The sequence below is a fragment of the Pseudomonas sp. AB6 genome, assembly GCF_034314105.1.
Taxonomy (GTDB): Bacteria; Pseudomonadota; Gammaproteobacteria; order Pseudomonadales; family Pseudomonadaceae; genus Aquipseudomonas.
Window position 1 is genome coordinate 3,580,172 of record NZ_JAVIWJ010000001.1, and the last position, 57,671, is coordinate 3,637,842.

Here is a 57,671-nt window from a genome sequence, read left to right on the forward strand (position 1 = left end):
GCGCAGGTGGCAACGCACTGGGCTTCATGATGGATCACGACAACCTGGATTTCCCCCAGGCCGTTGAAGAACTTGCTAAAGCCGCAGGCATGGAAGTGCCGCGCGAGCAGAGCGTTAAAGGACAAAAGCCCCGTCAGCCAACCGACTCACCGCTTTACCCGCTGCTGACGGCAGCCGCCGAATTTTATCGTCAGGCACTGAAAAGCCATCCGACACGCAAAGCCGCCGTCGACTATTTGAAAGGTCGTGGCTTGTCAGGTGAAATCGCTCGCGATTTCGGCCTTGGCTTTGCTCCACCCGGCTGGGACAACCTGCACAAACACTTGAGCAGTGACACGCTTCAGCAGAAGACCATGATCGATGCGGGCCTGCTGATCGAAAATGCCGAGACCGGCAAACGCTACGACCGTTTTCGTGACCGCGTGATGTTCCCCATCCGCGACAGTCGCGGACGCGTCATCGCCTTTGGCGGCCGGGTACTGGGCGATGACAAACCCAAGTATTTGAACTCACCGGAAACGCCGGTATTTCATAAAGGACAAGAGCTGTACGGCTTGTTCGAAGCGCGAAAGTACAACCGCAGCCTCGATGAAATAATCGTCGTCGAGGGTTACATGGACGTCATCGCCCTCGCCCAACAAGGCTTGCGCAATGCCGTGGCCACGCTAGGCACCGCTACCAGCGAAGACCACCTGAAAAAGCTTTTTCGAGTGGTACCCAACGTACTGTTTTGTTTTGACGGCGATCAAGCGGGCCGTAATGCCGCTTGGCGCGCCCTCGAGGCAGCGCTGTCGAGCCTTCAGGATGGACGCCGCGCACGCTTTTTGTTCCTGCCCGAGGGTGAAGATCCGGACACGTTGGTCCGCTCAGAAGGGACAGACGCGTTCAAGGCGCGGATCAATCAGCACGCGCAACCGCTGGCTGACTACTTTTTCGAGCAGTTGACCAAAGAAGCCGACCCGCGTTCGCTGGAGGGCAAAGCCCATATGGCAACCTTGGCCGCGCCGCTGATCGACAAAGTGCCGGGCGCCAACTTACGCACACTCATGCGGCAGCGCCTGAGTGAAATAACCGGGCTCAATACCCAAGACATGCATCAGCTGGTGCAGAGCGCCCCGCAAGCGGCCTTGGCTAGTTACGACCCTAACATCGACTATGATGCCCTACCGGACTACGCTGATTTTCAGCCAACTTATGCTTATGAAGCGCAGCCGGAATGGGTCAACAAAACCAGTGGTCAGAAAAAGTGGGATAAAAAACCTTGGGACAAGAAGGGCAAACGACCTGACTTCGAACCCCGTGGACCTCGTACTCCCGCGACAGTAGAACCGCCGACACTGACCGCACTCAGAACGCTTCTACATCATCCGCAACTGGCAGAGAAAGTCGAAGATGCCAGCCACTTTGCTGCAGAAGATCATATTTACGCGCAATTACTGGTCGCTCTGCTTGAAGCACTGCAGAAAAATCCGAAGCTGCGTTCACTTCAATTGATTGCGCGCTGGCATGGCACAGAACAAGGCCGACTGTTACGCGCATTAGCAGAGAAAGAATGGCTGATTGAGGCCGACAACCTTGAACAACAGTTTTTCGACACTATAACTAGGTTATCCGTCCGCCAACGCGAGCGCAGTCTTGAACAGCTAATCAGGAAAGAAAAACAGGCAGGGCTGAGTGCTGAAGAGAAAATTCAGCTTCTTGCTCTGTTAAATCGCAAAGTTCCTGCACAAAACCCGACCTCAACTGGCGCGTGAGGTCATAGCTCGGGTATAATCCTCGGCTTGTTTTTTGCCCGCCAAGACCTTCAGTGGATAGGGTGTTATGTCCGGAAAAGCGCAACAGCAGTCTCGCCTCAAAGAGTTGATCACCCGAGGTCGTGAGCAGGGTTACCTGACTTACGCGGAGGTCAACGACCACCTGCCCGAAGATATTTCAGATCCGGAGCAAGTGGAAGACATCATCCGCATGATTAACGACATGGGGATCAACGTATTCGAGAGTGCCCCGGATGCGGATGCACTACTGTTGGCCCAAGCTGACACCGATGAGGCGGCCGCAGAAGAAGCGGCCGCAGCGTTGGCGGCAGTCGAGACCGACATTGGTCGCACCACCGACCCCGTGCGCATGTATATGCGTGAAATGGGTACGGTCGAGCTTCTGACTCGTGAAGGCGAAATTGAAATCGCCAAGCGTATTGAAGAAGGCATCCGTGAAGTGATGGGCGCAATTGCGCACTTCCCTGGCACGGTTGACCATATTCTTTCCGAGTACACACGTGTCACGACCGAAGGTGGACGCCTTTCTGACGTTCTGAGCGGTTATATCGACCCGGACGACGGCATCGCGGCTCCCGCCGAGGTTCCACCTCCTGTAGACCCCAAAGCGGCGAAGCCAGAAGGCGACGACGACGAGGAAGAAAAGGAAGAGGGAGCAACCGAGGAAGAAGAAGAGGTTGAAAGCGGCCCTGACCCGATCATCGCAGCAGCGCGCTTCGGTGCGGTTTCCGATCAAATGGAAATCGCCCGCAAGGTGCTGAAAAAGCATGGTCGCGGCAGCAAGCAAGCAACTGCCGAACTGGTAGCGCTGGCTTTGCTGTTCATGCCGATCAAACTGGTTCCTAAACAGTTTGAAGGTTTGGTCGAGCGTGTTCGCGGTGCTCTTGAGCGGCTACGTGCTCAGGAACGCGCCATCATGCAGCTTTGTGTGCGTGATGCACGTATGCCGCGCGCCGACTTCCTTCGCCAGTTCCCAGGCAACGAAGTCGACGAAAGCTGGACCGACGCGCTGGCTAAAGGCAAAAGCAAATACGCTGAAGCTATTGGCCGCTTGCAAGTCGACATCCAGCGTTGCCAGCAGAAGCTGACCGCACTTGAAACTGAAACAGGTTTGAAGATTTCCGAGATCAAGGACATCAACCGTCGCATGTCGATCGGGGAGGCCAAGGCCCGCCGCGCGAAGAAAGAGATGGTTGAAGCGAACTTGCGACTGGTGATCTCCATCGCCAAAAAGTACACCAACCGTGGCCTGCAATTCCTGGATTTGATTCAGGAAGGCAACATAGGCTTGATGAAAGCGGTGGACAAGTTCGAATATCGTCGTGGATACAAGTTCTCGACTTATGCTACCTGGTGGATTCGTCAGGCGATCACTCGCTCGATCGCTGACCAGGCTCGCACCATTCGTATTCCGGTGCACATGATCGAGACGATCAACAAGCTCAACCGTATTTCTCGGCAGATGTTGCAGGAAATGGGCCGCGAACCGACCCCGGAAGAGCTGGGCGAACGCATGGAAATGCCTGAGGATAAAATCCGTAAGGTATTGAAGATCGCTAAAGAGCCGATCTCCATGGAGACGCCGATTGGTGACGACGAAGATTCGCACTTGGGTGATTTCATCGAAGACTCGACTATGCAGTCGCCAATCGATGTCGCCACGGTCGAAAGCCTCAAAGAAGCGACGCGCGAAGTGCTCTCGGGCCTTACCGCTCGCGAAGCCAAAGTACTGCGTATGCGCTTCGGCATCGACATGAATACTGACCACACGCTGGAAGAGGTTGGTAAACAGTTTGACGTAACGCGTGAGCGAATCCGTCAAATCGAAGCCAAGGCACTGCGCAAGCTGCGGCACCCGACGCGAAGCGAGCACCTGCGCTCGTTCCTCGACGAGTAAGTAGACAGGCAACACCAAACCCCCGGCTTGCCGGGGGTTTTGCGTTATGCAGAATTAACTTTTCGTGCGCCTTCTTACCGGCTTGGGCCCGACTACACTCGTCTCACTCCTGACTGCCTGGATTGAGAACGCCATGTCACGACTGTCGGCCGTTATTTTTCTCTACATGATTGGCACGACAGTAACGGCTAACGCGCTGACGCTTTCAGATGAGGAGCGAAACTGGCTTGGCTCACACAAGGAACTTCGTCTGGGCGTCAACGGTACATGGCCGCCATTCGAGTTTCTCGACGCACAAGGTAACCACCGAGGGCTCGCGTCGGAATATGTAGCGCTCATTGAAAAACGCCTTTCCATAACGTTTAAGCCCGTTACGTCAGAGAATTGGAATCAGGTACTCAATAGAGCCAAAGCGGGCGACATCGATCTACTGCCCGGTGTTATGTCAACGCCAGAGCGGCAGCGATACTTGTCGTTTACCCTTCCCTACCTCGATTTCCCGATTGTTATCCTCGCTCACGAACACGGGATGCACCCGCACAACGTAAAAGAGTTACAAAACCTGAAGATTGCCGTCGTTAAAAACGGTGCTCCCCATGAACTGCTTCGCACACAACACCCCGAACTTAATCTGATTCCCTTCCCCAACGTCAGCTCTGCCCTGCAGGCCTTGGCCACAGACGAGGTTGACGCGATAGTGGGTGATCTGGCGTCCAGCGTCTGGAGCCTGCGCCAGCTCAAACTGGACGGCATTTATGTCAGCGGCGAGACGCCCTATCGTTATCAACTGGCTATGGCCGTTCCGCAAAGCCAGCAAATATTGGTCGGCATTTTGAACAAGGTGTTCGCTGAACTAAGCCCTTCGGAAGTTGATGCCATCCAAGAGCGCTGGGTCGGAAGTTCATTTGATCACCCCCAGTTTTGGCAGGATTTTCTGTTCTATGGCCTTCCCGGCCTGTTGTTACTCTCTACCGTACTGGCAGTGGTCATTCGCATCAATCGCCGATTGAGCACAGAGATCGACCGGCGGGTCACGCTTGAACAAGACCTGCGAACCAGCGAATACCATTATCGAGGCCTCATTGAGAGTCTTTCAGCCATCGCGTGGGAAGCCAATGTCAGTGATTACACTTACAGCTACGTATCACCTCACGCAGTTGCCTTGCTTGGCTATCCATTGGCTCAATGGCTGAGCCCCGGTTTTTGGCGAAGCATTGTACACCCAAGCGATATCATTCAAGCGCAGCAATTTTGTGACCAGGAAACGCACCTCGGTCGAGGCCATAGCCTGGACTACCGCGTGTTTCGCGCCGACGGAAAAGTTATCTGGATTCGCGATATTGTCAGCTTGATCGAGCAGGGCTCAGCAAAAATAATGCGTGGTCTGATGATCGACATCAGTGAAGCCAAACAAACTGAAGATGCTCTGCGTTCGTCCGAGGGGAAGTTTGCCTCGGTATTTACTCAATGCCCCGACATTCTGCTAATCGCTCGGTTGTGCGACGGCTGTGTACTCGAAGCTAACAAAGCCTTCGAAGAGCAGATTGGTTTAAAGGCAGATCAGGTCATTGGTCGAGCCGCCACCGACCTGAATATCTGGGGAATACCCGGTATAGGTCCTAGCCTGTTAATGCGCTTGCAGAGCGGCAGCATTCGTAATCTGGAAATGCCTTTTCGGCGTGTAGATGGCCGAATGTTCACTGGCCTGATTTCAGCCAAAACCTTCGACTTGGATTCAACACCCGCACTGGTGGTAGTTGTCCGCGATATCAGTCCGCTTAAAGAAGCCCAGCAGCAGTTACAAATTTCCGAAGAAAAATTCGCCAAAGCCTTCCACTCGTCCCCAGACGGAATGCTGATCACCCGTCAAAGCGATGGCCTATTGATTGAGGTCAATGACGGTTTTACCCGCATCACGGGCTACATCAGCGCGATGTCTTTGGACAACTCGACTATCGACCTTGGCATCTGGGTAGATCTGAAAGAGCGCGACCAGATGATCAAGCTGCTCAAACGCGACGGGTTTGTGCGCGACTTTATAAGCCATATCCGCAGAAGGGACGGCCAAGTAAGGCTGTGTGAAGTTTCCGCGAGACCGCTGCCCATTGGTGGCGAAGATTGCATGCTGACCATTGCTCGAGACATCACCGAGCGCCAGCAGATGCAGGAAAAACTGCTGTTGGCTGCTACCGTATTTGAAAGCACCGCTGAAGGGGTATTGATAACCGACACCCAGCAACGAATCAACGCAGTCAATCGCGCCTTTACAGAAATCACCGGCTACAGCGAACAAGAGGCCCTCAACCAGACCCCCCGATTGCTTGCCTCGGGCCAGCATGACAGCGCGTTTTATGCCGCCATGTGGTACCAGCTGACTGCTGAAGGGCATTGGCAGGGAGAAATCAGCAATCGTCGCAAGAACGGCGAGCTTTATCCCAGCTGGCTGACTATCAGCGCCGTACGAAACCCAGAGCAAATCATTACGCACTTCGTCGCCGTGTTCGCGGACATCTCCAGCCTCAAACATGCCCAAGCGAGCCTCGACTATCAGGCGCACCATGACCCGCTAACCGGCCTGCCCAATCGCACCCTATTCGAAAGCCGTTTGCAAGCGGCGCTCGGTCACAGCCATGAAGCCATTGGCCAAGGTGCAGTTCTATTTCTCGATCTGGATCGCTTCAAACACATTAATGACAGCCTAGGTCATCCGGTAGGCGATCTGCTGCTTAAAGGCATTGCGCTGCGCCTCAAGGAGCAACTACGCGATGTCGATACCGTCTCGCGCTTAGGCGGCGACGAGTTTATTATTTTGCTGCCCGGCCTGCTGCATGCCAACGACGCAGAAACCGTCGCGAACAAACTACTGGCTTGCTTCGGTGCACCGTTTCAAGCGGGAGAGCATGAATTCTTCATCAGTGCCAGCATCGGTACCTGCCTGTTCCCAGCGGATGGGACTGACGTTGCGACGCTAATCAAAAACGCCGACGCCGCTATGTACCGCTCCAAAGCCAAAGGCCGCAACCGAGTGGAAAGTTACACCCGCGACCTGACCTCCCAAGCCAGCGAGCGGATCGCGCTAGAGCATGAGCTAAGACGTGCAATCGAGCGTAATCAACTGAGCCTTTACTATCAGCCGAAATTAAGCCTGCTATCACAACGTCTCGTCGGCGCCGAAGCACTCATCCGCTGGCACCATCCCACATTTGGCGACGTGCCCCCCGAACACTTCATCCCGTTGGCCGAAGAAAACGGCACCATCATGCAAATCGGCGACTGGGTACTGGAGCAGGCCTGCCGTCAACTGTGCGAGTGGAACAAAACCTACCAACCGTTTGGACCACTCTCGGTAAACCTGGCAGGCGCACAATTGCGCCAACCTAACCTTCTACGCCGCATCGAACAGCTGCTTAAAGAATGCAATTTATGTCCTGGCTGCCTACAGCTGGAAATCACTGAAAATTTCATCATGAGCCAAGCCGAAGAAGCCTTGGCCGTGCTGCACAAGCTAAAAAAAATTGGTGTCCAACTGGCCATAGACGACTTCGGCACAGGCTATTCGTCACTCAGTTACCTCAAGCGCCTGCCATTGGACATCCTCAAGATCGACCAATCATTCGTCCGAGGCCTCCCCGACGACCCCCACGATGCCGCCATTGTCCGCGCCATCATCGCCCTAGGTCGCAGCATGCAACTGACCGTGATTGCCGAAGGTGTTGAAACCATTGAGCAGCAGGAGTTTCTCGCGCTGGAAGGTTGTGAGCAGATCCAAGGTTTCATCGTCAGCCTGCCCCTGCGCGCCGAAGAATTCTGCGCTAGGTTTCTTCGTATGAATGTTTCGGACTTTTCGGATAGCACTGCCGAGAAACCATCGCTATAATCCGCGACCTACTGAGGGCCTATAGCTCAGTTGGTTAGAGCAGGGGACTCATAATCCCTTGGTCGTAGGTTCGAGTCCTACTGGGCCCACCATCTTCAAGGCCACGTCTTACGTGGCCTTCGTCGTTTTTGGGGTTTGCTAAACCCACGCGAAAAAACTGCAAAAAGGGCGTTCCGTCCAAGATTCGTCCAACTTCATTTTTGATCGACCATTTCGTCAGGCTCTTTTTTCTCGAAAATCCCGGCTAACGGATTCAACGAGACTACCTCCGCCATATGCCCTGGACTGAAATGCGCGTACTTCTGAGTCATCGCCAGGGTTGAATGTCCAAGCACCCGCTGCAGAGTCAGAATATCTCTGCCGTTCATCATGTAATTACTGGCAAAGGTATGCCGCAGAACATGAGTCATCTGCCCTTCTGGCAACTCCAAGCCGATAGTTTCCACGGAGCGGCGAAAGGTGTTGTAAGAAGACTTAAATGGCAACGCGGCTTTAAGCAAATCTTCAAGCCGCTTTGAGATCGGTACAGATCTGTTCTTTGAGGATTTAGTGCGGCTGTAATGAACAAGTCCGTGGCGTACCTGACGTAGCTACAACTTTTCCGCTTCCCCCATCTTGCGCCTGTGGCGAGACACACTTCAGCAATCAACCCGGCGCCTGAATCGCGCTTCGCCAAGTCGTTCAAAAGCTCTTCGATATGCTCTGTCAAGAGATAAACCATTTCAGTCTCATCAAACTGAAGCTTTCGAATTTTGCCCAGAGGGTTTTCCCCATCCCACTCCCCCAACCGGCCAAGCTCGTTGAACACGGCTTGCAGGTACCGGGGGCAAAGTAAATCAGTAGCCCCTGACGTATGGCTCATCAGACCTCGCTTCGGCGGGGTCTTTTTCTGAGTACCTTCAACAAGGGGAGCCCGCAGAGTTCGGAAAAAATCGTACGTTAAGCGCGTCGACTGTCAGGTTGGGGCCATAGAGGTGGACGCTGGAACGTCAGAAAATTCATAAAGCCACCTTACTCTGACGCGGCCTGAATGGTCGGCCTGACGCCCGGTTGGGGTGTACGTCATCCGGACGTTTGCGGCTGGCTACGTTGGTACTTGGTTCCGGTGTTCCCCAAAGCCGCGAATAGGGAGCGCCGGAACAGAAAACGCACCTAGCCGTGATGCTCTCGACGATTGCAGTTCGCAAGTCACTTCATCGAAAACTTTTATGCTGTAGCGAGGTTATCTTTGCTCGCGCCCTGGCCTTTATTCATCGCGGCTGGTTTCGATATCAGAGGTTTGGCTACAGGACGTTTGGCAGCGGGTTTTCCAGCAGGTTTGGCGACAGCACGTTTAGCAGCAGGTTTAGCTACAGCACGTTTGGCTACAGCAGCTTTACGCGCTTTTGGAGTCGCGGCTTGTGCTGCCATTGGCTGTACGGTGAGTTCTAAACCTATCGCGTTCATCAGCTTCCTGATTGTCTCAAAGCGCGTTTTCGACCCACCTTTAAGCACCTTGTAAAGGCTTTCGCGATTGACACCGGCATCCTGGGCGACTTTGTTCACGCCTTTAGCTTTTGCGACTTCAGCCAGCGCATGAATAAGTGCCGTGTCACCGGCCTTCATACTCTCAGCAAGGTAAGCGGCCATAACTTCCGGGCTATCGAGAAAGCGAGAAGCTTCGTAACGACTTGTGCCAGAAGCGTTGAGATTGAGGATAGGCATATCCTCGGGATTGAATGTCGTTTCGCTCATGTCATTTACCTCTCAGGGCATCAAGGATCTCTTTAGCTCGCTTGATGCCTCGCTTTTGATCCGTTTTATCGCTTCCACTGAGCATCATGAAATCGGTAGGCCCGGAGCGCACAAAATAAACTCTGTAGCCAGGGCCAACAAAAACACGCATTTCGCTCAAACCATCACCCACCGGTTCGCAATCTCCAAAAAGGCCATCTCCGGCGCGGTCCAAGCGGGTCAAGATAGCCGCTTTTCCTAGATCATCCTTCACACCGTCCAGCCAATCATCAAACTCAGGCATCTTTAGAATGTTGTATTTTTTCTTCTCTACCATAGTCCTATTTGTAGCCTACTGGCTACTCCTTGTCGATGCTAGCGAGTGTAAGTCGAGGTGAAATCCAGCACAACATTCCAGTTCAAGAGCAACAGCGCGTTCCTACGTGAAATCTGAGAGTTTCGCGGGGCCAAGGGGCCAGCGCCCTGGAAAAACTTAGCGTTCGATTTTTTCCGAATTCTGCGGGCTCCCCAACAAGCGGATGACGGGTCAAGGGGTTGGTGCGGCCCGCAGAAGCGAAGCGGCGAGGACCCGGCCCCTTTACGCGGCAGAAGCGACCAACGCTCACGGCATGGGTGTAGGGGATCAAGGCCGCAGGCCTCCCCTGCACCCTTGACGACAGAGGGCGACTCGCTCCCTTCCCGCTTGCGGGAAGGGCGGGGGGATGGGATATGAAAGAGCGTTAACACTATGAATTTAATAAACTAATCGCAAAAACAAGACAATTTCAGTGTTCTTGTTTTGATGACCCATGCGTGCAAACCCATCCCGGGACGGGTGGTCACTTGGTCCGGTAGATCCGTCGAAACCAGGTCCTGCCGGTATAAAGGCGCTTACAGATCTTTATGGACAGAACGCCTACCAGTGCCAAGACAATCCCGAAAACAACCCACAACACTGTCGAGTTGGTAGACAGGTGATCGTGAACGAGCTTCGCCGCATACCAGCCTGCTGTCACCGAAACGATAATGAAAACGACGATACTTGCCCGAGGGGTGCCATAGGAAATTTCAGCATGACAGCCTCTACAAACTGAGGCGCCCCATGGAACGTTGTTCATGCAATGTGGGCAACTGACGGTCTGGTTGGTTTGCACCGATTCACTCCTTTGAAAAGCTTCCTTGAAGAACCACTAGTCTAACCGAGGTTCTCCCCAGTAAGGCACCGGAGAAGACGCTTGCACCGGTCAGTAATCCAAACGATGGAAATGTTTGAACACCGGTCTTAAAGCTCCGCGCTCCGCTTGGGCAACCCCTTCGGTTGCATCCCGTGTCCGAACTTGCCGGACTGGCTGCGGGGCAGGCACGGCGGGCGAAGCCCTTGACCTAACTGGCAGGAGCGTGCATGCATATCCGAAGATCAGGCCAAAGAATTTGATGGTTTTTTACTATCCGATGGCGACGTGGTTCTGACTCTTGATCGTCCAATTATCTCGTCAGGATTGAAGTACGCCGTAATCAGGCAGATTGATCTGCCATGTCTGTTGTTGCAGCGAGTAGCAAGGATCTCGCCCTACATAGGGTGCGTTTCTATCGGCTACTTATCGTCATGGATCAATTCTCGTTTTTTTGTTGACTCCATAGATCCAGGTCGCAGTAATGGCGTCCCCCACATTTCGACTACCCAAGTAGCAAACATGGTGTTTGCACTGCCGCCCCTTGCCGAACAACACCGCATCGTCGCTAAAATCGACCAGCTCATGGCTCTCTGCACCCAACTTAAGTCCCAACTCAGCCAAGCCTGCCAGCTCAATGAGCAACTTGTCGCTGCGTTGGTCGAACAAGCCTTGGGAGGAAACAGCAACTCTGCCGATACCGTTGTAAATCAGGAAAAGGCTCGCATCCTTCTCGCCGCTGAAATCGTACAAAAACTCCACTGCGAAAAACGTATGGGGCGAGTAAAGCTCCAAAAAGTCATTTCCCTAGCAGAGCATGTGGCCCGCCTCAAAGAGATTCAAAGCAAAGAAGAGCGCTATGCTGCAGGCCCACATGATCCCGCTTTGATGAGTCAGGCAGTGCAGGGTTTGCGGGAAAATCAGTGGTTCGAGGAATTGGAGCTAGACGATGGGAAACGCTATGAGTATCGCCCTCTGACCCAAGCTGGCGCTCATCGCTCCGCCTACGACGAACTATGGTCTTCTGAACAGCGCCAGCAGATTAACGAGCTGATCGAGTTGATGCGCCCTTGGGATACGGCCCGATGCGAACGCGTGGCCACGCTCTATAGCGCCTGGAATGACTTATTGATCGACGGACGTAAAGCCAACGAAGCCGCCATCCTTAAAGAGGTGTTGCACGGGTGGAATGACAGCAAGTTGAAATACACCGAAACCCAATGGCGAGCCGAATTGGCAGAAATACAACAGCACAGCTTCCTTATCCCCACAGGATTTGGTAAACGAACCAGTGGGGGCAAATTGACGCTCCCAGGTTTCGAGCCGTCGATTTAAACCATAAAGACGTGAAGCTACCACTGGTGGCTGGGGTGATGTGCCGATGACGCAGGGCTATCCTAAACCGTGGTACAGCAGCGGTACAGTGCTCAGCTTTACCGACCTAGCGAAAACTAGCCAAACCTATATGTAATCACTAGTTGAAGCTATTGTACCCATTCGCTACCTAGCCTAAGCTTTGCTAACCACAGTAATTCATCCGGCAACTCATAATCCCTTGGTCGTAGGTTCGAGTCCTACTGGGCCCACCATATAAAAAAATGGCTTACGTCTAATTAACGTAAGCCATTTTTTATTCGTTTCGCCCATCAATCCACCAAGCGTCGAGAAGATGTCAGTGCTACCCCAGTAGTGCATGCTTGAGCACTGAATCCGTTGTGGTTTGATAGTGACTGGACAGCAGCTCACAGGCCTTGTCGATGTCTTTGGCCAGCACTGCGTCCATCAACTGACGGTGTTCGTTGGGCACATCGCGTGCGCTGCTGTCAGCGTAGTGCATCGACAAAAAACGATAGCGGGCCGTCTGATCTCTCAAGGACGAGCACAGGCGCAGCAGCGTGGGCGAGTTGCAACTGGAGATTAGCGCCTGATGAAAAACTTCGTGAGCGTTTTCCCATTCGGGCTTGAGCAGTCGCTCCGGGCCTTCAACGATCGTCAGACGATCCAGTCGATGGTGGGCCGCAAGAACGCGGCTCTCCCACTCCACATCGCCCTGACGAATCGAATCGGCCAGCGTCTTGCACTCAATGTGCAGTCGAGCGGCGGTGATGTCGGCAATTTCTGCCGCAGATATACGGCCGACGCTGAAACCTTTTTGATCGGCCGCCGAGACGAAGCCGCTGCTCGCAAGGCGCGACAGCGCTTCACGCAACGGGATGACCCCACCCTCATAAGATTCTGCCAACTCCTTGAGGCGCAGGCGACTGCCTGGCGCTAACTGGCCATTGATGATGTCCTGACGAATCCGGGCTTCCAACTGCGAAGCCATGGTGCGCTTTTCAGGGGGATCAGCCGATTGCCAGTTAATTAGAGGGGAATTCAAGGTCGACTCCATCTTCACATGTCTGTGCGGATAATACACAGGGCTGGTAATTTATCAAATTCCATAAAATATATATTTTTTTGTTGACGATATATTTTTTTGGCTCTAGCTTTGTACCACGCAGTCGGTGCTGCCCTTCATGACCGACGCTTACTAAAACCTATAAGAGAAATCTTTCATGCGTTACGTTAGCTTCCTCAATCAAGGTCAACCTGTCCTAGGTGTCGTCACTGCAAGCGGCGTACGCGTACTAGGAACCGAATCTCTAGAATCGTTGTTAGCGCGAGGCGTCGATCTGAGCACCTACGGTGCCGATGCCAGCGGTGAATTGGTCAACATTGCTGAAGATGCGTATCTGCCATTGATGCAGCGTCCGACCAAAATTGTTTGCGTGGGCCTGAACTACGCCGACCACACGAAAGAGTCCCCTTACGCACAACCGACCTACCCGACATTATTCCCTCGTTGGAATTCCAGCCTTACGGCCCACAACAAGCCGCTGATTCGTCCGCGAATCTCCGACACCCTCGACTACGAAGGTGAAATGGCTGTGGTGCTTAAAAGCGGTGGTCGTCATATCTGTAAGGAAGACGCACTCGATCACGTCGCCGGTTATGCGCTTTTCAACGAAGGCTCGGTACGTGATTATCAATTCATTTCGCCCCAGTGGACGGTTGGCAAGAATTTCGATAACACGGGCGCATTCGGACCGATACTAGTAACAGCCGACGAGCTACCTGCCGGGGGCAAAGGCTTGTTGCTCGAAACGCGCGTCAACGGCAAGGTTGTACAGTCGGCCAATACCACGGACATGTTGTTCGACGTCGCCACAATCATCTCGACGCTGAGCGAAGCAGTAACGCTCGAAGCTGGCGACGTGATTGTCAGCGGCACCCCCGCCGGGGTCGGTTTTGGTATGAATCCGAAGGTCTACCTGAAAGCGGGTGATGTGGTCGAGGTATCGATCGAAGGCATCGGCAAACTAGTTAATCCAGTCATTGATGAAGTCTGATACCTAACACTGATTTGAACTCAGCTCAGGGCCGATATTGCCCCTGGGCCCCACAATAAGAATAATTTAATGGAGGCAATCATGAGCGTGTCCCATGGTGTGCATTCAATCGATCATTACGCGTTGAACGTTCCGTCACTGGCCGAAGCCTACCAATTCTTCAAAAGCTTCGGCCTCGATGTTCAACGTGAACCCAATCAACTCCTATTGAAAGCAATTGACGGCCATGTCTCGGCAAAAATATTTCCCGCCGCGTCCAAGTCGCTCGCGTATCTGAGTTTCAACTGCTACGAGCAGGATTTCAGCGCCCTACGTCAGCAGATCGAAACCGCTGGTGGACGTTTTGCAGACCGTCCCGAACCGGGAATTTGGTTCCATGACCCTGACGGTAACCTGTTGCAGGTCAAGGTCGGCGAAAAAACCATGCCAAATCAAAAGTCCGATCACCAAAACACTATCACCCCGCCCAACCGCCGCGGCGCAACGACCCGCGACGCCATGGTACAAATCCGACCTCGCCGCTTGTCCCATGTTCTGTTGTTCACCCCCAATGTGCTTGGCGCGCTGCATTTTTACGAGCAGGCCCTAGGCTTGAAGCTTTCAGACAAGTCGATGGACATCATCGCCTTCAGTCACGCACCCCACGGGTGTGACCACCATCTGGTGGCGTTCGCCAAGAGTAGTGCCAAGGGCTGGCACCACGCGGCTTGGGAAGTGGACAGCATCGACGAAGTCGGCGCAGGCGCGTCGCAAATGGCGAAGGCAGGGCACACGAAGGGCTGGGGCACCGGTCGTCATTGCTTGGGCTCGAACTACTTTCACTACGTGCAGGATCCGTGGGGTTCGTTCTGCGAGTATTCGGCAGACATGGACTACATTGGCGAAGGCGTTGAATGGCCTGCCGGCGACTATCCGCCGGAAAACTCGCTGTACCTCTGGGGACCAGACGTGCCGGACAACTTCATTTTCAACACTGAAGCGGATACCCCGGCACCTGCCTGAGTCGCTCGGCTCTTATTACAAAATTGACACTCCTGCATTGCGCTAGCCTCCCCGCTCGCGCGACGGGTCCGGCCCTGCCCGGAAATCATTGAGAAGTACACGAGGCACAGATCATGAATCAGCAAACTACAGTCGATATTGCCATTGCCGGATACGGCCCAGTTGGCCAGACGCTGGCCATCCTGTTAGGCCAGATGGGCTACTCGGTCGCCGTATTCGAACGCTGGCCCGCGCTATATCCGCTCCCGCGTGCAGTATTTTACGATCATGAAATTCGGCGAATTTTCCTCTCTATGGGACTTGGCGAGGAACTGGCAAAAATCTCTCAACCTTCGGCACGCTATCAGTGGTTCAACGCTGATTGGAAGGTCTTGGTAGAGATAGATTGGTCCGCCGAATCGATCAGTGACGGGCCGTTCGGTTACTTGTTCAATCAACCATTGTTGGAAGCTGCCCTGGACCGCAAAGCCAAAAGCATCGGCAATGTGCAAGTCCATCAGGGTTGGGAAGCGACAGCGCTGAAACAAGATAACCACGGCTGCGACATGGTTCTTAATCGGGTTATTCGCCAAGACGGTAAGTTTTTACTCGGTGAAGAACAGCAAAGTGTTCGAGCGCGCTATGTGATCGGCGCCGACGGCGCCAATAGCTTCGTGCGCCAGTCGCTAGGCATTGAATGGCAGGATCTGGGCTTTCAGGAAGACTGGCTGGTGGTCGATCTGCAACCCAAGCCCGGTGTACCACTGGATGTTCCGGATATCGGCCAGTGGTGCAACCCCGAACGCCCCACCACAATGGTTCCCGGCGGACCTGGTTATCGGCGTTGGGAGTTTATGCGTCTGCCCCACGAAGCCATTGAAGACCTTCAAGATACCGACAAGGTCTGGTCGTTGCTGTCGCGCTGGGTCACGCCGGACACTGCAACGTTGGTGCGCCACGCGGTCTACCAGTTTCGTTCGCGAATTGCCTCCAATTGGCACAGCGGTCGGGTGATGTTGGCTGGCGATGCGGCCCACGTGATGCCACCGTTCATGGGCCAAGGTATGTGCTCGGGAATCCGCGACGCATGGAATCTATCCTGGCGGCTCGATTTGCTGATGCGCGGCTTGGCCGATGAAACGCTGTTGGACGGCTATACACTTGAGCGCAAACCGCAGATCCGCGCCGTTATAGAAGCGTCCATGGCGATGGGGAAAGTTGTCTGCGTATCAGACCCGGTCGAGGCGGCCGAACGCGACGCCGCCTACCTGAGCGGTAATGTTGCGCCGCTGCCGCCGTTCCCGGGTTTGACCGATGGACTACTGCCAAAGGCTGGCCCATTGCGCGGCACGCTTGGAGTGCATGGATCAATCGAGATCGGTGGCAAGGTCAGCCGCTATGACGACGTCATCGGACGCGGTTTTCACTTGCTGGTGAGTGGCGAGCTTGACCCTTTGGTGCTGCTCAGCTCGGAACAGTCGAGATTTATTAGCGACTACGATCTGAAGGTCGTTCGACTTGCACAAACGGCGGACAGTAGCAAAGGCATCTATCGAGACGTCTCTGGAAAATACCTGCGATTCATGGCAGAGGCCGGACTCGAAGCCCTCATCGTGCGACCTGACTACTACTGCTATGGCGGCGTCGCAGCGTTGTCGGCGCTGCCAAAATTAATCGACACCCTGCGCGATCAGCTACAAAGCAGCGGCCAGCAAACCCGTACCAACAACGACACAAAGACCTGTCACGCCTGACACCTGTTTTCCGGGGGCATGGATGCCCCGACCTCCCAAACTCTGACAACAAAAACAAGAGACAGATAATGATCAACATCAAGGTGAAAACGCTTGGTGCGGTTCTGGCCGCCTTTGCAACGCTTAACGCTCACGCCGCCCAGATCCCTGAGACAGGTGAAGGCACGGTATTTCGAAGCCTATTTGGTGACACCCTGGAAAAGGATTATGGGATTGAGGTTTCTGGCCTGTTTGACGTTGCTTATTCTCGTAACAATCGCTCGACCCATGCTGAGCGTCAGCAAGGCTTAAGCAATCTTCCGGTCGTTGGTTTCGCGGACGAGGGCCTGGAATGGGGGAGCTTGCATCTATTCATCGACAAGCCGCTGAAGGGCAACATGGTGCCACGTATCACACCGTTGCCAGGGCCATCGCCGAGCGAAGCATCTTTCGGATTTACATTCGAATTGAACTACGGGCGTAATGCCCAATTCGCTCGCACCACGGGCTGGGACATGCACTGGGATGTCAACTCGCCTGGTGATACCAACCTTGCCAAGGCCCAGCGCGACAAACAAAAATTCCTCGCGATTCCCAACATCGCTGCCACCGCCTATCTGCCTTATGGTCCTGGTATCACGGCCATGGCTGGGATATTCGGACCGGCCATGGGCTATGAAATCCCGCCCAACATTCGCGCTGCTCGTAATCCGTTTGCGAGCAAGACCTATGCCTTCGTTAGCGAGCCGGGAACTGTCAGTGGCGTACTCCTTGGCACTCGCTTGTACAACGGCAAATCATCAATTCTCGGCGCCGAACTAGGGGTAGTCCAAGGGTGGAACAACCTGAGCGATAACAACAAACAGAAGTCGGTGATGGGGGCCTTGCGTTGGCGCACATCAGACATGCAAACCTGGGTCGACTATGAGTTCATCCTCGGCGATGAACAGAATGACACGTCCAACGACGTACAGGCTCCAACGTCGCGCCTGATATCGCCAGAAGGTCAGTTCAAACAACAACACTCGCTCAACGGCTGGCATCGCTTCGACTCAAACTGGTCGATGGGCGCCGAGGTCGTTTATGGCCATCAGGAGGGTGACGGCAAGGCAACAACCCTCGACATCATTAACGGTCCTGGTTTTGATGGCGCCCATTGGTGGGGAGCCAACGCGGTACTCACCTATCAGCAACGTACGGATCTCTCCTACTCGGTACGAGCCGAGCATTTTGCCGATCCCGATGGGTTCATCCTGCTGCCGGTATCCACTGCTCGCGGCAATTTCAACTCCCTCACCACGGGCTTGCGCTATGACCTGAACAAGTACGTCTCGTTGCGCCCGGAAGTGCGTTACGACGTATTTGATGGCAATACAAACGATCACCCTTTTGGCGCAGGTCGCAACAGTACGCAGCTGACGGGTCTTGTTGAAGCGCTGTTTTATTTCTAAACCCTTGGCGGCCAAATTACCTAAGGCCATTAATCTCCATTACATCTGAGTAGCAACCATGAATAACAATAAGCATGCGTGGGATGTGCGGTACGAGTTTACAGCGGTCGCCCTCTTGGCCTTAGGCTTCGGCCTTGTGGGACTGGACCGATTCATCATCCTGCCGCTATTCCCGGTGATGATGAAAGACTTGGGCTTGAACTATCAGGACCTGGGGAACGTGACAGCAATACTCGGTTTGGCGTGGGGCATTTCTTCGATTTTCATGGGACGGCTATCTGATCGTATCGGTCGGCGCAACGTGCTGATTCCAGCAGTACTGGTATTTTCACTTCTTGCGGGCCTCTCGGGCCTGGCGACCGGTATGGGCGGTTTATTGCTGATCCGGGCGATTATGGGCATCTCCGAAGGCGCCTTTACTCCAACTGCGTTAGCGGCTACGGCGGAGTCGTCCCATCCGCGACGTCGGGGTATGAACATTGGCATTCAACAGGCGTTCTTCCCGATCCTGGGTCTTGGCCTTGCGCCAATTCTCGCCACCCAATTGCTAACGATAGTACCGTCCTGGCGCTGGGTGTTCATGATAGTTTCACTGCCAGGTTTTCTATTGGCATTGGCTATGTACTTTTACTTGCGGGAAACCCGAGCGATCACGCCCAAGAAATCTGGAATCAGTTCTGCAGTCAAGCACCCGAGCTGGCTGGATGCACTGCGCTATCGCAACGTCTTGCTGAACATTGTCGGCATGTTTTGCATGCTGACCTGCCTGTTCGTGATTAGCGTGATGATGCCTAACTACCTGATGGACTTTTTACACCTCCCAGTGCAGCAAATGGGCTTCGTCATGTCGGCCATCGGTTTGGGTGGTTTTCTCGGGCAATTGATCATGCCTGCCGTGTCGGACCGCATCGGTCGTAAACCAGTGGTTCTCGTATCATTCATCGCCACCGGTGTGTTTCTCTGGTTGCTGATGGGTACAGGCGCCGAACCGGTAAAGTTGTTCGCGCTACTGTTTCTGACGATTTTCTTCAACTTCAGCATGATCTGCATGACGGTCGGTCCACTCACCAGCGAGTCCGTTCCGGCCGCACTGACGTCGACCGCTACAGGATTAGTGGTGGGAATTGGTGAGATTTTTGGCGGCGGGGTCGCTCCAGCTATTGCGGGATATATCGCTCAGCACCACGGGATCGAAAACACAATGTACCTGGCACTCGGCGCAGTGCTGGTGGGATTGCTAGTCGCAACATGTTTACGGGAAACCGCACCAGCCAAAGTGGCCGAGCCTCCCGTCGAAGGAATAGATCGTGCGTAAAAATCCACTCTTCACGAGATGAGCGCTATTGGGTTGCTGTCAACCTTCCACCTTGATGTGCAACCTTCAGGAACGCCCGCACGGCACCACCAATTTCGTTGACGCGGCTAATAAGCAACAAGTCGGTGTGGGGCTCTATGTCTTCGAATGTCCGGTAGACCAGCCCGGGAATGTTTACCTGCATCAGGGGCGCGGGGACCATCGCTACCCCCATGCCGGCGGCGACTAACGCGAGCACGCTCAAGGTGCTGGTAGTGCGCTGAACCTTCGGCTCCCGCCCCAATGCTTTACGCAGACCGGCCAGCATGTATTCATCTGCTCCGTGAGCGGCATAGATGATCAACGACTCCGCCCTCAACATCGGCACGCGCAATGTTGGCTGGTTCGCCAACGGATGGTCTTCAGGCAATGCAACCACCAGCGGCCAAGTCCCAATGCGCTCAAACAACAAAGCGTTGTCTAGGGCCTGACCGCCATGACTTGGCGCATATCCCAGATCCAGTTGCCCGTTTTGTATCGCCTCGACCTGCTGCTGAGGCGCCAGCTCGCGCAAGATAATCTCAGCATCCGGATAAGCTTTACGAAAGGCGCGAACGTCGGCCATCAACCGACCGCTGAACACGGCGTTGCCGGCAAAACCGATTCGCACACTACCCATCTCTCCACGTAGCGAGCGCTGCACCACGCGTTGCGCATGCGCTGCCTGATCAAGGGTGCGCTGTGCTTCGGCACGCAGCAGTACTCCGGCTTCTGTGAGCTCCACACGACGGCTCGTGCGCAAGAATAAAGCCCCCCCAAGTTCCTCTTCCAGGCCACGTATCTGCATGCTCAGGGCTGACTGAACAATGTGTAGACGCTGAGCGGCCCGGCCGAAATGCCCCTCCTCGGCGACTGCGAGAAAATAACGCAAATGACGCAAGTCCATAGGTCTCCTTATCCATCACAAATAGTGATCAATCGTTCATATCAATCTATTTGAAGTTATCTGTCCAGAAGAAGAAGCTGAAGCTCACATCCACCACCTGCCAAGGTCACCGCATGCAGACTTACCTAGAAGACCGCCTTCAAATTACCGACCTGATTACCGGCTGGATACATCGCGACTTAGGCCAATGGGACCAACTGGCGAACTTGGCCCATCCTGACGGAACCATCGAAGTCACTTGGTTTGAAGGCCCGTTTGCCGAGTTCGTCGAAGGGTCAAAGCGCATGGGCAAGTCAGACTTGCGCACCAAGCATTTGATTGGCACGCCGGTAGTGAGCCTCAATGGCAACAAGGCCATTGTCGAAACCAACGCGGTGATCGTTGCCGATAACACCCGGCTGAACCTGGGTTGCAATGGACACAACCGTTTCTATGACCTGGTCGAGAAACGCCAAGGCCTGTGGAAGCTGGTCAAGCGTCAAAGCATCTATGACATGGCGGGCTTCACCTTCCCTCAAGGCTTAGTCGAGATTGACCATGAAACCGTGGCGCGCTACCCGCGTGAATATGCGCCGCTTGCCTACCTTCTGGAAAAAAGCGGCTTTGCGCCCAATCGGGTATTCGCCACGCGCGGCAGCGACCTGGAACTGACCATGCGAGCCGAGGCCAGCGCGTGGCTCGCTGACTGATAAGCCACTGTCACCGACATTCACAACTGAGATTTTTCTGCACCGACCGCCACATCGATCTTGCGTCCCGAACAGCTCCACTACCGAAAATAATTACAACAGAGGTATTCGCTCGTGAACAATCAACTCGACATCTGCGCGATCGTCGAAAGGAGCCGCCTGAGCGCCTTTCAGATGCTTGTGCTTGGTCAATGCTTTCTGTGCATGGTCGTTGATGGGTTCGACATTCAAGCCATGGCCTACGCGGCACCAAGCCTCATCGCTCAATGGGGTATCCCTAAAGCCAACTTGGGACCGGTGTTCAGCATTAGCATGTTAGGCATGTTGATCGGCTCACTTGCTCTGGGTGCAATCGCCGATCGCGTCGGTCGACGGCCAGTACTGGTTAGCGCCTCGCTGACGATGGCGGTTCTGATGTACTTGACCGCTCAAACCACGACGGTGGACGGACTTCTTGCACTGCGCTTTTTTACCGGTATCGCCATGGGGGCAATCGTGCCTAACGCCGCCACTCTGGTGACGGAGTATGCCCCTGGGCACAACCGCGTGATGTTGTTGACGCTGGTGTCCTCTGGACTGGTCGTGGGTGGTCTCGTCGGTGGCGCGCTCGCTGCTGCACTGATTCCGCAATATGGCTGGCAAGTGGTGTTCTATTTGGGCGCCTTTGCGCCTTTGTGTGTGGGCGTAATAATGCTCTTCGCACTTCCAGAATCGTTGCAGTGGTGCGTGTTGCGCGAACGCCAGCTTGACCGTGTCAGGGCAATCCTCACACGGATCGAGCCCGGCCTGCGAATCAATGAGCACACGACATTACTCATCGCCGAACCGCGCAGAAAAGGCCTGTCGCTTGCTCACTTGTTTGCGGATGGCAGGCTGCCGGGCACGCTGTTGCTGTGGCTGATCAACTTCATGAACATGCTTTGCATTTACTTTCTCGCCTCATGGACACCCGTGCTGATGAGCGGCGCAGGCCATACACCCTCGCAAGCTGTGTTGGCGGGAACCTCCATGTGGCTGGGTGGCTTGGCAGGCGGTTGGCTACTGGGTTGGTTTGTCGACCGACACGGTTTCGGCGCCGTACTGGTTCCGACCTTTATTGTCTCTGCCGTGGCCATTGTGCTGTTCAGCCACTACTACAACTCAATCAACCTCGCTTACCTGACCATAGCCGTTGCCGGCTTCGGCATCCTCGGCGGCCAAGCGGCACTGAACGCCATGACTTCCACCTTTTATCCGACTGCACTGCGCGCAACCGGCACGGGTTGGACGCTGGGACTCGGTCGTCTAGGGGGCATTTGCGGTCCTTTCGTAGGTGCCACGCTGCTGCATCTGCAATGGTCGACGAGTGAACTGTTGGTGGCTGCAGCCATTCCCGCCAGCATCGCAGCCATCGGCATTATCGGCTTCTGGCGCCTGAATCGAACAACGGCTGTACCCATGCCCAACTAAAGCTCCAAGCAGTGGCCAGCGGATGGCCCCCAAATAAAAACAAGAGAAAAACGCATGAAGAACATCATGGTCAAATCGTTTGGCGCGGTTCTGTTCGTCTTTGCAACGAGTCATTGCCTGGCGAGCGAGCCCGTAGAGCTCGGAGAAGGTACATTGTTTCGCAGCCTGTTCGGCGACTCATTGGAGCGCGACTATGGCATCAAGATATCCGGCCTGCTGGATGCTGGTTATTCACGCAACAACAACTCATCTCATAAAGACCGCGAGTCAGGGCTGACCAACACCCCGGTCGCCGGGTTCGGCGACGAAGGGTTTGAACTGGGCAATCTTCACCTGTTCGCCGACAAAGCGCTAAAGACCAATTTTATCCCGCGTGTCACCCCTCTGCCTGGACCGTCACCCACTGAAGCTTCTTGGGGCTTCACGTTTGAGGCTGCCTACGGCCGCAATGCGCAACAGGCCCGCACTTATGGTTGGGACATGCACTGGGGAATAAACTCGCCGGGCGACAATGATCCAGATAAGGCCCGACGCGATAAACAAAATTTTCTCGCCGTGCCCAACATCGCCGCCACGGCCTACTTGCCTTACGCGGGCGGTTTCACCGCAATCGCTGGCATCTTTGGCTCAGGGCTGGGCTATGAGATTCCCCCGAACATCCGTGCCGCACGCAACCCGTTCGCCAGCCGCAGTTACGCGTTCATGACTGAATCAGGTACAGTGTCCGGTTTTTTGTTGGGCAAACGCCTGATTAACAACCAGAGCATGCTGTTGGGTGCTGAATTCGGTGTGGTTCAGGGCCAGGGTAATCTGCGCGACAACAACGACGGAAAATCTCTACTGGGCGCACTGCGCTGGCGCACGCCAGACATGAATACCTGGATCGACTACGAGTTCCTCGTCGGTGATTCAGAGAACGAAAGTCGCAGTGATATTCAAACACCTCGCGGCCGAGTGATTTCTAGCGCGGGCCAGTTCAAGCAACAGCATTCGCTCAATGGCTGGCATCGGTTCGATGAAAAATGGTCCATGGGCGGTGAAATGGTTTATGGCCGTCAAGCGGGTGACGGCCAAGCCTCGACCGTCGACATCGTCACCGGCCCCGGTTTTAATGGAGCGCACTGGTGGGGAGCCAACCTGGTATTGACCTACCAGCAACGCAAAGACTTGTCTTTCTCAGCACGAGCCGAGCATTTCAACGACCCAGAAGGCTACATTTTGTTCCCCTCTTCTACCTCTAGGGGCGCGTTCAATGCGCTGACAACTGGGCTGCGGTACGATTTCAGCAAGTACCTGTCACTTCGTCCGGAACTGCGCTACGACTGGTTTGACGGCCGCGACGGGGGGCGCCCATTTGGGCAACGTGATGCGCGCAACCAACTGACCGGAACAGTAGAAGCACTGGTGTATTTCTGAGGTCTACCACCCGCCTGCATCAGGACTCTGGACCTGAATGACCTCTAGACCAGGCACGGCTAAAAACCGGTGCCTGGTGTCGGTACCCATGCACCTCATCTAGCATCCAAATCTGCGCAGAGGCGAAACGAAAACGCCGGCATGGCGCTGATGATAAGAATTGACCGTTACAGGTAACATGCTCGCTCCGCTGTACCAATGGAGATGACCTTGCCCGATAGCCGCCCACTCGCTCTCGACGAAATTGACCGCCAGTTGATTGCCGCGTTGCAGATCAATGCCCGCGAAAGCGTCGCGATGCTTGCCCGCCGACTGGGGATAGCCCGAACCACGGTGACTTCACGCTTGGCCCGACTGGAAAAGGCCAAGGTCATCACCGGTTATGGGGTGCGTTTGAGTCAGCGCGTAGTTGATGGCGGGTTGCAGGCCTACGTGGGCATCACCGTACAACCGCGCTCAGGCAAAGAGGTGCTGCGCCGGTTGAGCGCCATCGCTCAAGTTCAGCAGCTGTGTGCGGTGAGCGGCGAATTCGATTACGTGGCGTGGCTGCGCACCGACTCACCCGAACAACTGGACCAATTGCTGGATCTGATTGGTAGCGTAGATGGGGTAGAAAAAACCACCACCTCTATCATCCTTAGCAGCAAAATTGATCGAGGGCAGCCAGTTTAAGCCGACCTGGAGCCAATTGGTGGGTGAATAATTCACTGCGGTGTGCAAAACCCAGGGCTCGCCACCACGTTTTCCACCAACGGCTAAACAATCAATATGACCACCAAGCTCGTCATAACGCAGCGCCAGCATTAATAACGACACCACTTTGCGTCTTATTAACGTATCCGCTCTTATCTAGACTGTCCTCTTTTGGTTCCAGCCGAGCAAGGTCAGTTATGAACAACAATCGCCATCCTGCAGACGGTAAAAAACCGATCACCATGTTCGGCCCGGACTTCCCTTTCGCTTTTGACGACTGGATCGAACACCCGGCTGGTTTAGGCAGTATTCCGGCAGAAAATCATGGTGCGGAAGTCGCTGTGGTTGGCGCGGGAATTGCGGGTTTGGTAGCAGCCTATGAGCTGATGAAGTTGGGCTTTAAACCGGTTATTTACGAAGCCTCAAAAATGGGCGGACGTCTGCGCTCACAGGCCTTTGCTGGCACTGACGGCATTGTTGCCGAACTGGGCGGCATGCGTTTCCCGGTCTCCTCTACAGCGTTCTATCACTACGTTGACAAACTTGGCCTGGAGTCAAAACCCTTTCCGAATCCGCTGACTGCCGCGTCCGGTAGCACCGTAATCGATCTGGAAGGCAGCACGTATTACGCACAAAAACTGTCGGATCTTCCTGCACTCTTCCAAGAAGTCGCGGATGCATGGGCTGACGCGTTGGAAGCCGGTTCGCAATTCGCCGAGATCCAGCAAGCCATCCGCGACCGTGACGTCCCCCGCCTTAAAAGCCTATGGAACACACTGGTTCCGTTATGGGATGACCGGACGTTTTACGATTTCGTCGCCACCTCCAAAGCTTTTGCCAAATTGTCCTTCACCCACCGTGAAGTGTTCGGCCAAGTAGGATTCGGCACCGGTGGCTGGGACTCGGACTTCCCTAACTCGATGCTGGAAATCTTCCGAGTGGTCATGACCAACTGCGACGATCACCAGCACCTGATTGTCGGCGGCGTGGAACAAGTGCCACTGGGCATCTGGCGCCATGTGCCCGAGCGTTGTGTGCATTGGCCGGAAGGCACCAGCCTGGCTTCGCTGCACCGTGGCGCACCGCGTTCCGGGGTGAAACGCATCGCGCGTGCTGACGATGGCCGTTTCGAAGTCACCGACACGTGGGGCCACACGCTCCACTACGCTGCCGTGTTGACCACCTGTCAAAGCTGGCTGCTGACCACTCAAATCGACTGTGACGAGTCATTGTTTTCGCAGAAAATGTGGATGGCGTTGGACCGCACGCGCTATATGCAATCGTCGAAGACCTTCGTCATGGTCGACCGCCCGTTCTGGAAAGACAAAGACCCAGAAACCGGCCGCGATTTGATGAGCATGACCCTCACCGACCGCTTGACCCGTGGCACCTACCTGTTCGATAACGGCGACAACAAGCCGGGCGTTATTTGCTTGTCCTACTCCTGGATGAGCGACGCGCTGAAGATGCTGCCACATCCGGTGGAAAAGCGCGTGAAACTGGCCCTCGACGCCCTGAAAAAGATCTACCCGAAAGTCGACATTGCAGCGCACATCATTGGCGAACCCATCACCGTCTCGTGGGAAGCCGATCCGCATTTCCTCGGTGCGTTCAAAGGTGCCTTGCCCGGCCACTACCGTTATAACCAGCGAATGTTCGCGCACTTTATGCAGCAGGACATGCCTGACGAGCAGCGGGGAATTTTCATTGCCGGCGATGATGTTTCATGGACCCCCGCATGGGTCGAAGGCGCAGTACAGACCTCGCTGAATGCAGTGTGGGGCATCATGAAGCACTTCGGCGGCAGCACTCATCCAGAAAATCCAGGCCCCGGCGATGTGTTCCATGAAATCGGCCCCATCGCCTTGGCAGACTGAGGAACATCGTCATGCGCATCGCCCTGTACCAATGCCCGCCGCTGCCGCTGGACGTCAGCGGCAACCTTGAACGCCTGGCACTGAAAGCGTCGCAAGCAGCGACCCAGGGCGCGGACCTGTTGGTGTTCCCCGAAATGTTTTTGACCGGATACAACATTGGCGCAAAAGCGGCATTTTACTTGGCCGAAGCCCGTGACGGTGAATCGGCGCAACGGGTCATGGCGATTGCTCAGGCCGCAGGCATTGCCATTCTGTACGGCTATCCCGAACGGTCCAGCGAAGGGCAGATTTACAACTCGGTGCAGTTGATTGACGCGCAGGGAAAAAGTCTCGCTCATTACCGTAAAACCCATCTATACGGTGACCTGGACCAGTCGATGTTTACGGCGGGCGGCGATGACTTTCCGGTTATCGAACTGAACGGCTGGCGTCTGGGCTTGCTGATTTGTTACGACCTGGAGTTTCCAGAAAACACTCGCAGGCTGGCCTTGGCCGGTGCTGAGTTGATCGTCGTGCCGACCGCCAATATGAAACCGTATGACTTCGTCGCTGAAGTCACGGTGCGTGCCCGGGCGTTTGAAAACCAATGCTACGTGGCGTATGCCAACTATTGCGGCAGCGAGGGCGACATTCATTATTGCGGGTTAAGCAGTATTGCCGCGCCGGACGGCAGTCGAATTGCTCAGGCTGCCGAAGATGAAACATTGATCATAGGTACGCTGGACCGACAGCTGATGAACGGCTCTCGGGCCATCAACACCTACTTCAACGATCGACGTCCGGACTTGTATATCGGGTTGAGTCGCGGCTGATTGTCCTAAACCGAAACATTTCCGCTAGCATGTTGGCTTCCCTCGCTCAAACGCCGGAAGCCTGAATGCCTGCGCTAAACACCCCCGCCGTCGAACACCTCACGTTGCCCAACGGGTTGCACGTGGTGCTTAGCCATGTGCCTGGATTGAAGCGATGTGCGGCGGCGTTGCGAGTAGCGGCTGGCAGTCATGATGTACCGGCACAATGGCCTGGTTTGGCACATTTTCTCGAACATTTGTTTTTTCTGGGCACCAAACGCTTTCCGGCGGCCGATAATTTGATGGCCTTTGTTCAACGTCATGGCGGACAGGTCAACGCCAGCACTCGCGAACGCAGCACAGAGTTTTTTTTCGAGCTCCCCCAGCCGGTGTTTGACCAAGGGTTGGAGCGTTTGTGCGAGATGCTCACCCATCCGCGCCTTGCGCTGGCCGATCAACGACGAGAGCGCGAAGTGCTGCACGCGGAATTTATCGCTTGGTCGCAGGACGCCGAATCCCGGTATCAAACGATGTTGCTGCAACCGCTTTCAGCTCACCACCCATTGCGTAGGTTTCATGCGGGCAATCGCTACAGCCTTCCTGTTCCGCGTCAGGCTTTCCAGCAGGCGTTGCAGGACTTTTATCGACGCTTCTATCATGCGGGGCAGATGGAATTGAGCCTTGTCGGTCCGCAATCATTGGACGATTTGAGGGCGCTGGCAACACGCTACGGCAATGTTTTTGTCAGTGGAAAAAAGTCCACGCAAACTCCAGCGCCACCTCTTTTGGGAACATCGTCTGACCCTCAGCCCATTACCGACCCGCGTCGGCTGCATCTGATTTTTGCGTGCGAAGGCTTTCCTGAGCAGGGTCTCGAAGCATTGGAAGTTTTCCAGACATGGCTGACGGACTCACAACCCGGCGGCTTACTATTCGAGCTGCTTAAACGCGACTTGATCGACTCGCTCAAGATCGAGCCGCTGTACCTTTTTGAAGTTCAATTGCTGCTGAATATTGAATTCGCGCTCACCGAAGTCGGTGCTGCTCAACGCAGTGTTGTCGCCGGATTATTTTTTGACTGGTTGTCGTTTTTCAAGACAAATAGCAGCCATCCGAAACTGCAAAAGGAATACGCGCTGATTCAAGACCGAAGACGAGCGATCAAGGGGGCACTGGCGATTGCGCGGTGTTTCGGGAACCCGTCAAATCCCTCCGCATCCACGCTAAAAGCACTGCTGGACCAGATACGCCCCTCGCAGCTGCTTGATCCGCAGGCTGTGGATAACTTAGCCATTCAACCCACTTCTTGGCGCCTGCCCGCTCCTAATCCTTTTCTAAGCGCCAACATCGATGATGGCACCGAGGGGTCGATTTTCCTGCGTTGGCGTTTGAGCTCGGCGCATTCCGGCTTATGGCAGATGCTAGACAACAGCCTGGGCTCGGTCGTCATCGCGGCACGACAGGCGGGCGTCGATCTCGCTTTCAGCCGGTACGGCCATTTTTGGCAGCTTAAGCTCAGTGGCATTTCGGCACCTATGCCCGCTGTGATCAAACACACGCTGCATGTACTGACTATGCCCAAGCCTGAAACCTTGGGGCGCTACGGACAGCCTCGTCGAGAATCCGCATTGATTCCGATTCGCCACTTGCTCAAGCAACTGCCGGATGCTTGTCTGAGCACAGTGGGCCAGATCGAGGGCAACAACCACGAGCTGTCATCTGTGTGGGCAGATGCGCGGTGGACTACGTTTTCAGTCGGTTTATCCAAAGAAACCGATTTAGCGCTGACCGCAGAACTTGGCGAGATGCCCGGCACCGTCGATGATCGACCGCTAAGGGCCATTGACGTTAAGCCGGGTAAACAGCGGGTAATCGACACGTCTGATGCTTGCGAAAATGCTGTGCTTTTATTCTGCCCCGCGCCAAGCCGATGCGTGGAAGACGAAGCAGCGTGGCGGCTGTTAGCGCACCTTGGTCAAGCGCCTTTCTATCAGCGGCTGCGGGTGGAATTGCAGTTGGGCTACGCGGTATTCAGCGGTTTCCGACAAATAGCCGGGCAAGGGGGCTGGTTGTTTGGGGTGCAATCACCCAGTGCGTCTACAGAAGAAATCGTCGGACATCTGGAGGCGTTTATAAAGCACCTACCTGCGCTAATCGAGACTGTCGATTTAGCACAGCGGCGCCAAGTGTTGGCCGCACAATTCGACATTGCCACGATGGACCCGCTGCAAACCAGTGAATGGCTCTGGCAGGCGCATCTCGCTGGGCATGGCGCACGTTACGCCCAGCGGTTGCAAGCCGCGCTTCTGCGTACTGAAAAATGCGAATTGCTTACTGCTGTTTGTCGATTAGTAAGCGCCGCCGGCGGTTGGCTAATCCTAAGCAACAGGGGCGTTTCTTGAGGACGATGGCGTAGATAAAAAAACCTCTAGTAAGATAGCTGCCTAACCATCTGAACGTCTTCGCTTGGTAAGTGACTAACGAAGGTCATCAACCGCTGTATCTACCTGGAAGGAGTCTCCTATGTCGTGGACTAAACCTGCTTACACTGATCTGCGTATCGGCTTTGAAGTCACCATGTACTTCGCAAGCCGTTGATTCTGACGTGGTGCAACGCCTCGGTTCGCCGGGGCGTTTTTATTCATGGAGCGTAAATGTTCATTCAGATACTAGGTTCTGCTGCTGGCGGCGGCTTCCCTCAGTGGAACTGCAACTGTGCCAACTGCGCAGGCTTTCGCGACGGTAGCCTGCGGGCTCAAGCGCGCACTCAATCGTCCATTGCCCTGTCCGACGACGGCGTACATTGGGTGTTATGCAACGCCTCCCCCGACATCCGCGCGCAATTGCAGGACTTTAAGCCCATGCAACCGGCCCGGACCCTGCGTGACACCGGCATCAGCGCGATCATTTTGATGGACAGCCAGATTGACCACACGACTGGGCTGCTCAGCTTGCGCGAAGGCTGCCCGCATCAAGTGTGGTGTACCGACATGGTTCACGAAGATCTGAGCACCGGTTTTCCGTTATTCCCGATGCTGACCCACTGGAACGGCGGCTTACGTTGGAACCGCATCGCACTGGAAGGCAGCTTTGTCATCCCTGCCTGCCCAAAGCTACGCTTTACGCCGTTCCCCTTACGCAGCGCCGCGCCGCCGTATTCACCGCATCGTTTTGATCCGCACCCCGGCGACAACATTGGCTTGATCGTCGAAGACCTGAAAACCGGTGGTAAGTTGTTCTACGCGCCGGGGCTGGGCAAAATCGATGAAGCGCTGATGCAGCAAATGGCCGCTGCTGACTGTCTGTTGGTGGACGGCACGATGTGGAGCGACGATGAAATGCAGCGTCGCGGCGTCGGCACCCGCACCGGGCGTGAGATGGGCCACTTGGCGCAAAGCGGTCCCGGCGGCATGCTTGAAGTGTTGGAGCAGTTACCCGACCCACGCAAAGTGCTTATTCACATCAACAACACCAACCCGATCCTCGATGAAGACTCCCCGGAGCGCGCTGAGTTGGTCCGCCGTAACGTTGAAGTTGCCTACGACGGCATGAGTATCGAGCTTTAGGAGCCCTTATGAGCGACGCCACTGCATTGCTACCCGCTGAATTCGAGGCAGCCCTGCGCGCCAAGGGTGCCTATTACCATATCCATCACCCGTTTCATGTGGCGATGTACGAAGGCCGCGCAACCCGTGAACAGGTTCAGGGCTGGGTCGCCAACCGCTTTTATTATCAGGTCAATATCCCGTTGAAAGACGCTGCGATTCTGGCCAACTGCCCGGACCGTGAAATTCGCCGGGAGTGGATTCAACGCCTGCTTGATCACGATGGCGCCCCCGGAGAAGACGGCGGCATCGAAGCGTGGCTGCGTCTGGGCCAAGCTGTGGGCCTCGACCCGGACCAATTGCGCTCGCAGGAATTAGTGCTGCCCGGTGTACGATTTGCCGTCGATGCTTACGTCAACTTCGCCCGCCGCGCCAATTGGCAGGAAGCCGCCAGCAGCTCATTGACCGAATTGTTCGCGCCGCAGATTCACCAATCGCGACTGGACAGTTGGCCGCAGCACTATCCGTGGATCGACCCCGCCGGCTACGAATACTTCCGTACTCGTCTTGGTCAGGCGCGACGCGATGTCGAGCATGGTCTGACCATCACCTTGCAGCACTACACCACCTACGAAGGCCAGCAGCGAATGCTGGAAATTCTTCAGTTCAAACTGGACATTCTGTGGAGCATGCTTGATGCCATGAGCATGGCCTATGAACTGAATCGTCCGCCGTATCACAGCGTTACCGACCAACGCGTCTGGCATAAGGGGATCGCATTGTGAGCTTCAATCGACAGTTGATTCCACGCTGGCGCCAGGGTTATCGCTATCAGTTTGAACCAGCGCAAAACAGCCATGTGTTGCTGTACCCGGAAGGCATGATCAAGCTCAACGAGAGTGCCAGCGCCATTGGTGGCCTGATAGATGGCGAGCGCACGGTAGACGCGATTATCGATGCGCTAGACCAACTGTTTCCAGGCTTCCCAGAGCTCGGCGCCGACGTCGAGCAGTTTATGGAGGTCGCCCGTGCTGAACGCTGGATCGAACTTGCCTGACACCACCGTGCGGATTCCGCCGACGCCCGAAACCGGTTTGCCGTTATGGCTGCTGGCCGAGCTGACCTATCGCTGCCCGCTGCAATGCCCGTACTGCTCTAACCCGCTGGATTTCGCCGCGCAAGGTCAGGAACTGACCACCGCAGAATGGTTCAAGGTGATGCGTGAAGCCCGGGAAATGGGCGCGGCGCAAATCGGTTTTTCCGGCGGCGAACCCCTGGTGCGCCAAGACTTGGCCCAGCTGATTGCCGAAGCACGGCGACTCGGCTTTTACACCAACCTGATCACCTCGGGTATCGGCCTTACCGAACAGAAAATCATCGATTTCAAAAAAGCCGGGCTGGACCATATCCAGATCAGTTTCCAAGCCAGTGACGAGCAAGTGAACAACATGCTGGCGGGGTCGAAAAAGGCTTTCGCGCAAAAGTTGGAAATGGCCCGGGCAGTGAAAGCCCATGGTTACCCCATGGTGCTGAACTTCGTTACCCACCGGCATAACATCGACAAAATCGACCGTATCATTGAGCTGTGCATTGCGCTGGAAGCGGACTTCGTTGAGCTGGCCACCTGTCAGTTCTATGGCTGGGCGAAACTCAATCGCGAGGGGCTGCTGCCGACCCGCGATCAACTCGTGCGCGCCGAGCGCATCACCAATGAATACCGGGCCAAGCTCGCCGCCGAAGACCATCCGTGCAAACTGATTTTTGTCACGCCGGATTATTACGAAGAACGCCCAAAAGGCTGCATGAACGGTTGGGGCAGCGTGTTTTTGACCGTAACCCCAGACGGCACTGCCCTGCCTTGCCATGGCGCGCGCCAGTTACCGATCCAGTTTCCCAATGTGCGCGAGCACAGCATGCAGCACATCTGGTACGACTCGTTTGGCTTCAATCGCTTTCGCGGATATGCCTGGATGCCCGAACCGTGTCGTTCGTGCGACGAAAAGGAGAAAGACTTCGGTGGCTGCCGCTGTCAGGCGTTTATGTTGACCGGCGATGCGAGCAATGCCGATCCGGTTTGTGGAAAATCCCCCCATCACGGGATCATTACTCAGGCCCGCGAAGAAGCCGAGTATGCTACTCAAACCATTGAACAGTTGGCCTTCCGTAATGAACGCAATTCCCGGCTTATCATCAAATCCTGAACCCTTCAGCGCCGCGCAGGCGGTCGCTGCGGGCGTCGACTTTGCAGAACTGGCCGTCAACGCGGCGGGCGTGTTCTGGAACGAATACCGTCCCGAAGACGCGGCTTCGCGGATTTGGCGCTGGCACGAAGGCCGGGCACAGTGCTTGACGCCTGAAGGCTTCAGCGTGCGCAGTCGGGTTTATGAATACGGCGGGGGATCGTTTTGTTTGAGCGACGATGCCGTGATGTTCGTCAACGAGGCCGATCAACAGCTGTATCGACAACTATTTGATGCCTCGGAACCCGAAAGGCTCAGCCACGGCAGCCGACACTACGGTGATCTACGGTTCGGCCAAGGTTGGGTGTTTGCCGTCGAAGAAGAGGGCGACGTTCACCGCTTGGTGGCGTTCGACGCAGTGACCGGTCAACGCCAGTTATTGGTTGAAGGCGCTGATTTTTATGCCGCACCCACGCTCAGCCCAGACGGCCAGCGCTTAGCCTGGATCGAGTGGCAGCGTCCGCATCAGCCGTGGACCTCAACTCAATTAATGTGTGCTGAACGTCAAGGCGATGGCCAATGGGCGACAGCGCGCTGTGTCGCCGGGCTAGACGACGAAGAGTCGATACAACAACCGTGCTTTGATGCTCAAGGCCAATTGTTTTGCCTGACTGATCGCGGGGGGTTTTGGCAGCCTTGGGTCGAGTCTTCCAACGGCTTGGCTGCATTACCCGCTGCTACGGCGGATCACTCACCTGCGCCGTGGCAATTGGGCGGCTGCACTTGGTTACCACTTGCCGGGCACAGCTACGTGGCGACGTGGTCCGAGGAAGGTTTTGGGCAACTCGCTATTCGTTCTGCTGACGGTTTGACAGACGACTTCACCGGAGAATACAGCCGCTTTCGCAGTCTAGCGGTGGACAAGCAGTTTATTTATTGCATCGCTGCTTCGGCGATCAGTCCGTCGGCGGTTATCGTCATTGATCGCCAGAATCATCAGGTTCAAGTATTGGCCGGAGGCGTAGCACCGCTCCCGGTTGAACGTATCACGCGCCCACAAGCCCTGCGTTATCCCAGTGGCATTGGCGAGGCGCACGGCTTTTTTTATCCTGCCATTAATGGGCTGGAGATGCCGCCGCTGGTGGTATTTATCCACGGCGGCCCGACCTCGGCGTGTTATCCGGTACTGGACCCACGCATTCAGTATTGGAGCCAGCGTGGATTCGCTGTTGCCGACCTCAACTACCGAGGCAGCACCGGTTATGGACGCGCCTATCGGCAGGCCTTGCATCTGAACTGGGGCGATGTCGACGTAGAGGATGCCTGCGCGGTGGTGGCTTACTTGGCCGAGCGTCAGATGATCAATCCCGACCAAGCCTTCATCCGCGGCGGCAGCGCGGGCGGGTACACCACCTTATGCGCACTGGCCTACCATCAGGTATTTCGTGCAGGGGCCAGTTTGTATGGCGTTAGCGATCCTATCGCGTTGGCCCGGGCCACGCATAAATTCGAAGGCGATTACCTGGACTGGCTGATCGGTGATCCCGATAAAGATGCCGAGCGTTACAAAGCCCGCACACCATTACTGCATGCTGACCACATCACAGTGCCGGTTATCTTCTTCCAAGGCGAACTGGACGCAGTGGTTGTGCCGAAACAGACCCGTGACATGCTCAAGGCGCTCCTCGACAACGGCATTGCAGCCGAAGGCCACTTCTACCCTGATGAGCGCCATGGTTTTCGCAAGGCCAGCAATCAGGCCCACGCGCTTGAGCAAGAGTGCAATTTCTATCAGCGGATAATGGACAACTGATGGCGTTGGCCCGATACCAAAAACTACCGTAAGAGCGCTGTCCCCGGATGGCGCGCAAAGCGATCCCAACTATCCCGTTCCACGGGAAGATCTGGGCTGCCAGATTTACGAGTGCGTGCAGCCGATCATGGGCAAACGCGCGCCTATAACGGCCGTGTTTGCTAAACGGTTAATCGCGTTTGGCGATGATGTACACCGCATGGATGACACCGGGGAAGTAGCCCAGCAATGTGAGCAAAATATTTAACCAAAAAGCACCGGCGAAACCGACCTGTAGGAATACACCCAGCGGTGGCAGCAAGATGGCGATGATGATGCGGACGATATCCATAAGGTAGGGCTCCAGGTTAAGACGGCTTTCACAACCGTACAGCTAATCGACCCGCTGCCAAGGACAGGGTTCAACACCGCCTTAACCCTTAAGCCGCAACAGTACCCCAATTTCCGGGTACCGATCCCAGGGAGCGCTTTTCTGCAACAGGAGTGCCTCGCGCCAGAACCGCCGCTCCTAACCTGCCGCCTTCTGTGACACTGCTCAGCACTACAATATCGGCGCGAATAGCGTAGCGGTCCTCGCACAGCAAGGTCTCATGACGGCCCAGGCCGGTACGGGTTTCGTCGAGGATCAACAGGATTTTCAATTCCCGGCACAGCTGCGCGGCACCTTGGAAATACGTGAAGGTCGCCGCCATATCAACATCGCTATTAAGGCGGGGCTCAAGGACGACGGCGACGGTCCGCGAATCTACCGCAGCATGCAGCGCTGCCAGATCGTTGAGCGCTGCGCCCATTGAATGTGGGCTACTGTTACAGGTCGAGACAATACCAATCGCGCCTCTGCGATGCAGCTGACCCCATTTTCGGGTCAAACCAACGGCCACTTCTCTAGCCTCGGCCCCGGTGTCGACAAGGTGTACGTGATCGTTGCTAGTGCTGCGGCGTAACAGCTCCGCAAGACTGGGGCCAGCGTCATCATCGCTACTGTCCCGTTCCAACCTGGCAGAAGGGGACGAAGTGTCCAGCTCTCGACGATTGAACAGCAACTTGAACAGACTCATGCGCGCAGCCCTTCCAACGGCAGTCCGAGTAGGCGCTCGGACCAGTCCTCAACGCTACCAGTGCGCAGACGCTTGAGCGCAATGTCACGCCAGCGAGACGACAGCGCCGGGCAATCCACCAGTTTCTTCAGGCCGGCATGTTCCAGCGGCTCGATATAAAAGCTGCGTAACGCCCATGCCACGGTCAAGCCGGGGTAGCTGCGTTGCATCAATTCAAACGGATCAGTGTCGCTGATAAATCCCGGCTTAAGCACACGGTAGAACCAGCCGCAACGGCCGCTGTCCTGAGCCTCTTGCGGCATGTGATCCAAGCCCCAACGGTGAGTCAAGCGATAGCATGGGGATCGCGGCTGACTTATCTGTACCAACGCATTGCCCCAGCGAAATATATCGCCCAGACAGGCGTGCTCTTCAGTGATGCCGTGGGTAGAAAGGTTTTCGCCGAATGCAGGGGCACTCCAGTCGACGTGCGGGTAAAGCTTGCGCCAATAGGCGTAATGTTCAGCGGGATAATGATGCAAGGCGCGTTCTGGACCAGTATGAAAGCGTGGGTCACCGTGTTCGTCGGTGCCTAAGCCCTGCGGCCACAGCCACGTACGGCGTTCCAGGCGTTGCTTATCGATGTCACTTACCAATCCATGGCCGAGGTTTTTTGCTCTCCCTATGTAAACACCGTCGACACATATGCTGTTCATTGCTGTTTCTGGGCCTGTAAGCCTTGAGGAATAGGGCTAGACTAAGCCCTCATCATGGCCCGAGGCCATTTCGTTTTAGTAACATTTTCGATAAGATTTTCTTATGGATTTTCGGCAACTGCGTTATTTTGTCGCGGTGTATGAAGAAGGCCATGTCGGACGCGCAGCAGAGCGGCTTTCTCTGTCGCAACCTGCGCTTTCGCAGCAGATTCGCCAGCTGGAACACAGTCTCGATGTCAGCCTGTTTGAACGTACCAGCAAACGTTTATTGCCTACTTTGGCCGCGCATACGCTATACAACCACGCGCTGCCGCTGCTCGACGGCATGCAAAGAGCCCGCGAGGCGCTACGCAATTTCCGCGGGCAGTCCGTACGAACGTTAGCCATTGGCGTGCTGCAGACCGTGCTCTACCTCGTGCCGCAACTTCTGGAGCAATTGCGCAAAGCGCAGCCGCATCTTGTGGTGCACATTTACGAGTTGTCTGGTCTGGAAATAGAACGACGCCTGCTCAACGGTGCGTTAGATATAGGCATCAGTTTTTTGCCCGCCCATCAACCGGGCCTGCACAGCCTGGTGCTCTACGAGGACGAGTTGCAACTGGTGATCCCGGCCGATCATTCGCTGCGGGAGTTTAAGAAAGTGTCCGTCAGCCAGGCAGCAGAGTTACCGATGTTGTTATTGGGTGAGGAATATCAGGTGCGGCAGATCTGGCAGGCACAGCTGACTACCCTCGGGCGCCGCCCCCACGTGCAAGCCGAACTCAATAGCATGGCTGGCATTCTCGACAGTTTGCTCAATACTTCCCTAGCGACAGTACTGCCGGGCCGGGTGCAACAGGTTCAGGGGGACAGTTCGTTACTGTGGAAACCGCTGACCGAACCCCGTGTACCGCTCAAAGTGGGACTGGTGTATCGCGATGCGCAACGGCATCAACCTGTGTTGGAACTGCTGCGGACGCTTTTAGAGGATGGAGGCGCGGGTAGATCAGGAGTACCGGGGCCACTGGACGTGATCAACTGACGCCCGCAGGTTAAATCGCGCACAAAGAAAACCCCGCCGAAGCGGGGTTTTGCAGACTGTTTCCCTGACATCCTTTTCGCCCCACCATCCTGGCAGGCATCCCTACGTGTCCCTGTTATGTTTTTGCGCTTCCTGCGCTACGTCCCTGTTAAGTAGATTAACTTTGGATCCACCTAAGCGATAGGGGCAAAGGTCAGTACGTCATGTAAGTAAATGCTTACACAGCAGAGATCTGCCCTACAACATTTAAAACTGTGAAGCGTCTAGCAGATACAACGACTCGCTGCCGGCTTTGACCGACGCACTCAACGAGTGAATACGCGGTAGCAGCCTTGCGAAGTAAAAACGAGCGGTGCCCAGCTTGCTGGCATAAAAATCTTCCTGCGATTGCTTGCCAAGTGCGGCGCGGGCCATCAATGCCCACATGTAGGCATAGGCGGTGTAGCCGAACGCATGCAAGTACTCGACTGAGGCAGCGCCGATTTCATTGGCGTCGGTGCGGGATCTATCCAACACCCACGCCGTCAGTTCATCGAGATTGTCGAGGGCTGCGCTCAGCGGTGTAGTGAATTCAGCCATCTCGCTACCAGCTTGCGCGGTGAATTTACGTATCTCATCAGCGAACAACGCATAGTAAGCGCCGCCATTTCCGACGATTTTGCGCCCAACCAAATCCAGTGCCTGAATGCCGTTGGTGCCCTCGTAGATTTGGGTGATACGCACGTCACGGACCAGTTGCTCCTGACCCCACTCCCGAATAAAGCCGTGGCCGCCGAATATTTGCTGACCATGTACCGTGGTTTCCAGCCCCAAATCGGTGAGAAACGCCTTGGCGACCGGCGTCAGCAGGGCGACCAGATCGTCGGCACGTTTACGCGCGGCGGGGTCTTCGCTGAATTTTGCAATGTCCAATTGCATCGCCACGTAGGTGGAAAACGCCCGGCCACCTTCATTGGACGCTTTCATGGTCAACAGCATGCGACGCACGTCCGGGTGAACGATGATCGGATCAGCCACCTTGTCCTTGGCTTGAACGCCAGTCGGCGAGCGACTTTGCAGACGATCACGAGCATATTCGATAGCATTTTGATACGAACGCTCGCCAGACGCTAAGCCTTGAATGCCTACCCCCAAACGCTCGTAGTTCATCATGGTAAACATGGCCGCCAGGCCACGGTTGGGTTCGCCAACCAGATAACCTACAGCACTATCGAAATTCATCACGCACGTTGCCGAGGCCTGAATCCCCATTTTGTGCTCAATCGACCCGCAGGTGACCGGGTTACGTACGCCCAAACTACCGTCGGTGTTGACCATAAACTTGGGCACCAGAAACAGCGAAATACCTTTCGGTCCAGCAGGCGCATCCGGCAGCTTAGCCAGCACAAGGTGAATGATATTTTCGGTCAGGTCGTGCTCGCCACCTGTGATGAAAATCTTGGTGCCGCTGACTTTATAAGATCCATCGGATTGCGGCTCGGCCTTGGTGCGAATAATCCCAAGATCAGTACCGGCATGGGATTCGGTCAAACACATGGAGCCAGCCCAAAGCCCGGAGTACATGTTGGGCAGGTAAGTTGCTTTCAGATCTTCACTGGCATGTGTGCTGATGGACACGCAGGCCCCGGAGGTGAGCATGGGGTACAAGCCAAAAGCCAAACTGGAGGAATTGATCATTTCTTCGACTTGCGCCGAAACTGCTTTGGGCATGCCCATCCCGCCAAATTCCGGATCGCCGCCTACGCCAACCCAACCGCCGTCGGCATAAGTTTGATAAGCCTGGGGGAAACCTGCCGGGGTAGTGACTACGCCATCGTTCCAATGGCAGCCTTCTTCATCGGCGCTTCTGCTGAGCGGAGCGATGCTTTTACTGGTGACTTTGCCTGCTTCTTCAAGGATTGCTTCTACCGTCTCGGCATCGACTGTTTCGGCCAGTGCCGGGAGTTGAGCCCAGAGCTTGGCAACCTCGAAAACCTCATTGAGGACGAAACGCATATCGCGCAGGGGCGCTTTATAGTCAGCCATGGCAAACCTCCCGGAATTGAGCCGTTAACATGAAGGCTCCGAGTGTACCCGAACACCATTTGCGACACATAGGGTCAGTGTGTGACCGTATAGCCACATACAGTCACACTTACATCCCACTCATTACAGCGCGAACATCTCCGCTGGTAGTTGCATCAGACAGTCACTGCCCGCTTCAATTGCCGCTTGATGCGCGGAGGTGCGTGGTAGAAGCCGCTTGAAATAAAACTCGCAGGTCGCCAACTTGCCTTGGCAATAGGCAGAATCGCCGCTGCCTTCATCCAGTTGGGTTTGGGCGACCAATGCCATGCGTAACCATAGGTACCCGAGAATGATGTAACCGCTGTACATCAGATAATCAAGGGCCGCCGCGCCCACTTCATCAGGGTTTTTCATCGCAGCTATACCGACTTTTGTAGTCAGTTCGCCCCACTGCTTATTCAAGGCATTGAGCTGACTGACGAAGCCCTTGAGCTGCGGGTGTTCGGCATTAGTTTCACAAAACTTATGCACAATTTCGGTAAAACCACGCAGTAACTTTCCTTGGCTGCCTAATACTTTACGGCCGAGTAAATCCAGTGCCTGGATACCATTGGTACCCTCATAAATAGGGGCGATACGGCAGTCACGAACCAGTTGCTCCATACCCCACTCGCGGATAAAGCCGTGCCCCCCAAAAACCTGCATCCCAAGATTGGTGACTTCTAAACCGGTTTCGGTCATGAATGCCTTGCAGATCGGCGTGAGGAACGCCAAGAGGTTTTCCGCGTCTTCGCGTTGACCCGCATCGTCGCTCATGTGCGCAGTGTCGAGCATCTGCGCGGTGAAATAGGTCAATGCGCGATTACCCTCGTTGAAGGCTTTCATGGTCAGCAACATGCGGCGCACGTCCGGGTGAACGATGATAGGGTCCGCAGCCTTGTCCGGCGCTTTAGGTCCGGTCAGGGAGCGCATTTGCAGGCGTTCGTTGGCGTACTTAATCGCCCCCTGGAAACTGGTTTCGCCCAGACACATGCCCTGCATGCCAGTGCCCAAGCGGGCATGATTCATCATGGTAAACATACAGTTGAGGCCTTTATTGGCCTCGCCGATCAAATATCCGGTGGCGTTATCGAAGTTGATCACGCAGGTTGCAGAAGCCTTTATGCCCATCTTGTGTTCGATGGAACCACACGACACACCGTTGCGCTGGCCGGCATTGCCCGCAGCGTCTGGCAGAAATTTAGGCACGATAAACAACGAAATGCCACGGGTTCCCGCCGGGGCATCTGGCAGTTTCGCCAGCACCAAGTGGACGATGTTCTGGCTCATGTCGTGCTCGCCAGCCGAGATGAAAATCTTGCTACCGGAAATACCATAACTGCCGTCGGCTTGCGGCACAGCGCGGGTTTTGATGATTCCCAAGTCGGTGCCGCAATGGGCTTCGGTCAGGCACATAGTCCCTGTCCATTCGCCTTCGGTGAGCTTGGTCAGGTACGTTTGCTTCTGATCTTCGGTGCCGTGGGTATGAATGGCCGACATCGCGCCGTGGGTCAATCCTGGGTACATGCCCCATGAAGTATTGCTGGAGGCGATCATTTCGCTGATAGCCAGCCCCAGCGATAACGGCAAACCTTGACCACCGTAAGCCGGGTCCGCCGACAAGCCATGCCAACCGCCTTCGACGTATTGAGCAAAGGCTTCTTTGAAACCCTTGGGCGTGGTGACGACACCCTGGTCGAAATGACAGCCTTCTTCATCGCCGGGACGGTTCAGCGGCGACAGCACTTGTTCGCAGAACTTAGCGCCCTCTTCCAGAATCGCGCTGACCATGTCTGGACTGGCGTCATGGGCGCCGAGCGCCTGGTAATGAGCAGGGAAATCGAAAACGTTGTTGATCAAGAAGCGCATATCGCGCAGGGGGGCTTTGTACTCAGGCATGGTCATTTCTCCGGCAGCAGATACCCCAACCTACTGCGCGAAGGGGGTCCGAACAATCACAGTCCAGACGCTGAATACAGGCTCATAACTTAACTGGCAGCGCCAACTAAACGCACCGCGCCGCGCCGATTACGGCCATGCGCAACGACACAATTTCGCCCCGCGCCCTTGGCGCTGTAAAGCGCCTCGTCGGCTGACTTGAGCACTTCCTCGGGCGTACGCTGGTCAACTTGCCGTTCGGCTACGCCAATGCTGACGGTGACCGATACACTCGACGCCTTCGCACCGCTTCGGCGCTGACGCCCTTGCTGGTCGTCATTCGGTCGGTCCTGATTGCGCAATTGAATGTTGTAAACCGCGATAGCGTCGCGCACCGACTCCAGATGCGGCATGCACTCTTCCAGCGTCTGCCCGGCAAACACCAGTGCAAACTCTTCGCCGCCATACCGGTAGGCTCGACCGCCACCGGTCACTTTCGATAACTTGCTCGCCACCAGTCGCAGCACTTGATCGCCAACATCATGCCCATGGGTGTCGTTGAATTTCTTGAAGTGATCGACGTCGGCCATGGCTAGCACGTAACTGCGTCCCAACCTTTGCAGTCGTTCATTGAGTGCACGACGTCCCGGCAATCCTGTCAGCTCATCGCGGAACGCCATTTGATAAGCCTCATGGGCGACCGCGGCGGCAATCATCAGCATCACCTCACTGCACATGATGTTGAGGGTGAACGGCAAAATGAAGGTCCTCGGCAACGCCCAAAAAAGACCAATCAAACCGACGATTTGCGCCGCGTGCAGCGGCCGGGGCTTACGCACGTATTGCACAATAATTAACAGGAAGCTGCAAAAGAACACGGGGTAAGCCAGTTGAATCAAACTCATCCAATCGCCGTATAAAGCCGGCCAGCGGATCTCTGCCAACCAATTCAGCAGGGCTTTAGGAAAGCTTTGTTCTAGCGCCAACGCAACGCTGCCAAAGGCGAGGAACACGGCAAATCGGGCAATCATGTCCCGGAACAGGTGCGTACGTTCCTCCCATATGGCGAAAAGTCCGTAGAGCAGTGGCAAAAAGAGACAGCACAAATGAAAAACCACGGCGGCGTCATCACGCACTTTGCCGTAATCGCGGTAGTAGTCGGTTTGCGTATCCAACAGAAAGTACGCGGTGTAAACAGTGATCATCAAAAACAGCTCACGCTGGCGACGATAAACCGAGCAATACGCACCGCCCAACAACAGCACCAAAGTCGGCAGTACATTGAACAGCGACGTAAAAAATACATTAAGGTCTTTTACATACGCGGCCGCGAGCCCCGCTAATAGTAATAGCAGCGAGGGAACGAAATGACTGAAACGTGCGGTCGAAAAACGCTGCAAAGAGGATGGCTCCTGCCCAACATGAAACGTTGCATGGCATTGTGCCTGTACTGTTTCAGTTAAGCACTCAAATGGCTCAAATACCTGACTAATCCTCTTTAACGGCCGTGAACTTAAGAAGTTGACGATAACGCCTGCAACTACCCTCAGCCACCAGATACAAAATAACCGCTTCCCCAAAAGGAAAAGCGGTTATTTAAAAACGACGCAGCTTTAATAGCCCAGTGCGAAGTTCTCTTCTTTCATGTCCATCAGGTTGTTAGCGCCTGAAAGCATGGTCACCACGTGAGTACGGGTGCGCGGCAAGATACGCTGGAAGTAGAAGCGCGCCGTTTGTAACTTGGCCGTATAGAACGCTTCTTCGGTAGTACCGGCAGCCAATTTTTCAGCTGCCAGTCGCGCCATGTCAGCCCAGAAATAAGCCAGGCAGGCATAACCGGAGTACATCAGGTAATCCACCGAAGCGGCACCGACTTCTTCACGGTCTTTCATAGCGGCCATACCGACCTTCATGGTCAACTCGCCCCATTCTTTATTCAGCGCAGCCAAGGGTTCGACGAACTCTTTAACCGCTTCATTGCCTTCGTTGGTCTGGCAGAACTTGTGGACGATCTTGGTGAAGCCTTTCAGCGCTTCGCCTTGAGTCATCAACACTTTGCGGCCCAACAGGTCCAGTGCCTGGATGCCGGTGGTGCCTTCGTACAGCATCGAAATGCGGCTGTCGCGGACGTTTTGCTCCATGCCCCACTCCGCGATAAAACCGTGGCCGCCGTAGATTTGCACGCCATGGTTAGCCGCTTCGAAGCCGACCTCAGTCATGAAGGCTTTGGCGATCGGGGTCATGAACGCCAACAGGCCGTCCGCTTGCTTCTTCTGCTCATCGTCTTGACCGTACTTAACGATATCGACCAGCTTGGCAGTGAAGTAAACCATTGCCCGGTTGCCTTCAGCGAAGGCTTTCATGGTCAACAGCATGCGGCGTACATCAGGGTGAACGATGATCGGGTCTGCGGCTTTCTCGGGCGCTTTCGGGCCGGTTAGCGAACGCATTTGCAAACGATCACGGGCATATTTCAAGCCGCCCTGAAAGCCGATCTCGGCGTGGGCAAGGCCCTGAAGTGCAGTCCCCAAACGCGCGGTGTTCATGAACGTAAACATGCAGTTCAGGCCTTTGTTCGGCGCGCCGATCAAGAAGCCCGTGGCTGCATCGAAGTTCATCACGCACGTTGCGTTACCGTGGATACCCATTTTGTGTTCCAGGGAACCGCAGCTGACCGCATTGCGAGCGCCAACGCTACCGTCAGCGTTTGGCATGAACTTAGGCACGATGAACAGCGAAATACCTTTAGTGCCCGCCGGTGCATCCGGCAGGCGGGCCAGCACGATATGGACGATGTTGTCGGCCATGTCGTGTTCGCCAGCAGAAATGAAGATCTTGGTGCCGGTCACTTTGTAGGAGCCGTCAGCTTGCGGTTCGGCCTTGGTGCGCAACATGCCCAAGTCGGTACCGCAGTGCGATTCGGTCAAGCACATGGTGCCGGTCCATTCGCCCGAAACCAGCTTGGTCAGGTAAGCCTGTTGCTGTTCTTCAGTACCGTGCTCGGAAATGGTGTTCATCGCGCCGTGCGACAGGCCGGGGTACATGCCCCACGACCAGTTGGCTTCGCCGACCATTTCACTGACAGCCAGGCCGAGTGACTCTGGCAGGCCTTGACCGCCATGGGCCACGTCGTGCGCCAAGCTAGGCCAGCCGCCTTCCACGAATTGCTGGTAAGCCTGCTTGAAGCCCGTCGGGGTTTTCACGCCGGACTCGCTCCAGGTGCAGCCTTCAGAGTCGCCGACACGGTTCAACGGTGCCAACACCTGCTCACAAAACTTGGCGCCTTCTTCAAGAATGGCGTCAACCATGTCTGGAGTAGCGTCCTGGCAAGCCGGCAGGCTTTGATAATGCGCTTCGTAGCCGAGCAACTCGTCACGAACGAAGCGAATATCACGCAAGGGGGCCTTGTAGTCCGGCATAGCGATAACCTCTGCTGAGAATCCTGGAGCGAATGATCGGTCGATCAAACAGTTGTTTGAAACATACGTTTACGTCTAAACCTTGTCAAGCGCAGCGCGTGCTCCGTTCATCGCCCACAAGGCTTTAAAATGTCCACGCGAACGCCGCAGCCGTAGCGCAGGCACGCTATCAGGCCGATTAAGTTTAGTTGAGTGAAACGCAAATGCAGGAGCTAGAGGAGTAACCGGGTGCGACGAGGCGCACCGCGAAGGCAGCGATCAGGCGTGAGTATCGATAAACGTGCCGAGCATTTCGTCGGAAGCCTTGGCCACTTTAACGCCGAGTTCGGCTTGGATTTTAGCCAAGGAGAGTTCTACTGCGCTGGTCGCTAGATCAGTTTGCTGACTGCGGTCAACCGAATGCAGACGCTCGACTTGTTGGTTCGACGATTGACTCCTCGCGGAAGCATCGCCCGTACTTGTGGAGACGCTGCCGTTGGACGCATCGCTGGAAACGCTAGCGTTGGCAATTTGTACAGCTGCTTGATCAACCCGCGCCAACCCGGCCTGGACCAGGCTAATACTCGAAGAAAAAGCGCTGTTGCTGGAAATTTGCATGGAATTAACCTCAGTTCATATAACGAACAGCCACCATTGAAACAGACCAAGCCGTAAAAGACTCGACAAAAAGACTAATGGCAATTGGCCGGTTGATAGTTAAAACAGGCTGCCCTTGTTGAATGTAAATTGCAAAGGCCCTACCCAATATAAATAGACCCCTAATCCAACAACTCCAAATGCAGAAACTCAGCCACCGCTTCCGCTGTCGGTTTTTTCAACCGTGGCACACGGCCCAAACACGGCGCGGGCAAACGTTCAGCCAAGGTGGCGAGATTTTCTTCCAGACGTGAAGTCTTGCCGTCGATGATATTGGCCACCCACCCCGCCAATGGAAGGCCGTCGCGGGCGATGGCTTCGGCCGTCAGGAGCGCATGGTTGATGCAGCCCAAACGGACACCGACCACCAGAATCACGGGCAACTGCAACGCCACTGCAAGGTCTGACAGGTTAGCCTGGTCAGCCAGCGGTACTCGCCAACCTCCAGCACCTTCGATCAGGGTGAAGTCGGCCCCCTTGTTCAGCACATTGCGCATGGGTTCGAGCAGCGCTTGCACGGACAGCACTACACCTGCTTCGCGCGCAGCCAGGTGCGGGGCAATGGCCGGTTCGAACGCTATCGGATTGACTTCGTCGTACGTCAGTTTTACCGAACATTCCGCCATCAGCGCCAACGCGTCACTGTTGCGCAAGCCATCCGGTCCGACAATGCAGTCTGAAGCGACCGGTTTACCGGCTGCAGTGCTTAAACCGGCCTGTCGTGCAGCATGCAGCAGCCCGGTCGCAATGGTGGTTTTACCGACATCCGTATCGGTGCCCGTGATGAAGTACGAACTGCTCATCTCAGTGCCTGCTATTCATGGTTTTTCCAACACCGCGTAGACCACTTGGTAAGTGGCCGGCAGCCCTTCGCTGTGGCGAAACCGTTCATAAGCGTTGATCAGCCCCATTATGCGCGCGCGACCGGTCAAACCACCGGGCCGACCCGGATTTAGATTGTGGGCGCCCAAGGCTTTCAACTCATGGGTCAGGCTGCGAACATCAGGGTAATACAACACATGTGGCTGCACGCCTAAACTGTGAATTCGCAAGCCACTGGAGGCACAGAGCTGCTGATAATCCTCGAATTGACGGAAGCGATTGACATGGACCATTCCATCTACCGCTTGCCAGCTCTCTCGCAGTTCATACAAGGTGCCCACGCATAGACTGGCAAACGCCAACACACCGCCCGGTTGTAATACCCGCCGCGCTTCGCTAAGCACCGCGCCAAAGTCCGCACACCACTGCACCGCTAGGCTGGAAAAAATCAGCCCGCAACCTTGATCCCTCAGCGGCATTTGCTCGGCATCACCCGCCACAAAATGCTCGGCACCGCCCAAGGGGCGCGCATGGCGCAACATGCCTTCGGCTATGTCCAGAGCAACACCTTCGCTCTCGGTGAACGTTTGCGCCAGGATGCGGCTGAAATAACCGGTGCCGCTGCCCAGGTCCAGCCAGCGCGACGGTTTCAATTCAGCGGGAAAACGTGCCAGCAGTTCGCTTCCGACCGCGCGTTGTAACTCGGCCACGCTGTCGTAACTGGCGGCGGCGCGGGAAAAAGACGCCGCTACCTGACGCTTGTCGGGCAACGCGCCGGTCTCGACGCTGGTTTTTTTGAAGAAGGACAAATCAGTCATCACCGGACTCATGTAAAAACGCCTGGATTGCCGCAGCCACCCCGTGTGGATTTTCCAGAATGAAGGCGTGGCTGGCCTGTTCGATCAGGCCGATTTCCACATCGGGCAGAATACTCAGTAGATCGCTTGCCGCTTCGGCCGGCACCAGTGCATCAAGGCCCGCAAACAGATGCAGTTGAGGCCCGCGATAAGCTTGCAAAGCATTGCGGGTGTCGAGTTGTGCCAGCAATTTCAAGCCATGCAGCAGCCCATCGGGCGAGGTATGCGGGGCGGCAGCGTTTAACAACCGGGCCAAACCACGAGGGTCTTCGGCGCCTTGAACGCACAGCAGGCTGAAACGTTTTAGTGTGCCCTGCGGATCAACCGAGCACCCGGCGAGAAACGCATCGAATGCCTCGGGCGACATCGCATGGGGCCAGTCGCTACGAGAAACGAAGGAGCTGTTACTGGCGAACGTCAGCAGACCACAGCAACGATCGGCACGACGCGCGGCCAGTTCCGTCGCCAACATCCCACCTAAAGACCAGCCGCCGAGCCAAGCATTGTCGGGCAATGTGGCATCGAGTTCATCAAGCACTTCGCTCAGCTCGATGTCGCCGAAAGCCGACAATTGGACATCGGGCAACGGTTCGATTTCTACCCGCAAATGCTCGTCGAGACCGCGCAACGCAGCGGCCAACGGCTCTAACGGTGAGATCCCTAAACCCCAGCCTGGTAGCAAAATCAGACGATCACGCATGGTCCACTTCCACCAATTCGTGTTCACCGAGCAGCGGATAACACTGCGCCAATGCATTCAACAATAGCTGCACTTGCGCTTCGCTGTGGGCGGCGGACAAGGTGACACGTAAACGCGCACCGCCGGCAGGGACGGTTGGCGGGCGAATAGCGGTCACCAGCAGGCCACGATCACGCAACATCTGCGACAGATGCAAAGCGCGGCCACTGTCACCGATCAGAATTGGCTGGATCGGCGTAAAGCTGTCCACCAACTGCAGACCGATCTGTTCGGCACCATGGCGGAACTGCTGAATCAAACGTCGCAGGTGCTCGCGACGCCAGTGTTCGCGGCGCAGTATTTCAAGGCTTTTTAGCGTGGCGCAGGCCAGCGCAGGGGGTTGGCTAGTGGTGTAAATGTAGGGCCGAGCGAACTGGATAAGGGTTTCGATCAACTCTTCACTGCCCGCGACAAAAGCACCGGCAGTGCCGAAGGCTTTGCCCAACGTCCCGACCAACACCGGCACGTCTTCCATGCTCAAACCGAAATGTTCTACAGCGCCCGCACCGTTGGCGCCCAGCGGGCCAAACCCATGGGCGTCGTCCACCATCAGCCATGCACCTTTGGCTTTCGCCGCTTGGGCCAACGTCGGCAGGTCAGCTAAATCGCCATCCATGCTGAACACGCCATCGGTGACCACCAGCGTATTGCCGCTGGCTGTCTCCAAGCGTGAGGCAAGGCTGTTGGCATCGTTGTGCAGATAGCGTGAAAACCGCGCGCCGCTGAGCAAACCCGCATCCAGCAAAGACGCATGATTGAGCCGGTCTTCCAGCACCGTATCGCCCTTCCCGACCAGCGCGGTGACCGCACCAAGGTTGGCCATGTAGCCGTTGGAAAACAGCAAGGCACGGGGACGACCGGTCAAGTCGGCCAAGGCTTCTTCGAGTTCGTGATGCGGGCTGCTGTGACCGATCACCAGGTGCGAAGCGCCGCCGCCCACACCCCACCGATCAGCCCCCACTTGCCAGGCAGCAATCACTTCAGGGTGATTGGCCAAACCGAGGTAGTCGTTATTACAGAACGCCAACAGCGGCTGGCCATCGACCACTACTTCAGGGCCTTGGGGACTTTGAAGCAATGGGCGATGACGATAAAGCTGTTCAGCGCGACGAGCGGCCAGACGCGTGCGGAGATCGAAAGACATGCAGGCCTCGTGGGTGTTTGGGTAGCGTTCCTGTAGGAGCCAACGTGTTGGCGATAGGCCTTGCGCGGTGTATCAGACACGCCGCCTCGCCAACGTTGGCTCCTACAGAGGTAAAGGCAGAATCAGACCGCAGTAGCGTCGTAAAACATTTCGCTGCTCTTTTGCTCGATCAACGCCTGCTCGATAGCGGCCTGATGCACTTCGTCTGAATGCTCCACCCCGGCCTCCGGAAGAATGCCCAGACGCGCAAACAGCTGCATGTCCTTGTCGGCCTGCGGGTTAGCAGTAGTCAGCAGCTTGTCGCCGTAGAAAATCGAGTTGGCACCGGCAAAGAAGGCCAATGCTTGCATCTGTTCATTCATCGCTTCGCGGCCCGCGGACAGGCGCACGTGAGATTGCGGCATCATGATGCGCGCCACCGCCAGCATCCGAATAAAGTCGAATGGGTCAATGTCTTCAGCATTTTCCAGCGGCGTACCGGCCACCTTGACCAACATGTTGATCGGCACCGACTCAGGATGCTCCGGCAGGTTGGCCAATTGCATCAGCAGCCCGGCACGGTCATCAAGGCTTTCGCCCATGCCAAGGATTCCGCCGGAACAGATCTTCATTCCCGACTCACGCACATAGGCCAAGGTTTGCAAACGCTCGCTATAGGTGCGGGTGGTAATGATGCTGCCGTAGAACTCAGGCGAGGTATCTAGGTTGTGGTTGTAGTAATCCAGCCCGGCGGTGGCCAATGCGGCGGTTTGATCCTGGTCGAGACGGCCCAAGGTCATGCAAGTTTCCAGGCCCATGGCCTTAACGCCTTTGACCATTTCGAGCACGTATGGCATGTCTTTGGCAGAAGGATGCTTCCAGGCCGCCCCCATGCAAAACCGCGTGGAGCCGATGGATTTAGCGCGAGCGGCCTCCTCCAGAACTTTCTGCACTTCCAGCAGCTTCTCTTTTTCCAGCCCGGTGTTGTAGTGGCCAGACTGCGGGCAGTATTTGCAATCTTCCGGGCAGGCACCCGTTTTGATCGAAAGCAGCGTTGATACCTGAACCCGGTTGGCGTCGAAATGAGCACGGTGCACGGTCTGCGCCTGAAATAACAGGTCATTGAATGGCTGTACGAACAGCGCTCTGACCTCGGCTAAAGTCCAGTCGTGACGCAGAGTGGCGGTGATGCTGGCGCTCATTGGGCGGCTCCTTGTTTGTTCTTGGCTTGCGCGAATGAGCGCGGTTAGAACACACGGTCATTCGGACTACACGGATGTTCGGCATATTTAAGGAAGAGCCATGCGCTGTCAACCACAGAGCACGCATCAGGTTTACATCTGGTTAAAAAACAAACAAACATGTTTATTGTGCGACGAGACCACAGACGCGTTATTTCCTATCTGTACCGGCTGTGAAACCGACCTGCCTTGGCTTGGGGACAGCTGCGAACGTTGCGCGCTGCCCATGCCAATGGCCGGTCTGACCTGCGGCCAATGCCGCCGACAGCCACCCGCATTCAGTGACGTCGTGGTGCCATGGCGTTACGACTTCCCCGTTGATAGCTTGGTTACACGCTTCAAGCATCAGGGGAAATGGCCCATGGGGCGGCTGCTCGCGCAGTTGCTTGGGCAAGCTCTGCAGCACCGTTTCGCTGAAGGTCTTGCGCGTCCGGATTGCCTGCTGCCGGTGCCGCTTGCGAACAAAAGGCTACGCCAGCGTGGTTATAACCAAGCCGAGATGCTAGCTCGCTGGCTCGGTACGCAATTGGATGTGATAACAGACGAACATTTGTTGCTTCGGGTATTGGATACTCCAGCGCAGCAAGGATTGGACGCCAAAGCCCGTCAAAGCAATTTGCGCAAAGCGTTTGCCATCCGTCCCGGAGCACAGATAAAGGGCAAACATTTTGCGGTGGTGGACGATGTGTTAACCACCGGCGCAACGGTGAACGCCCTGTCGCGCTTGCTCCTGGACGGGGGAGCAAGGCGGGTGGATATTTATTGCCTCGCGCGAACGCCAAAGCCTCAGGACTGATGCATGGCCAAGTCTCAACCTGTTTGCGGGGCTGACTTCTTCGCCAACACGTTGGCTCCTGCAGCGTCGGGCAAATCAGCGAATGTGTCAGGCGCAGCCTCATTGCGCTAACATATCGGGCCCGACGCGGCAGCCTGCTGCGCGCAGGAGTAAGCATGGCCCACCCGTTTGCAACACTCACGCCTGATCTGGTGCTTGATGCTGTCGAAAGCATCGGCTTTCTCAGCGACGCCCGCATCCTTGCGCTCAACAGTTACGAAAACCGTGTGTATCAAGTCGGCATCGAAGACGGCGAGCCGCTGATTGCCAAGTTCTACCGGCCACAGCGCTGGACCAACGACGCGATTCTCGAAGAACACAGCTTCACCTTCGAATTGGCCGAAGTTGATATCCCAGTGGTTGCGCCCATGATCCATAACGGCCAAACCCTGCATGAACACGCGGGCTTTCGCTTCACCCTGTTCCCACGTCGCGGCGGGCGGGCGCCAGAGCCGGGCAACCTGGATCAACTGTATCGCCTCGGGCAACTGCTAGGCCGCATACACGCAGTGGGCGCCACCAAGCCGTTCGAGCACCGCGAAGCGCTCGGCGTTAAAAACTTCGGTCACGACTCGCTGGCGTTTCTGCTGGAAAACAACTGCATTCCGCGCAGTTTGCTGCCCGCTTACGAGTCAGTCGCTCGCGATTTGCTCAAGCGCGTCGAAGACGTTTACGCCGCCACGCCGCATAAAAACATCCGTATGCACGGTGATTGCCACCCCGGCAACATGATGGCCCGCGATGAAATGTTCCACATCGTCGACCTCGATGATTGCCGCATGGGCCCGGCAGCACAGGACATCTGGATGATGCTCGCGGGTGATCGCCAGGAATGCCTGAGCCAGTTGTCAGAACTGATGGATGGCTACAGCGAGTTTCACGATTTCAACCCCCGCGAACTGGCGTTGATCGAACCGTTGCGCGCGTTGCGCCTGATGCACTACAGCGCATGGCTCGCCCGGCGTTGGGATGACCCCGCCTTTCCACACAGCTTCCCTTGGTTCGGTACCGAGCGTTATTGGGGCGATCAGGTGCTGGCATTGCGAGAACAATTGTCGGCGCTCAACGAAGAACCGCTGAAGCTGTTTTAAGCCGTCAATCCAGCGCCGCGGCCTGCGGGTAACGGCCCTATTCAAAGAAAAACTGCCCGACCATTCGCTGCGTAAGGAACATGCATGCAAGCCGTCAACCCGCGTCGCGGGTACATTCTGGGCCTAACGGCCTACATCACGTGGGGCTTGTTCCCGCTTTATTTCAAAGCCATCGCCACTGTCCCGTCAGTAGAGATTATTGTCCATAGGGTGCTGTGGTCCGCACTGTGTGGCTCCTTGCTGTTGCTGGTGTGGAAACACCCAGGTTGGTGGCGAGAGCTGCGTAACAATCCACGTCGCTTGGCCATCCTCACGCTGAGCGGAAGCCTAATCGCCATCAATTGGCTGACCTATGTCTGGGCGGTCAATAACGGACGCATGGTTGAAGCCAGTCTGGGCTACTACATCAACCCACTGGTCAATGTCTTGCTGGGCATGCTGCTGTTGGGCGAACGCTTACGGCCTTTGCAATGGCTGGCGGTAATTCTGGCAACGGTGGGCGTTGCGCAGCAAGTATGGCAAGTGGGCAGTCTGCCGTGGGTATCGCTGGTACTGGCGTTAAGTTTTGCCTTTTACGGGTTGATCCGCAAAAAGGCGCCCGTGGCGGCACTGCCGGGACTGGTGGTGGAAACTTGGTTACTGGTGCCATTGGCAATTGGCTGGATGTTGTTTAATCCTGCGGCCGTCAGCGCTCAACCCAGTTTCTGGACCACCTCTGAGGCTTGGTGGCTGGCAGCTGCCGGGCCAATAACGGTCATGCCACTGATTTGTTTCAACGCGGCAGCGCGGCACTTGCCCTACACCACTCTGGGCTTTCTACAATACGTAGCGCCTACACTGGTGTTGGCGTTGGCCGTGCGGGTTTATGGCGAGCACCTTTCAAGTACCACATTGCTAGCCTTTGCCTTCATATGGGCGGGACTGGCGGTTTACAGCGTCGATATCTGGCTGCGATCTCGCTGAAGCGCTCTTTAATTACTGGTCAATAAATGAACATCGCGCTGTAAGCCACAAGGCGCGTGGCTTCCGGCGGTCTCTCCAGGTTATCCACGGGCAGATGCAGGTAAAAAGTGGATAACCTTTGTTGGTAATTAACAAGCGGCGCGATTTGTCTGAAAGTCCGCGGCTTTATTCTTCGACTTTCAACACCAGCTCTACCATCAAATCGTCTGCCAAAGTTTCCAGGCGTTTTTGCAGCACGTCTAATGACAGCGTCAGCGGCACGCCCAGGATCGCGTCGGCGTGGAACAGCAACTCGCTGCTCATGGGTGCAGGGCTCACGCTGGTGACCAATCGCTCAAGATTAACGCCCTGCTCCGCCAGCACCCGAGTAATGTCACGGACGATGCCAGGTCGATCATTGCCCACCAACTCCATCGCAATGGGTTTCCAACTGCACGACTGTTCAATCTCACTCTGGGCGACCAGTACCCGAATGCCGTGAGCCGATAAGGCTTGCAAGGCATCCAACATTGCCTCTTGGGATTGGGCAGGCACGCCGACCCTTACTACCCCGGCAAATTGCCCGGCCAAGCGTGACATCCGGCTTTCCAACCAATTACCGCCATGTTCAGCGATGCATTCAGCAATGCGTTCAACCTGTCCCGGTTGATCGGGGGCAAATACAGTGATGACGAGATGATCCACGGTCAATCCTCTTATTCTGGAAGCGCCAACTCGGTGAAGACGCAATGCCACTGGGTGGTCGATCAAGTATAGGCATGGGCCGTAATCTATGAGGCCAAACTAATCGTGTACTATTTTAATAATTATCTGGAACAATCCTTGCCGTTTTTGAGAACATCCTTTTCTTAAATGGCTCGTACTTGTTGTGAGCCACTTAATGACGTTATTACCCAGATTTTCACAACTCAATGCTTCATGTAGTATGCCGCAGCACGCACTACATAACGTTTGATCGATGAAAAGCTAACCGCTGAACAGAGTGAGGCAAGCAATGACTGAACACCTTCAAGTCGGTGGCCTTCAGGTCGCCAAAGTCCTGTTGGACTTCGTTAATAACGAAGCCATTCCAGGAACCGGCCTTGATGCCGCCACGTTCTGGACCAGTACCGAAAAGCTCATCAATGAGCTTGCGCCGAAGAACAAAGCTCTACTCGTCAAACGCGATGATTTTCAGGCGCGTATAGATGCCTGGCATCAGTCTCAAGCAGGCGCTGCCCACGACGCGACGGCCTATAAAGCCTTCCTGCAAGAAATAGGCTATTTGTTGCCAGAAGCAGCGAATTTCCAGATCACTACACAAAACGTCGACGATGAAGTTGCCCGTATGGCGGGTCCACAGTTAGTGGTCCCGGTTATGAATGCGCGCTTCGCACTCAACGCATCCAATGCACGTTGGGGTTCGCTTTACGACGCTTTGTACGGCACCGACGCTATCAGCGAAGCCGGGGGCGCGGAAAAAACCAAAGGCTACAACAAGGTTCGCGGCGATAAGGTCATCGCCTTCGCCCGCGCCTTCCTCGACGAAGCCGCGCCATTGGCTGCCGGCTCCCACGTCGACTCCACCGGCTATAAGCTGATTGACAGCAAGCTGGTCGTTTCGCTTAAGGGCGGTAGCAACTCGGGCCTGGCCGACGATGCACAACTGATTGGCTTCCGCGGCGAAGGCTCGGCGCCTAGCGCCATCGGGCTTAAACACAACGGTCTGCATTTCGAGATCCAGATCGACGCTAACAGCCCCGTTGGCAAGACCGATGCGGCGGGTGTCAAAGACGTGCTGATGGAGGCTGCACTGACCACCATCATGGACTGCGAAGATTCAATTGCCGCCGTCGATGCCGACGACAAAGTCGTGGTGTACCGCAACTGGCTCGGCCTGATGAAAGGCGACTTGGCCGAACAAGTGTCCAAAGGCGGCGAAACTTTCACCCGCACCATGAACGCCGACCGCACCTACACCGCACCCAACGGTGGCGAGGTCAGCTTGCATGGCCGCTCGCTGTTGTTCATCCGCAACGTCGGTCACCTGATGACCATCGATGCGATTCTCGACAAAGACGGTAACGAAGTCCCGGAAGGTATTCTCGACGGCTTGCTCACCAGCCTGGCCGCCATCCACAGCCTCAACGGCGAAAGCTCCCGCACGAACAGCCGCACCGGTTCGGTCTATATCGTCAAACCGAAAATGCACGGTCCGGAAGAAGCAGCGTTCACCAACGAGCTGTTTGGCCGTGTCGAAGATGTGCTCAAGCTGCCACGCAACACGCTAAAAGTCGGGATCATGGACGAAGAGCGCCGCACTACGGTCAACCTCAAGGCCTGTATTCAGGCGGCGAGCGAGCGCGTGGTGTTTATCAATACCGGTTTTCTTGATCGCACGGGCGATGAAATCCATACGTCCATGGAAGCAGGTCCGGTGGTGCGTAAAGCACAGATGAAAGCCGAGAAATGGATCAGCGCATACGAAAACTCGAACGTCGATATCGGCTTGAGCTGCGGCCTGCAAGGTCGTGCACAAATCGGTAAAGGCATGTGGGCCATGCCTGACCTGATGGCCGCAATGCTTGAGCAGAAAATCGCTCACCCATTGGCGGGCGCGAACACCGCGTGGGTGCCTTCGCCAACGGCTGCTGTGTTGCACGCGCTGCATTACCACAAAGTTGATGTGTTCGCCCGCCAGGCAGAGTTGGCCAAACGCGCTCTTGCGTCAGTTGACGACATTCTGTCCATTCCACTGGCACCGAACACCAACTGGACGCCCGAAGAAATAAAGAACGAATTAGACAACAATGCTCAGGGCATCCTTGGCTATGTAGTGCGCTGGATTGATCAGGGTATTGGTTGCTCGAAAGTGCCGGATATCAACGATATTGGCCTGATGGAAGACCGCGCCACACTGCGAATTTCCAGCCAGCACATCGCCAACTGGCTACGCCATGACGTGGTTAACGAGCATCAGGTACTCGAAAGCCTCAAGCGCATGGCGCCTGTAGTCGACCGGCAGAATATCAATGACCCGCTGTACCGGCCCTTGGCGCCGGATTTCGACAGTAACATCGCGTTCCAGGCAGCACTTGAACTGGTAATCGAAGGGACTAAACAACCCAACGGCTATACCGAGCCCGTGCTGCACCGTCGACGTCGTGAGTTCAAGGCAAAAAACGGGCTGTAATTAAAGGTTCCTTGCGGTCTATCGCGATCGCGAGGAGCTGCATTCGCGAATAAATTCGCTCCCACTGAGATTTCTGAACTGCGCCCCAAATGTTGGACAGTGATTGAATAAGCTACGCGGCCTGAGTTCTGTATGCCACTGGACTCAAGCCGTTGAGCTTCATTTTGATACGTTCGTGGTTGTAGTAATGGATGTATTCATCCAGTCCAGCCTCTAACTGAGCAACGCTGTCGAAGCGCTCCCGGTAGAAAAACTCTGATTTCAGTGTGCCGAAAAAGCTCTCCATCGTGGCATTGTCATGGCAGTTACCCTTGCGCGACATACTCTGTTCCAAGCTCATTTCTTCCAGACGATTTCGGTAGATGTGGTAGCGGTACTGCCAGCCCTGATCCGAGTGCACCATCGGTTTGGCGCCCTCTGGCAAGCGCTTCAACGCCTTTTCCAGCATGTTGCCCACCAAGGCGTAGCGAGGGCTGGTGTCTGTCTGGTACGCCACGATCTCTCCGTTGTACAAGTCCAGTATCGGCGACAGGTAGAGCTTTTCACCGGCTACCTTGAACTCGGTAACGTCGGTCACCCATTTCTCATTCGGCTGGTCGGCCTCGAATTGCCGAGCCAACGTGTTAGGTGCTACCTGCCCCTCAGGGCCTTTGTACGATTTATACTTCTTGGCTCGCACCGTGCACTTGAGGTTTAGTTCGGCCATCAGCCTGCGTACCGTTTTGCTGTTCACTATCCACCCGCCCTTGAGCAGCGTGGCGGTCATCCGGCGATAGCCATAGCGGCCCTTATGCTGGTCCTGGATAGTCTGAATAGAGGCTTTCAGCGGAGCAAATTTATCCCCGGCAGCCAGTACCTTGACCTGATAGTAGTAAGTACTGCGTGCCAAGCCGACCAGCTTGAGCAGGGCGTCGATTGGAAAATCGCTCCTCAGCTCAGTGACTACCCAGGCTTTTTCTTCGCTTCTTTGTCCCGCCTCATCGCCTCCTCGCCTAACACCTTTAACTTTTTTAGGTAGGCGTTCTCCATGCGCAGGTACTGAAGTTCGTCGAGCAACTCTTTGTGGGCGCGCTCTTCGTCGGTGAGCACTGCCGGTTTGCGGGGCTTGGCGGGGGGCTTTGGCATAACGTTACGTGGGCCTTTTTTCCCTGACGTCAGGGCTTCGATGCCGCCACTGTAATATTGCTGCTGCCATCTGCCTATCTGCGTTGAATTGCCCAGATTGAAAATCGCAGCCGTTTGCCGAAATGACAACTTCTCACGCTCCATGTGCTGGACAACGGACAGTTTGAACTCGGGACCATGTTCCTTCATACGCCCCTGCAGGCTGGCTTCCCCGTGCAGCTCGTAGGCCGCCACCCAACGACGGAGCAACGTAGGGTCCATCTGAA

General features: G+C 55.6%; 47 protein-coding genes and 1 tRNA gene (2 of these 48 running past the window's edge). 28 read left to right on the plus strand and 20 right to left on the minus strand.

Annotated elements, in window-relative coordinates:
• The 4 genes from dnaG to RGW60_RS16990 all read left to right on the plus strand — a co-directional run.
• Nucleotides 1-1,754: the 3' portion of a DNA primase gene (dnaG, locus tag RGW60_RS16975; RefSeq protein ID WP_322205658.1), read on the plus strand. The gene continues 193 nt to the left of window position 1, outside the view; the window shows 1,754 of its 1,947 coding nt (coding positions 194-1,947); its start codon lies beyond the left edge, outside the window; its stop codon occupies nt 1,752-1,754.
• Between the two features lie 67 nt (nt 1,755-1,821).
• On the plus strand, nt 1,822-3,672 hold the full coding sequence (rpoD, locus tag RGW60_RS16980; protein WP_322205659.1) for an RNA polymerase sigma factor RpoD: 1,851 nt from the start codon (nt 1,822-1,824) through the stop codon (nt 3,670-3,672).
• A 133-nt stretch (nt 3,673-3,805) separates the two neighbouring features.
• Nucleotides 3,806-7,549 carry an EAL domain-containing protein gene (locus RGW60_RS16985; protein ID WP_322205660.1) on the plus strand — a complete coding sequence of 1,248 codons (3,744 nt, stop codon included), beginning with the start codon at nt 3,806-3,808 and terminating at the stop codon, nt 7,547-7,549.
• Nucleotides 7,550-7,564: 15 nt separating this feature from the next.
• Nucleotides 7,565-7,641, plus strand: a tRNA-Ile gene (locus tag RGW60_RS16990).
• A 102-nt stretch (nt 7,642-7,743) separates the two neighbouring features.
• On the opposite strand, the gene RGW60_RS16995 is transcribed toward RGW60_RS16990, so the two are convergent.
• The 3 genes from RGW60_RS16995 to RGW60_RS17005 all read right to left on the minus strand — a co-directional run bounded on the left by RGW60_RS16995 (nt 7,744) and on the right by RGW60_RS17005 (nt 9,599).
• Nucleotides 7,744-7,959 carry a tyrosine-type recombinase/integrase gene (locus tag RGW60_RS16995; protein WP_322205661.1) on the minus strand — a complete coding sequence of 72 codons (216 nt, stop codon included), beginning with the start codon at nt 7,957-7,959 and terminating at the stop codon, nt 7,744-7,746.
• A 796-nt stretch (nt 7,960-8,755) separates the two neighbouring features.
• On the minus strand, nt 8,756-9,283 hold the full coding sequence (locus RGW60_RS17000) for an addiction module antidote protein (RefSeq protein WP_322205662.1): 528 nt from the start codon (nt 9,281-9,283) through the stop codon (nt 8,756-8,758).
• 1 nt (nt 9,284) lies between these two features.
• Nucleotides 9,285-9,599, minus strand: a complete 315-nt coding sequence (locus tag RGW60_RS17005; RefSeq protein WP_322205663.1) for a type II toxin-antitoxin system RelE/ParE family toxin — start codon at nt 9,597-9,599, stop codon at nt 9,285-9,287.
• Nucleotides 9,600-10,803: 1,204 nt separating this feature from the next.
• Between RGW60_RS17005 and RGW60_RS17010 the strand changes: the two genes are divergently transcribed.
• Nucleotides 10,804-11,769, plus strand: a complete 966-nt coding sequence (locus RGW60_RS17010) for a restriction endonuclease subunit S (protein ID WP_322205665.1) — start codon at nt 10,804-10,806, stop codon at nt 11,767-11,769.
• Between the two features lie 343 nt (nt 11,770-12,112).
• Here the strand turns inward: RGW60_RS17010 and RGW60_RS17015 are convergent, their stop codons facing one another.
• The gene (locus tag RGW60_RS17015; protein WP_322205666.1) at nt 12,113-12,814 is read right to left on the minus strand and encodes a GntR family transcriptional regulator; all 702 of its coding nucleotides are present in this window, start codon (nt 12,812-12,814) and stop codon (nt 12,113-12,115) included.
• A gap of 178 nt (nt 12,815-12,992) precedes the next feature.
• On the opposite strand from RGW60_RS17015, the gene RGW60_RS17020 reads away from it, so the two are divergent.
• The 5 genes from RGW60_RS17020 to RGW60_RS17040 all read left to right on the plus strand — a co-directional run bounded on the left by RGW60_RS17020 (nt 12,993) and on the right by RGW60_RS17040 (nt 19,306).
• The gene (locus tag RGW60_RS17020; protein ID WP_322166418.1) at nt 12,993-13,826 is read left to right on the plus strand and encodes a fumarylacetoacetate hydrolase family protein; all 834 of its coding nucleotides are present in this window, start codon (nt 12,993-12,995) and stop codon (nt 13,824-13,826) included.
• 81 nt (nt 13,827-13,907) lie between these two features.
• On the plus strand, nt 13,908-14,828 hold the full coding sequence (locus RGW60_RS17025; protein ID WP_322205667.1) for a VOC family protein: 921 nt from the start codon (nt 13,908-13,910) through the stop codon (nt 14,826-14,828).
• A 113-nt stretch (nt 14,829-14,941) separates the two neighbouring features.
• Complete coding sequence (locus tag RGW60_RS17030; RefSeq protein ID WP_322205668.1) at nt 14,942-16,561, plus strand: bifunctional 3-(3-hydroxy-phenyl)propionate/3-hydroxycinnamic acid hydroxylase; 1,620 nt, start codon at nt 14,942-14,944, stop codon at nt 16,559-16,561.
• Nucleotides 16,562-16,629: 68 nt separating this feature from the next.
• Nucleotides 16,630-17,991: an outer membrane beta-barrel protein gene (locus tag RGW60_RS17035; RefSeq protein ID WP_322205669.1), complete on the plus strand. Its 1,362-nt coding sequence runs from the start codon at nt 16,630-16,632 to the stop codon at nt 17,989-17,991.
• 58 nt (nt 17,992-18,049) lie between these two features.
• Entirely contained in the window at nt 18,050-19,306 is a 1,257-nt protein-coding gene (locus RGW60_RS17040; RefSeq protein ID WP_322205670.1) for an MFS transporter, read from the plus strand.
• Nucleotides 19,307-19,331: 25 nt separating this feature from the next.
• Here the strand turns inward: RGW60_RS17040 and RGW60_RS17045 are convergent, their stop codons facing one another.
• The gene (locus RGW60_RS17045; RefSeq protein ID WP_322205671.1) at nt 19,332-20,231 is read right to left on the minus strand and encodes a LysR substrate-binding domain-containing protein; all 900 of its coding nucleotides are present in this window, start codon (nt 20,229-20,231) and stop codon (nt 19,332-19,334) included.
• A gap of 113 nt (nt 20,232-20,344) precedes the next feature.
• Here RGW60_RS17045 and RGW60_RS17050 point away from each other — a divergent pair, with 113 nt between their 5' ends.
• The 13 genes from RGW60_RS17050 to RGW60_RS17110 all read left to right on the plus strand — a co-directional run bounded on the left by RGW60_RS17050 (nt 20,345) and on the right by RGW60_RS17110 (nt 34,684).
• On the plus strand, nt 20,345-20,920 hold the full coding sequence (locus RGW60_RS17050) for a nuclear transport factor 2 family protein (RefSeq protein ID WP_322205672.1): 576 nt from the start codon (nt 20,345-20,347) through the stop codon (nt 20,918-20,920).
• A gap of 114 nt (nt 20,921-21,034) precedes the next feature.
• Entirely contained in the window at nt 21,035-22,369 is a 1,335-nt protein-coding gene (locus tag RGW60_RS17055; protein ID WP_322205673.1) for an MFS transporter, read from the plus strand.
• Between the two features lie 54 nt (nt 22,370-22,423).
• Entirely contained in the window at nt 22,424-23,785 is a 1,362-nt protein-coding gene (locus tag RGW60_RS17060; protein ID WP_322205674.1) for an outer membrane beta-barrel protein, read from the plus strand.
• A 210-nt stretch (nt 23,786-23,995) separates the two neighbouring features.
• Nucleotides 23,996-24,457 (plus strand): Lrp/AsnC family transcriptional regulator, encoded by a 462-nt coding sequence (locus RGW60_RS17065; protein ID WP_322205675.1) that lies wholly within the window; start codon nt 23,996-23,998, stop codon nt 24,455-24,457.
• Between the two features lie 218 nt (nt 24,458-24,675).
• Nucleotides 24,676-26,355, plus strand: a complete 1,680-nt coding sequence (locus tag RGW60_RS17070; protein ID WP_322205676.1) for a flavin monoamine oxidase family protein — start codon at nt 24,676-24,678, stop codon at nt 26,353-26,355.
• Nucleotides 26,356-26,366: 11 nt separating this feature from the next.
• Entirely contained in the window at nt 26,367-27,167 is an 801-nt protein-coding gene (locus RGW60_RS17075) for a carbon-nitrogen hydrolase family protein (protein WP_322205677.1), read from the plus strand.
• Nucleotides 27,168-27,232: 65 nt separating this feature from the next.
• Entirely contained in the window at nt 27,233-29,548 is a 2,316-nt protein-coding gene (gene pqqF, locus RGW60_RS17080) for a pyrroloquinoline quinone biosynthesis protein PqqF (RefSeq protein WP_322205678.1), read from the plus strand.
• A 121-nt stretch (nt 29,549-29,669) separates the two neighbouring features.
• Nucleotides 29,670-29,744: a pyrroloquinoline quinone precursor peptide PqqA gene (gene pqqA / locus RGW60_RS17085; RefSeq protein ID WP_003422658.1), complete on the plus strand. Its 75-nt coding sequence runs from the start codon at nt 29,670-29,672 to the stop codon at nt 29,742-29,744.
• 56 nt (nt 29,745-29,800) lie between these two features.
• On the plus strand, nt 29,801-30,712 hold the full coding sequence (pqqB, locus tag RGW60_RS17090; RefSeq protein WP_322205679.1) for a pyrroloquinoline quinone biosynthesis protein PqqB: 912 nt from the start codon (nt 29,801-29,803) through the stop codon (nt 30,710-30,712).
• Nucleotides 30,713-30,720: 8 nt separating this feature from the next.
• A complete protein-coding gene (gene pqqC / locus RGW60_RS17095) occupies nt 30,721-31,476 on the plus strand; it encodes a pyrroloquinoline-quinone synthase PqqC (RefSeq protein ID WP_322205680.1) in 756 nt (251 codons plus the stop codon).
• On the plus strand, nt 31,473-31,748 hold the full coding sequence (pqqD, locus tag RGW60_RS17100) for a pyrroloquinoline quinone biosynthesis peptide chaperone PqqD (RefSeq protein ID WP_322205681.1): 276 nt from the start codon (nt 31,473-31,475) through the stop codon (nt 31,746-31,748). The genes pqqC and pqqD overlap by 4 nt, the downstream gene beginning before the upstream one ends.
• A gap of 7 nt (nt 31,749-31,755) precedes the next feature.
• A complete protein-coding gene (gene pqqE, locus RGW60_RS17105) occupies nt 31,756-32,892 on the plus strand; it encodes a pyrroloquinoline quinone biosynthesis protein PqqE (RefSeq protein ID WP_322206954.1) in 1,137 nt (378 codons plus the stop codon).
• The gene (locus RGW60_RS17110; protein ID WP_322205682.1) at nt 32,858-34,684 is read left to right on the plus strand and encodes a S9 family peptidase; all 1,827 of its coding nucleotides are present in this window, start codon (nt 32,858-32,860) and stop codon (nt 34,682-34,684) included. The genes pqqE and RGW60_RS17110 overlap by 35 nt, the downstream gene beginning before the upstream one ends.
• 169 nt (nt 34,685-34,853) lie before the next feature.
• Here RGW60_RS17110 and RGW60_RS17115 read toward each other — a convergent pair whose 3' ends face one another.
• The 3 genes from RGW60_RS17115 to RGW60_RS17125 all read right to left on the minus strand — a co-directional run bounded on the left by RGW60_RS17115 (nt 34,854) and on the right by RGW60_RS17125 (nt 36,437).
• Nucleotides 34,854-35,015: a YqaE/Pmp3 family membrane protein gene (locus RGW60_RS17115; RefSeq protein ID WP_322205683.1), complete on the minus strand. Its 162-nt coding sequence runs from the start codon at nt 35,013-35,015 to the stop codon at nt 34,854-34,856.
• A gap of 88 nt (nt 35,016-35,103) precedes the next feature.
• A complete protein-coding gene (locus RGW60_RS17120) occupies nt 35,104-35,742 on the minus strand; it encodes an aminotransferase class III-fold pyridoxal phosphate-dependent enzyme (protein ID WP_322205684.1) in 639 nt (212 codons plus the stop codon).
• On the minus strand, nt 35,739-36,437 hold the full coding sequence (locus RGW60_RS17125; RefSeq protein ID WP_322205685.1) for an MOSC domain-containing protein: 699 nt from the start codon (nt 36,435-36,437) through the stop codon (nt 35,739-35,741). Before RGW60_RS17125 ends, RGW60_RS17120 begins: the two co-directional genes overlap by 4 nt.
• 103 nt (nt 36,438-36,540) lie before the next feature.
• Here RGW60_RS17125 and RGW60_RS17130 point away from each other — a divergent pair, with 103 nt between their 5' ends.
• Nucleotides 36,541-37,458 carry a LysR family transcriptional regulator gene (locus RGW60_RS17130; RefSeq protein ID WP_322205686.1) on the plus strand — a complete coding sequence of 306 codons (918 nt, stop codon included), beginning with the start codon at nt 36,541-36,543 and terminating at the stop codon, nt 37,456-37,458.
• Nucleotides 37,459-37,704: 246 nt separating this feature from the next.
• On the opposite strand, the gene RGW60_RS17135 is transcribed toward RGW60_RS17130, so the two are convergent.
• From RGW60_RS17135 to bioB, 10 genes are all read right to left on the minus strand, one after another.
• Nucleotides 37,705-39,483 (minus strand): acyl-CoA dehydrogenase C-terminal domain-containing protein, encoded by a 1,779-nt coding sequence (locus RGW60_RS17135; protein ID WP_322205687.1) that lies wholly within the window; start codon nt 39,481-39,483, stop codon nt 37,705-37,707.
• A gap of 123 nt (nt 39,484-39,606) precedes the next feature.
• The gene (locus RGW60_RS17140) at nt 39,607-41,403 is read right to left on the minus strand and encodes an acyl-CoA dehydrogenase C-terminal domain-containing protein (RefSeq protein WP_322205688.1); all 1,797 of its coding nucleotides are present in this window, start codon (nt 41,401-41,403) and stop codon (nt 39,607-39,609) included.
• 89 nt (nt 41,404-41,492) lie between these two features.
• Nucleotides 41,493-42,782: a GGDEF domain-containing protein gene (locus RGW60_RS17145; protein ID WP_322205689.1), complete on the minus strand. Its 1,290-nt coding sequence runs from the start codon at nt 42,780-42,782 to the stop codon at nt 41,493-41,495.
• Nucleotides 42,783-42,995: 213 nt separating this feature from the next.
• On the minus strand, nt 42,996-44,801 hold the full coding sequence (locus RGW60_RS17150) for a phenylacyl-CoA dehydrogenase (protein ID WP_322205690.1): 1,806 nt from the start codon (nt 44,799-44,801) through the stop codon (nt 42,996-42,998).
• 258 nt (nt 44,802-45,059) lie between these two features.
• Entirely contained in the window at nt 45,060-45,398 is a 339-nt protein-coding gene (locus tag RGW60_RS17155; protein ID WP_322205692.1) for a pyrroloquinoline quinone biosynthesis protein PqqE, read from the minus strand.
• A 161-nt stretch (nt 45,399-45,559) separates the two neighbouring features.
• Entirely contained in the window at nt 45,560-46,240 is a 681-nt protein-coding gene (bioD, locus tag RGW60_RS17160) for a dethiobiotin synthase (protein WP_322205693.1), read from the minus strand.
• Nucleotides 46,241-46,255: 15 nt separating this feature from the next.
• Complete coding sequence (gene bioC, locus RGW60_RS17165) at nt 46,256-47,077, minus strand: malonyl-ACP O-methyltransferase BioC (protein ID WP_322205694.1); 822 nt, start codon at nt 47,075-47,077, stop codon at nt 46,256-46,258.
• Nucleotides 47,070-47,816 carry an alpha/beta fold hydrolase gene (locus RGW60_RS17170; RefSeq protein ID WP_322205695.1) on the minus strand — a complete coding sequence of 249 codons (747 nt, stop codon included), beginning with the start codon at nt 47,814-47,816 and terminating at the stop codon, nt 47,070-47,072. The genes bioC and RGW60_RS17170 overlap by 8 nt, the downstream gene beginning before the upstream one ends.
• Nucleotides 47,809-48,999, minus strand: coding sequence for an 8-amino-7-oxononanoate synthase (gene bioF / locus RGW60_RS17175; protein ID WP_322205696.1), 1,191 nt, complete (start codon nt 48,997-48,999; stop codon nt 47,809-47,811). The genes RGW60_RS17170 and bioF overlap by 8 nt, the downstream gene beginning before the upstream one ends.
• A gap of 122 nt (nt 49,000-49,121) precedes the next feature.
• On the minus strand, nt 49,122-50,180 hold the full coding sequence (gene bioB / locus RGW60_RS17180; RefSeq protein WP_322205697.1) for a biotin synthase BioB: 1,059 nt from the start codon (nt 50,178-50,180) through the stop codon (nt 49,122-49,124).
• A 100-nt stretch (nt 50,181-50,280) separates the two neighbouring features.
• Between bioB and RGW60_RS17185 the strand changes: the two genes are divergently transcribed.
• The 3 genes from RGW60_RS17185 to rarD all read left to right on the plus strand — a co-directional run bounded on the left by RGW60_RS17185 (nt 50,281) and on the right by rarD (nt 53,108).
• Nucleotides 50,281-51,015: a ComF family protein gene (locus RGW60_RS17185; protein WP_322205698.1), complete on the plus strand. Its 735-nt coding sequence runs from the start codon at nt 50,281-50,283 to the stop codon at nt 51,013-51,015.
• A 155-nt stretch (nt 51,016-51,170) separates the two neighbouring features.
• Nucleotides 51,171-52,145 carry a serine/threonine protein kinase gene (locus RGW60_RS17190; protein WP_322205699.1) on the plus strand — a complete coding sequence of 325 codons (975 nt, stop codon included), beginning with the start codon at nt 51,171-51,173 and terminating at the stop codon, nt 52,143-52,145.
• Nucleotides 52,146-52,229: 84 nt separating this feature from the next.
• Nucleotides 52,230-53,108 carry an EamA family transporter RarD gene (rarD, locus tag RGW60_RS17195; protein WP_322205700.1) on the plus strand — a complete coding sequence of 293 codons (879 nt, stop codon included), beginning with the start codon at nt 52,230-52,232 and terminating at the stop codon, nt 53,106-53,108.
• A 165-nt stretch (nt 53,109-53,273) separates the two neighbouring features.
• On the opposite strand, the gene RGW60_RS17200 is transcribed toward rarD, so the two are convergent.
• The gene (locus tag RGW60_RS17200; protein ID WP_322205701.1) at nt 53,274-53,792 is read right to left on the minus strand and encodes a glycine cleavage system protein R; all 519 of its coding nucleotides are present in this window, start codon (nt 53,790-53,792) and stop codon (nt 53,274-53,276) included.
• A 310-nt stretch (nt 53,793-54,102) separates the two neighbouring features.
• Between RGW60_RS17200 and RGW60_RS17205 the strand changes: the two genes are divergently transcribed.
• Complete coding sequence (locus tag RGW60_RS17205; protein WP_322205702.1) at nt 54,103-56,280, plus strand: malate synthase G; 2,178 nt, start codon at nt 54,103-54,105, stop codon at nt 56,278-56,280.
• 112 nt (nt 56,281-56,392) lie between these two features.
• On the opposite strand, the gene RGW60_RS17210 is transcribed toward RGW60_RS17205, so the two are convergent.
• Nucleotides 56,393-57,671, minus strand: a protein-coding gene (locus RGW60_RS17210) for an IS3 family transposase (protein WP_416194835.1) whose coding sequence is annotated in 2 segments (ribosomal slippage) — nt 56,393-57,280 and nt 57,283-57,671 — 1,365 coding nt in all (it continues 88 nt past the right edge of the window). Because the reading frame shifts where the segments join, the coding sequence is not laid out codon by codon here.

Coding starts and splice junctions, on each gene's coding strand:
- bioC (WP_322205694.1), bottom strand. CDS start 47,077: ATGACTGATTTGTCCTTCTTCAAAAAAACCAGCGTCGAGACCGGCGCG.
- RGW60_RS17140 (WP_322205688.1), bottom strand. CDS start 41,403: ATGCCTGAGTACAAAGCCCCCCTGCGCGATATGCGCTTCTTGATCAAC.
- RGW60_RS17000 (WP_322205662.1), bottom strand. CDS start 9,283: ATGAGCGAAACGACATTCAATCCCGAGGATATGCCTATCCTCAATCTC.
- pqqF (WP_322205678.1), top strand. CDS start 27,233: ATGCCTGCGCTAAACACCCCCGCCGTCGAACACCTCACGTTGCCCAAC.
- RGW60_RS17075 (WP_322205677.1), top strand. CDS start 26,367: ATGCGCATCGCCCTGTACCAATGCCCGCCGCTGCCGCTGGACGTCAGC.
- RGW60_RS17035 (WP_322205669.1), top strand. CDS start 16,630: ATGATCAACATCAAGGTGAAAACGCTTGGTGCGGTTCTGGCCGCCTTT.
- RGW60_RS17040 (WP_322205670.1), top strand. CDS start 18,050: ATGAATAACAATAAGCATGCGTGGGATGTGCGGTACGAGTTTACAGCG.
- RGW60_RS17020 (WP_322166418.1), top strand. CDS start 12,993: ATGCGTTACGTTAGCTTCCTCAATCAAGGTCAACCTGTCCTAGGTGTC.
- RGW60_RS17045 (WP_322205671.1), bottom strand. CDS start 20,231: ATGGACTTGCGTCATTTGCGTTATTTTCTCGCAGTCGCCGAGGAGGGG.
- RGW60_RS17030 (WP_322205668.1), top strand. CDS start 14,942: ATGAATCAGCAAACTACAGTCGATATTGCCATTGCCGGATACGGCCCA.
- RGW60_RS17170 (WP_322205695.1), bottom strand. CDS start 47,816: ATGCGTGATCGTCTGATTTTGCTACCAGGCTGGGGTTTAGGGATCTCA.
- RGW60_RS17050 (WP_322205672.1), top strand. CDS start 20,345: ATGCAGACTTACCTAGAAGACCGCCTTCAAATTACCGACCTGATTACC.
- RGW60_RS17025 (WP_322205667.1), top strand. CDS start 13,908: ATGAGCGTGTCCCATGGTGTGCATTCAATCGATCATTACGCGTTGAAC.
- RGW60_RS17125 (WP_322205685.1), bottom strand. CDS start 36,437: ATGAACAGCATATGTGTCGACGGTGTTTACATAGGGAGAGCAAAAAAC.
- RGW60_RS17150 (WP_322205690.1), bottom strand. CDS start 44,801: ATGCCGGACTACAAGGCCCCCTTGCGTGATATTCGCTTCGTTCGTGAC.
- RGW60_RS16995 (WP_322205661.1), bottom strand. CDS start 7,959: ATGACTCATGTTCTGCGGCATACCTTTGCCAGTAATTACATGATGAAC.
- RGW60_RS17060 (WP_322205674.1), top strand. CDS start 22,424: ATGAAGAACATCATGGTCAAATCGTTTGGCGCGGTTCTGTTCGTCTTT.
- rarD (WP_322205700.1), top strand. CDS start 52,230: ATGCAAGCCGTCAACCCGCGTCGCGGGTACATTCTGGGCCTAACGGCC.
- RGW60_RS17120 (WP_322205684.1), bottom strand. CDS start 35,742: ATGAGTCTGTTCAAGTTGCTGTTCAATCGTCGAGAGCTGGACACTTCG.
- pqqC (WP_322205680.1), top strand. CDS start 30,721: ATGAGCGACGCCACTGCATTGCTACCCGCTGAATTCGAGGCAGCCCTG.
- RGW60_RS17190 (WP_322205699.1), top strand. CDS start 51,171: ATGGCCCACCCGTTTGCAACACTCACGCCTGATCTGGTGCTTGATGCT.
- RGW60_RS17005 (WP_322205663.1), bottom strand. CDS start 9,599: ATGGTAGAGAAGAAAAAATACAACATTCTAAAGATGCCTGAGTTTGAT.
- RGW60_RS17185 (WP_322205698.1), top strand. CDS start 50,281: ATGCGCTGTCAACCACAGAGCACGCATCAGGTTTACATCTGGTTAAAA.
- rpoD (WP_322205659.1), top strand. CDS start 1,822: ATGTCCGGAAAAGCGCAACAGCAGTCTCGCCTCAAAGAGTTGATCACC.
- RGW60_RS17205 (WP_322205702.1), top strand. CDS start 54,103: ATGACTGAACACCTTCAAGTCGGTGGCCTTCAGGTCGCCAAAGTCCTG.
- RGW60_RS16985 (WP_322205660.1), top strand. CDS start 3,806: ATGTCACGACTGTCGGCCGTTATTTTTCTCTACATGATTGGCACGACA.
- pqqB (WP_322205679.1), top strand. CDS start 29,801: ATGTTCATTCAGATACTAGGTTCTGCTGCTGGCGGCGGCTTCCCTCAG.
- RGW60_RS17110 (WP_322205682.1), top strand. CDS start 32,858: ATGAACGCAATTCCCGGCTTATCATCAAATCCTGAACCCTTCAGCGCC.
- bioD (WP_322205693.1), bottom strand. CDS start 46,240: ATGAGCAGTTCGTACTTCATCACGGGCACCGATACGGATGTCGGTAAA.
- RGW60_RS17070 (WP_322205676.1), top strand. CDS start 24,676: ATGAACAACAATCGCCATCCTGCAGACGGTAAAAAACCGATCACCATG.
- bioF (WP_322205696.1), bottom strand. CDS start 48,999: ATGTCTTTCGATCTCCGCACGCGTCTGGCCGCTCGTCGCGCTGAACAG.
- RGW60_RS17115 (WP_322205683.1), bottom strand. CDS start 35,015: ATGGATATCGTCCGCATCATCATCGCCATCTTGCTGCCACCGCTGGGT.
- RGW60_RS17135 (WP_322205687.1), bottom strand. CDS start 39,483: ATGGCTGACTATAAAGCGCCCCTGCGCGATATGCGTTTCGTCCTCAAT.
- bioB (WP_322205697.1), bottom strand. CDS start 50,180: ATGAGCGCCAGCATCACCGCCACTCTGCGTCACGACTGGACTTTAGCC.
- RGW60_RS17155 (WP_322205692.1), bottom strand. CDS start 45,398: ATGCAAATTTCCAGCAACAGCGCTTTTTCTTCGAGTATTAGCCTGGTC.
- RGW60_RS17130 (WP_322205686.1), top strand. CDS start 36,541: ATGGATTTTCGGCAACTGCGTTATTTTGTCGCGGTGTATGAAGAAGGC.